Source organism: Streptomyces gilvus (genome assembly GCF_022513565.1).
Lineage (GTDB): Bacteria > Actinomycetota > Actinomycetes > Streptomycetales > Streptomycetaceae > Streptomyces > Streptomyces gilvus.
Map to the genome: position 1 here is coordinate 1 of NZ_JAKWBE010000029.1, position 57,671 is coordinate 57,671.

The 57,671-nt window shown below is 72.4% G+C and carries 47 protein-coding genes, 2 tRNA genes and 4 pseudogenes (1 of these 53 running past the window's edge); 23 read left to right on the forward strand and 30 right to left on the reverse strand.

All coding sequences use genetic code 11. The annotated features are described in order from the left end of the window. Positions 1–574 (reverse strand): annotated as a pseudogene (locus MKW14_RS32450) (hypothetical protein); the annotation flags it as partial. Positions 575–1,130: 556 nt separating this feature from the next. Between MKW14_RS32450 and MKW14_RS32455 the strand changes: the two are divergent. After that, positions 1,131–1,757, forward strand: a complete 627-nt coding sequence (locus tag MKW14_RS32455; RefSeq protein WP_240868801.1) for a class I SAM-dependent methyltransferase — start codon at positions 1,131–1,133, stop codon at positions 1,755–1,757. Between the two features lie 107 nt (positions 1,758–1,864). On the opposite strand, the gene MKW14_RS32460 is transcribed toward MKW14_RS32455, so the two are convergent. The 3 genes from MKW14_RS32460 to MKW14_RS32470 form a co-directional block, all read right to left on the reverse strand. Beyond that, positions 1,865–2,212, reverse strand: a complete 348-nt coding sequence (locus MKW14_RS32460; RefSeq protein ID WP_240868803.1) for a hypothetical protein — start codon at positions 2,210–2,212, stop codon at positions 1,865–1,867. A gap of 11 nt (positions 2,213–2,223) precedes the next feature. Further along, positions 2,224–2,679: a hypothetical protein gene (locus tag MKW14_RS32465; protein ID WP_240868804.1), complete on the reverse strand. Its 456-nt coding sequence runs from the start codon at positions 2,677–2,679 to the stop codon at positions 2,224–2,226. A gap of 315 nt (positions 2,680–2,994) precedes the next feature. Continuing rightward, positions 2,995–3,067, reverse strand: a tRNA-Arg gene (locus MKW14_RS32470). A gap of 321 nt (positions 3,068–3,388) precedes the next feature. Between MKW14_RS32470 and MKW14_RS32475 the strand changes: the two genes are divergently transcribed. The 10 genes from MKW14_RS32475 to MKW14_RS32520 all read left to right on the forward strand — a co-directional run bounded on the left by MKW14_RS32475 (position 3,389) and on the right by MKW14_RS32520 (position 13,865). Then, a complete protein-coding gene (locus MKW14_RS32475) occupies positions 3,389–4,996 on the forward strand; it encodes a dynamin family protein (RefSeq protein ID WP_240868806.1) in 1,608 nt (535 codons plus the stop codon). Positions 4,997–4,999: 3 nt separating this feature from the next. Continuing rightward, positions 5,000–7,030 (forward strand): GTPase, encoded by a 2,031-nt coding sequence (locus MKW14_RS32480; RefSeq protein WP_240868808.1) that lies wholly within the window; start codon positions 5,000–5,002, stop codon positions 7,028–7,030. A gap of 310 nt (positions 7,031–7,340) precedes the next feature. Next, entirely contained in the window at positions 7,341–7,817 is a 477-nt protein-coding gene (locus MKW14_RS32485; protein WP_240868812.1) for a single-stranded DNA-binding protein, read from the forward strand. A gap of 294 nt (positions 7,818–8,111) precedes the next feature. Then, positions 8,112–9,521, forward strand: coding sequence for a Cys-Gln thioester bond-forming surface protein (locus MKW14_RS32490; RefSeq protein ID WP_240868814.1), 1,410 nt, complete (start codon positions 8,112–8,114; stop codon positions 9,519–9,521). A gap of 21 nt (positions 9,522–9,542) precedes the next feature. Then, a complete protein-coding gene (locus tag MKW14_RS32495) occupies positions 9,543–9,917 on the forward strand; it encodes a hypothetical protein (protein WP_240868816.1) in 375 nt (124 codons plus the stop codon). A 33-nt stretch (positions 9,918–9,950) separates the two neighbouring features. Then, positions 9,951–10,250: a zinc-ribbon domain-containing protein gene (locus MKW14_RS32500; protein WP_240868818.1), complete on the forward strand. Its 300-nt coding sequence runs from the start codon at positions 9,951–9,953 to the stop codon at positions 10,248–10,250. Next, positions 10,243–10,866, forward strand: coding sequence for a hypothetical protein (locus MKW14_RS32505; RefSeq protein ID WP_240868820.1), 624 nt, complete (start codon positions 10,243–10,245; stop codon positions 10,864–10,866). Before MKW14_RS32500 ends, MKW14_RS32505 begins: the two co-directional genes overlap by 8 nt. A 252-nt stretch (positions 10,867–11,118) precedes the next feature. Further along, entirely contained in the window at positions 11,119–12,783 is a 1,665-nt protein-coding gene (ettA, locus tag MKW14_RS32510; RefSeq protein WP_240868821.1) for an energy-dependent translational throttle protein EttA, read from the forward strand. A gap of 6 nt (positions 12,784–12,789) precedes the next feature. Further along, positions 12,790–13,197 carry an acyl-CoA thioesterase gene (locus tag MKW14_RS32515; protein ID WP_240868823.1) on the forward strand — a complete coding sequence of 136 codons (408 nt, stop codon included), beginning with the start codon at positions 12,790–12,792 and terminating at the stop codon, positions 13,195–13,197. Beyond that, a complete protein-coding gene (locus MKW14_RS32520; RefSeq protein WP_240868826.1) occupies positions 13,194–13,865 on the forward strand; it encodes a DUF8185 domain-containing protein in 672 nt (223 codons plus the stop codon). The genes MKW14_RS32515 and MKW14_RS32520 overlap by 4 nt, the downstream gene beginning before the upstream one ends. A gap of 12 nt (positions 13,866–13,877) precedes the next feature. Here MKW14_RS32520 and MKW14_RS32525 read toward each other — a convergent pair whose 3' ends face one another. From MKW14_RS32525 to MKW14_RS32545, 5 genes and pseudogenes are all read right to left on the reverse strand, one after another. Then, entirely contained in the window at positions 13,878–14,834 is a 957-nt protein-coding gene (locus MKW14_RS32525; protein WP_240868829.1) for an ABC transporter ATP-binding protein, read from the reverse strand. 43 nt (positions 14,835–14,877) lie between these two features. Then, positions 14,878–17,595, reverse strand: a complete 2,718-nt coding sequence (locus tag MKW14_RS32530) for an ABC transporter permease (RefSeq protein WP_240868832.1) — start codon at positions 17,593–17,595, stop codon at positions 14,878–14,880. Between the two features lies 1 nt (position 17,596). After that, positions 17,597–19,564: pseudogene (locus MKW14_RS32535) on the reverse strand (FtsX-like permease family protein); the annotation flags it as partial. Between the two features lie 444 nt (positions 19,565–20,008). Further along, positions 20,009–21,298, reverse strand: a pseudogene (locus tag MKW14_RS32540) (FtsX-like permease family protein); the annotation flags it as partial. Positions 21,299–21,473: 175 nt separating this feature from the next. Continuing rightward, on the reverse strand, positions 21,474–21,887 hold the full coding sequence (locus MKW14_RS32545) for a globin (protein ID WP_240868833.1): 414 nt from the start codon (positions 21,885–21,887) through the stop codon (positions 21,474–21,476). Between the two features lie 138 nt (positions 21,888–22,025). Here MKW14_RS32545 and MKW14_RS32550 point away from each other — a divergent pair, with 138 nt between their 5' ends. Beyond that, a complete protein-coding gene (locus tag MKW14_RS32550) occupies positions 22,026–23,015 on the forward strand; it encodes a methyltransferase domain-containing protein (protein WP_240868836.1) in 990 nt (329 codons plus the stop codon). A 14-nt stretch (positions 23,016–23,029) separates the two neighbouring features. On the opposite strand, the gene MKW14_RS32555 is transcribed toward MKW14_RS32550, so the two are convergent. The 13 genes from MKW14_RS32555 to MKW14_RS32615 all read right to left on the reverse strand — a co-directional run bounded on the left by MKW14_RS32555 (position 23,030) and on the right by MKW14_RS32615 (position 40,330). Beyond that, positions 23,030–24,535 (reverse strand): FHA domain-containing protein, encoded by a 1,506-nt coding sequence (locus MKW14_RS32555; protein WP_240868838.1) that lies wholly within the window; start codon positions 24,533–24,535, stop codon positions 23,030–23,032. 67 nt (positions 24,536–24,602) lie between these two features. After that, a complete protein-coding gene (locus MKW14_RS32560) occupies positions 24,603–25,949 on the reverse strand; it encodes a vWA domain-containing protein (protein WP_240868842.1) in 1,347 nt (448 codons plus the stop codon). Between the two features lie 98 nt (positions 25,950–26,047). Beyond that, positions 26,048–27,358 carry a protein phosphatase 2C domain-containing protein gene (locus tag MKW14_RS32565; protein ID WP_374116621.1) on the reverse strand — a complete coding sequence of 437 codons (1,311 nt, stop codon included), beginning with the start codon at positions 27,356–27,358 and terminating at the stop codon, positions 26,048–26,050. Between the two features lie 3 nt (positions 27,359–27,361). Then, a complete protein-coding gene (locus MKW14_RS32570; protein WP_240868848.1) occupies positions 27,362–29,869 on the reverse strand; it encodes a serine/threonine-protein kinase in 2,508 nt (835 codons plus the stop codon). A gap of 13 nt (positions 29,870–29,882) precedes the next feature. Then, positions 29,883–31,223 (reverse strand): hypothetical protein, encoded by a 1,341-nt coding sequence (locus tag MKW14_RS32575; protein ID WP_240868850.1) that lies wholly within the window; start codon positions 31,221–31,223, stop codon positions 29,883–29,885. A gap of 57 nt (positions 31,224–31,280) precedes the next feature. Continuing rightward, positions 31,281–32,315 carry a glutamate ABC transporter substrate-binding protein gene (locus MKW14_RS32580; protein ID WP_240868853.1) on the reverse strand — a complete coding sequence of 345 codons (1,035 nt, stop codon included), beginning with the start codon at positions 32,313–32,315 and terminating at the stop codon, positions 31,281–31,283. A 13-nt stretch (positions 32,316–32,328) separates the two neighbouring features. Beyond that, complete coding sequence (locus tag MKW14_RS32585) at positions 32,329–33,783, reverse strand: GlnX family signal transduction membrane protein (RefSeq protein ID WP_374116622.1); 1,455 nt, start codon at positions 33,781–33,783, stop codon at positions 32,329–32,331. Between the two features lie 266 nt (positions 33,784–34,049). Continuing rightward, complete coding sequence (locus MKW14_RS32590) at positions 34,050–35,015, reverse strand: N-acetylglucosamine kinase (protein WP_276622474.1); 966 nt, start codon at positions 35,013–35,015, stop codon at positions 34,050–34,052. Continuing rightward, positions 35,012–36,277: a 6-phospho-beta-glucosidase gene (locus MKW14_RS32595; RefSeq protein ID WP_240868859.1), complete on the reverse strand. Its 1,266-nt coding sequence runs from the start codon at positions 36,275–36,277 to the stop codon at positions 35,012–35,014. The genes MKW14_RS32590 and MKW14_RS32595 overlap by 4 nt, the downstream gene beginning before the upstream one ends. A 90-nt stretch (positions 36,278–36,367) precedes the next feature. Continuing rightward, complete coding sequence (locus tag MKW14_RS32600) at positions 36,368–37,261, reverse strand: carbohydrate ABC transporter permease (protein WP_240868863.1); 894 nt, start codon at positions 37,259–37,261, stop codon at positions 36,368–36,370. A 2-nt stretch (positions 37,262–37,263) separates the two neighbouring features. Further along, positions 37,264–38,232 carry a carbohydrate ABC transporter permease gene (locus MKW14_RS32605; protein ID WP_240868866.1) on the reverse strand — a complete coding sequence of 323 codons (969 nt, stop codon included), beginning with the start codon at positions 38,230–38,232 and terminating at the stop codon, positions 37,264–37,266. 7 nt (positions 38,233–38,239) lie between these two features. Next, positions 38,240–39,601 carry an ABC transporter substrate-binding protein gene (locus tag MKW14_RS32610; protein WP_240868868.1) on the reverse strand — a complete coding sequence of 454 codons (1,362 nt, stop codon included), beginning with the start codon at positions 39,599–39,601 and terminating at the stop codon, positions 38,240–38,242. Positions 39,602–39,682: 81 nt separating this feature from the next. Continuing rightward, positions 39,683–40,330, reverse strand: a complete 648-nt coding sequence (locus tag MKW14_RS32615; protein ID WP_240868872.1) for an ROK family protein — start codon at positions 40,328–40,330, stop codon at positions 39,683–39,685. Positions 40,331–40,387: 57 nt separating this feature from the next. On the opposite strand from MKW14_RS32615, the gene MKW14_RS32620 reads away from it, so the two are divergent. Further along, positions 40,388–40,485: transfer RNA gene (locus MKW14_RS32620), tRNA-OTHER, on the forward strand. Positions 40,486–40,723: 238 nt separating this feature from the next. Here MKW14_RS32620 and MKW14_RS41665 read toward each other — a convergent pair. Beyond that, positions 40,724–40,894, reverse strand: a pseudogene (locus MKW14_RS41665) (MarR family transcriptional regulator); the annotation flags it as partial. Positions 40,895–41,067: 173 nt separating this feature from the next. Next, the gene (locus tag MKW14_RS32625; protein ID WP_240868874.1) at positions 41,068–42,171 is read right to left on the reverse strand and encodes a mechanosensitive ion channel family protein; all 1,104 of its coding nucleotides are present in this window, start codon (positions 42,169–42,171) and stop codon (positions 41,068–41,070) included. A gap of 323 nt (positions 42,172–42,494) precedes the next feature. On the opposite strand from MKW14_RS32625, the gene MKW14_RS32630 reads away from it, so the two are divergent. After that, positions 42,495–43,031, forward strand: coding sequence for an HNH endonuclease (locus MKW14_RS32630; protein WP_240868878.1), 537 nt, complete (start codon positions 42,495–42,497; stop codon positions 43,029–43,031). 96 nt (positions 43,032–43,127) lie between these two features. On the opposite strand, the gene MKW14_RS32635 is transcribed toward MKW14_RS32630, so the two are convergent. Genes MKW14_RS32635 through MKW14_RS32645 form a run of 3 tightly spaced genes read right to left on the reverse strand, consistent with a single transcriptional unit; the run spans position 43,128 to position 45,753 of the window. Next, positions 43,128–44,531, reverse strand: coding sequence for an ABC transporter permease (locus MKW14_RS32635; protein WP_240868879.1), 1,404 nt, complete (start codon positions 44,529–44,531; stop codon positions 43,128–43,130). Beyond that, positions 44,528–45,223, reverse strand: coding sequence for an ABC transporter ATP-binding protein (locus MKW14_RS32640; RefSeq protein WP_240868882.1), 696 nt, complete (start codon positions 45,221–45,223; stop codon positions 44,528–44,530). Before MKW14_RS32640 ends, MKW14_RS32635 begins: the two co-directional genes overlap by 4 nt. After that, complete coding sequence (locus MKW14_RS32645) at positions 45,220–45,753, reverse strand: PadR family transcriptional regulator (RefSeq protein ID WP_240868884.1); 534 nt, start codon at positions 45,751–45,753, stop codon at positions 45,220–45,222. The genes MKW14_RS32640 and MKW14_RS32645 overlap by 4 nt, the downstream gene beginning before the upstream one ends. Positions 45,754–45,947: 194 nt before the next feature. Between MKW14_RS32645 and MKW14_RS32650 the strand changes: the two genes are divergently transcribed. The 5 genes from MKW14_RS32650 to MKW14_RS32680 all read left to right on the forward strand — a co-directional run bounded on the left by MKW14_RS32650 (position 45,948) and on the right by MKW14_RS32680 (position 51,339). Next, on the forward strand, positions 45,948–46,178 hold the full coding sequence (locus MKW14_RS32650; protein WP_374116623.1) for a hypothetical protein: 231 nt from the start codon (positions 45,948–45,950) through the stop codon (positions 46,176–46,178). Next, complete coding sequence (gene malQ / locus MKW14_RS32655) at positions 46,179–48,257, forward strand: 4-alpha-glucanotransferase (protein WP_240868886.1); 2,079 nt, start codon at positions 46,179–46,181, stop codon at positions 48,255–48,257. A gap of 91 nt (positions 48,258–48,348) precedes the next feature. Next, complete coding sequence (locus MKW14_RS32660; RefSeq protein WP_240868888.1) at positions 48,349–48,621, forward strand: hypothetical protein; 273 nt, start codon at positions 48,349–48,351, stop codon at positions 48,619–48,621. A 535-nt stretch (positions 48,622–49,156) separates the two neighbouring features. Continuing rightward, complete coding sequence (locus MKW14_RS32675) at positions 49,157–50,509, forward strand: sigma-70 family RNA polymerase sigma factor (protein WP_240869012.1); 1,353 nt, start codon at positions 49,157–49,159, stop codon at positions 50,507–50,509. A gap of 71 nt (positions 50,510–50,580) precedes the next feature. Continuing rightward, the gene (locus MKW14_RS32680; protein WP_240868891.1) at positions 50,581–51,339 is read left to right on the forward strand and encodes an SDR family NAD(P)-dependent oxidoreductase; all 759 of its coding nucleotides are present in this window, start codon (positions 50,581–50,583) and stop codon (positions 51,337–51,339) included. Between the two features lie 214 nt (positions 51,340–51,553). On the opposite strand, the gene pepN is transcribed toward MKW14_RS32680, so the two are convergent. After that, on the reverse strand, positions 51,554–54,160 hold the full coding sequence (gene pepN, locus MKW14_RS32685; protein ID WP_240868894.1) for an aminopeptidase N: 2,607 nt from the start codon (positions 54,158–54,160) through the stop codon (positions 51,554–51,556). A 107-nt stretch (positions 54,161–54,267) separates the two neighbouring features. Between pepN and MKW14_RS32690 the strand changes: the two genes are divergently transcribed. Beyond that, positions 54,268–54,498, forward strand: coding sequence for a ribbon-helix-helix domain-containing protein (locus MKW14_RS32690; protein WP_240868897.1), 231 nt, complete (start codon positions 54,268–54,270; stop codon positions 54,496–54,498). Beyond that, positions 54,485–54,832 (forward strand): type II toxin-antitoxin system PemK/MazF family toxin, encoded by a 348-nt coding sequence (locus MKW14_RS32695; protein ID WP_240868901.1) that lies wholly within the window; start codon positions 54,485–54,487, stop codon positions 54,830–54,832. The genes MKW14_RS32690 and MKW14_RS32695 overlap by 14 nt, the downstream gene beginning before the upstream one ends. A 62-nt stretch (positions 54,833–54,894) precedes the next feature. Here MKW14_RS32695 and MKW14_RS32700 read toward each other — a convergent pair whose 3' ends face one another. Beyond that, positions 54,895–55,914: an aspartate-semialdehyde dehydrogenase gene (locus MKW14_RS32700; protein ID WP_240868903.1), complete on the reverse strand. Its 1,020-nt coding sequence runs from the start codon at positions 55,912–55,914 to the stop codon at positions 54,895–54,897. Between the two features lie 209 nt (positions 55,915–56,123). On the opposite strand from MKW14_RS32700, the gene MKW14_RS32705 reads away from it, so the two are divergent. After that, entirely contained in the window at positions 56,124–56,645 is a 522-nt protein-coding gene (locus MKW14_RS32705) for a sigma-70 family RNA polymerase sigma factor (RefSeq protein WP_208780390.1), read from the forward strand. Between the two features lies 1 nt (position 56,646). Next, entirely contained in the window at positions 56,647–57,393 is a 747-nt protein-coding gene (locus MKW14_RS32710; protein WP_240869019.1) for a hypothetical protein, read from the forward strand. A gap of 50 nt (positions 57,394–57,443) precedes the next feature. On the opposite strand, the gene MKW14_RS32715 is transcribed toward MKW14_RS32710, so the two are convergent. Beyond that, positions 57,444–57,671: the 3' end of a S8 family serine peptidase gene (locus MKW14_RS32715; RefSeq protein ID WP_374116624.1), read on the reverse strand. 3,039 nt of this gene lie beyond the right edge of the window; only the last 228 of its 3,267 coding nucleotides appear in the window; its start codon lies off the right edge, out of view; its stop codon occupies positions 57,444–57,446.

Below are 57,671 nucleotides of genomic sequence, written 5' to 3' on the forward strand. Positions count from 1 at the left end.
CGATCTGCGCGAGCTGTTCTGGGTCGAGACCGCTCCGGCCGGCGCGGACCAGTGTGAGGAAGCCGTCGAGCGCCTTCTCGTCCCGCACGTCGACGCCCTGTTCGGCGGCCGACAGCATGAGGAACTTGGCGGTGCCCATGAACCGCGGGTCGAACATGTCCTGGCGCCACCCGGCGCGCTCGGCGGCCGCGGTCTCGCACAGTGCCTGCGGGCTGTCGGACCGGGGGTCGAGGATCCCGGCCGCGTCCAGGAAGCCGACCAGGGCGCAGACGGCCGCGGGTGCGTCGACGCGCTCGTCGGTGAGCTCCTCGTCATCGGGGAGCAACGTCACCTTGCGCGGGAACCACTCGCGCAACAGAGCGCGGACATGCTCGGTGCGCCACAGCGCGAGTCGCCCGTCCTCCGTCCCCTGATGCCGGTACTCCAGGGCGACCGCGAACTCGTTGACCGGCCGCCCGTCGTCCTCCTCCCGCTCGGCGACGAGCCGGACGACGGCGTCCTGGACCTTCTCGAAGGACCCGTCGTCGCCGAGGCCCTCCTGGCTTGTCTCGTCCATGTCGAACAGCAGCCGCACCGCGTCTCCCTCGTGGTTCCATGCCGAGAGGACCACCGTAGCGAGTTCGCTGTGTGCCGCCGTTCGTACCTTGACAAACGTGGTCGCCGTCAGCGGTGAACAGCCCAACCCCCACAGGCCCTTCGCCCGGCGGACGCTCCAGTGCCGCGGGCTGCACGGAATGCGGCCTCCGCCTGACCCTTGCGGGGCCAGCCGCAACAACGCAGCCGCGCAACCGCCTTCGTACACGCCTGATCATCCCAGGCAGCGCTGACCGCAGGTTGGCGCGCCCGGCAGGAGCCACAAAACATGGCTGGTCGTGCGCACGGCGCTGACCTGCGCATTTGTGCCACGGTCGCTGTCGAGGGGCGGAGTCGGTTGATGCCGCTCCCCCCGGGAGCGGACTCGACGGCTACAGAATCTACGAGTGTGGTGGAGGAGGGTACTGACCCCACGTGACGCCTTTTGAGAGTTCGGCCGACATCGCGGAAAGCCGGTGTACCGGGGAGAAGGTGGGTGGCTTGGCGAATGGAAAACCGGTGGCGTGGCCCTCTCGCTCGGCATAGCTTGCGTGCGCGTGACTGACAATCCGAAGACCCTGGTCGAGGCTGGATACGACGCGATGGCCGGGCGGTATCTCGCCGAGTTCGGTGAAGGGATCCAAGACGATCCGCGGGCCCGCTTCATCGCGGAGCTGTCCAAACGGCTCACTCCCGGGGCCGATGTGGTTGAACTTGGCTGCGGCGCCGGTGTTCCGGCGACTGCTCTGCTCGCCGAGCGGTTCCGCGTCATGGGCGTCGACATCTCCTCCGCCCAACTCGCACTCGCCCGGCAGCGAGTGCCACGTGCCCGGTTCCTCAAGGCGGACATGACCGCGCTCGAATTACCCGCGGAGTCCTTCGACGCGATCACCGCTTTCTACTGCTTCAACCACCTCCCCCTCGACGAGCACCAGGCGATGATCGCAAAGGCTGCGTCCTGGCTGCGCCTCGGCGGCCTCCTGTTGGCCTCCTTCGGCACCGGCGGCTCGCGCAACGAAGTCGAGGAGTGGCTCGGAGTCCCGATGTTCTTCGCCAGCCACGGCATGGACATCAATCGGCGCCACCTTGCCGATGCCCATTTCACCCTGCTGATCGACGAACACGTCAGGCAAGGCGAGGGAGAGTCGTGGCAGTGGGTGCTGGCACGAGCGGATGCCCCATGACGCCGACAGTGGCGCCGCGCTCGGTGCCTTCCAGGACGTAACCGGACTTGGTGGCGACCTGCCCGACGCCGGCCGCATCCGTCAACAACCAGCCGTTCGCCGACGCGTCACGGCCGCATCAGGGGCAGGCTCACTACGGAGGAGCCGATGATGGGTACCTGAAGTAGACCGTTGCTACCGCCCAGGGTTTCCAGGCTGGTCGGCGGCCACCAGGTCCGCTCATGTTGCTGCGGCCACAAAGGCAGCAGTACATGTGCGAGATCCTCGGAGTGCTCAACCTTGATGTCCATGTCTGGGCAGTCCACACCGAAGATCTCGAATACCGTGTTCAGCAGCCGGAATCGCGACACGTACGCCGGCGCGGTCTGGGCGAGCTGACCGTCGACATGGACTTCCATGCTGTGGGGGCGGTGCTGGAACTCGCCCAGCTGGATCCCGAGGTCGTGGTTGGTCACCGGCGCGGAGCCTACGCGCAAGAAAGAGTTGCGCGGCGGATTGCCGGTCTTGTGGAACTCGCGGCGATGGGTGCTCGGGAACGCAGACTTCCCGTTGAACCAGCAAAGGCCGCCCCCACTACGTCTGCTACCGCGACGACGTCCACCACCGCAACGCCGACTGGTTCGACCAGCACCCCAAGGCCCTGTGGGTCAGCGAGAAGATTCTCATCAACGCGGTCCACTGGTTCTTCGGCGAGCGCGTCCTCGGCCCCCGCCGTACCGAGCACCTCCGCGCTCAGCTGGCCGCCTCCGCACCCGCCCTCGGCGCCAGCGCGCAGAAGGCCGAACAACTCCGCGAGGAGATCAAGGCCATCGAACGCCGCAAAGAACGTCTCCTCGACGAACTCGACGAACACGAAGACGCCGGCGACCCGGAAACCAGTCGCGAGTTCCGCCGCAGCATCCGCGAACGCTTCGACCGCCATGAACGCAAGCGCCGCGAGCTGCTCACCCGGCTCCGCCAATGCGAACAGAGTCAGAGCGGCAAAGAAGAACAGAATGCCGACCTCATCGACCTGCTGCCCCGGCTCGGCACGAGCCTCGCGAAGCTCCCGGAAGCCGAGCAGCGCCGCCTCTACGACGCCTACCAGCTGGAGGTCCGCTATCTACGGCCCCGGCGTGAGATCCAGCTCCAGGTGACCGTCCCGGCTGCGACGGCCGAGGAGCTGGGCCGCTTGACGCGGCAAGTGGTCACCCCGCTCACGGGGGCTCGCGCCGGTGAAGACCAGCCATGTTTTGGGCGCCCCCGGCAGGACTCGAACCTGCGGCCAAGCGCTTAGAAGGCGCCTGCTCTATCCACTGAGCTACGGGGGCCGGGTGTGTGGCCTCTGTCTTGGGTGCCCGGGTGTGGGCCGTTCCGTGACGTCGCCGGGGACAAGGATAGGGCTCCCGCGTCCGTGTCCCTGTTGCTTCGCCTCCGTGGCTCGATGTGGAGGTTCGGTGAAGCGGTCCTGATAATCGCAGGCAGGTACGAATCGTGCATCGCTTTTGGCGCCTCGCGCACCGGGTGTTGTGCACTCGTTATGCCTGGACTGTGCCCTCGCCCCAGTCGTCCCTTGTGCCCCTTGCGTCCGGTCGGCGCGCAGACATGCCCATATGCTTCAGAATTCCCCTAAAATTGGGCATTCTTCGCATGTGGTGACCTTGGACGTACGGCCTCAGCTGCTCGACGCACTCTCCGCCCTGCGCGACCGTGTCGCCGCCGCACGCTTCCCGCTGCCCCTGGCGGGGGCTCCACGCGCGCGTGCCAACCGCGACGAACTCCTCGCGCAGCTCGACGACTATTTGGTGCCCCGCCTGCGGGAGCCCGACGCCCCGTTGCTGGCCGTGGTGGGGGGATCGACCGGGGCCGGGAAGTCGACCCTCGTCAACTCCCTTGTGGGGCGGCGCGTGAGCGAGGCCGGCGTGCTGCGGCCGACCACACGGACGCCGGTGCTCGTCTGCCATCCGGAGGACCATCACTGGTTCAGCGGCATGCGGGTGCTGCCCGACCTCACGCGCGTGTGGGTGCCTCATCAGGAAACGGCGGAGGACCTGTTGCTCCCCGGCGAGGACCCCACGCGCGTACTGCGCGTCGAGACCGCCGACACAGTGCCCCGCGGCCTCGCCCTCCTCGACGCCCCCGACATCGACTCCCTGGTCGCCGACAACCGCGTCCTGGCCGCCGAACTCATCTGCGCGGCCGACATCTGGGTGATGGTCACCACGGCCGCGCGGTACGCCGACGCCGTCCCCTGGCACCTGCTGCGCACCGCCAAGGAGTACGACGCCACCCTGGTGACCGTCCTCGACCGCGTGCCGCACCAGGTCGTCTCCGAGGTGTCCCGCCAGTACGGCGCGCTGCTCACCAAGGCGGGCCTCGGCGACGTACCGCGCTTCACCGTGCCCGAACTGCCCGAGTCCGCCTGGGGCGGCGGGCTGCTGCCGGCCACCGCCGTGGCGCCGCTGCGCACCTGGCTCGTCCATGTGACGCAGGATCCGGCGGCGCGGCAGCACGCGCTGGCCCGTACCGCGTACGGGGTGCTGAACTCCCTCAAGGCCCGCATGCCCGAACTCGCCGGCGCCGCCGCCGCCCAGTACGCCGCCGCCATGCGGCTCACCTCCGCCGTCGAGGCGGCGTACGACAGCGAGCACACGCGCGTGCGTGGGCGGTTGCAGTCGGGGGCCGTACTCGCCGGGGACGCGCTGAAGCGGTGGCGCGCGTTTCCGCTCGACTGCAGCGCCGGTGAACTGCTCGACGCGCTCGTGGAGAGCCTGGCCGCGCTGCTGCTGTGCGCCGTGACCGCCGCCGACGAGCGCGTGGACGACGCCTGGCGGCGCGAACCCGCGGCGCGCGCCCCGGAGCTGGCGGACCCTGACCCGTCCCTGGAGAGCGCCGAGCACCGGATCGGGATGGCCGTACGGCGGTGGCGGCGGGAGCTCGAGGAGTACGCCGAGGACGAGGTGCGCGCCCTCGACCGGAGCGTGGCCCCCGACCCCGAGGCGGTCGCCGCCCTGGTCGCCACGGCGCTGCTGGGCGGGCGCCGGGCGCGTTCGGCGGGTGAGGGGCTCGCCGAGCGGATCGGGGCCCACGGGGCGCTGCGGCTGCGCGACCGGGGCGGACGGCTGCTCACCGAGCACCTGGACCGGGTGATGCACACCGAGCGCGAACGCCGGCTCGCCCCCCTGGACGCCCTCGACGTCCATCCCGAGCCCCAGGCCGAGCTCATCGCCGCGCTGTCCGTACTGCAGAAGGAGAGGTGACCGGTGACCGCCGTCACTGACCAGGACCACACCGAGCACGCCGACCACGCGGGGGACACGGTGCCCAAGCACGACGACCGGGAGAACGGCCGCAAGGGGGAGAGCGCTTCCGAGAAGGGCCTCCAGGAGGAGAACGGCGACGACAGCCCCTGGGAGGGCGCCCGCGAGCACCACGCGCGCGTGGAGAGCAGCGACTCGGGTCGTACCGACTCCTGGCAGACCGGGAAGTCCAGGCATACCGGGGAGTCCAGGCATACCGGGGAGGCCAGGGATACCGGGAAGTCAACGGCTCCCGGGGATTCCCAGGCATCCGCGGACCCCGCCGACCCCGCGGACTCCTGGGACGACGGGCTCATCGCTCGCCGGGTGACCGAGGGGGCCGCCGCCGAGCACGCGGCCCTGGTGGAGAGCCGGGCGCACAGCGCGCAGTCCGCCGCCCCGCTCACCTACGACAGTACGCTGCGCTCGCGTCTCGTCGCCCTGCGGGAACTGGTCGGGCTCTCCCGCACCCGGCTCGACAGCCGGACGCTCGCCGAGGCCGGACGGGTGCTGGACGAGGCGGCGGCGCGGCACAGGCTGTCCGGGCAGCACACCGTGGTCGCCATCGCGGGCGCGACCGGCAGCGGCAAGTCCCAGCTGTTCAACGCGCTCGCCGGGGTGCCCATTTCGGAGACGGGGCTACGCCGGCCCACCACCGCCGCGCCCGTCGCGTGCAGTTGGAGCGACGGCGGCGCCGGCCTCATCGAACGGCTCGGCATCCCGCCGCGACTGCGCCGCCGGCCCCTGCAGAACGGCGACAACGACACGCAGTTGTGCGGGCTGGTCCTGGTCGACCTGCCCGACCACGACTCCGCCGCGGTGCAGCACCGCCAACACGTGGACCGCATCCTGACGCTCGTCGACGCCGTCATCTGGGTCGTCGACCCGGAGAAGTACGCGGACGCCGTGCTGCACGAGCGCTACCTGCGGCCCATGGCGGGCCACGCGGAGGTCATGTTCGTCGTCCTCAACCAGGTCGACCGGCTGCCCGGCGAGGCCGCCGACCAGGTCCTCGACGACCTGCGACGGCTCCTCGACGAGGACGGGATCGCTCTGGGGGAGTACGGCGAACCCGGCGCGACCGTGCTCGCGCTGTCCGCGCTCACCGGGGACGGCGTCGGCGAACTGCGCGAGGCCCTGGGCCAGTTCGTGGCGGAACGCCGCGCCCCGGCACGCCGGATCTCGGCCGACGTGGACGCCGCCGCGGTCGGGCTGCGGCCGGTGTACGCCATCCGGCGGCGGACCGGGCTGAGCGAGGAGGCGCGCGACGAGTTCGCCGCCCGGCTCGCGGACGCGGTGGGCGCCACGGCCGCGGGCGAGGCGGCCGAACGGGCGTGGCTGCGCAACGCCAACCGCGCCTGCGGGACGCCCTGGTTGCGGCTGTGGCGCTGGTACCAGGACCGGTTCGAGCCGCAGACCGGGCGGCTGCCGGTGCGCGCGCAGCCCGACGAGAAGGCCACGGCACGCCAGCGCGTCGAGCAGGCCGTACGGACACTGGCGGACCGGGCCTCGTCCGGGCTGCCGGCGCCGTGGGCGCTGGCGGTGCGCGAGGCGGCCGTACGGGGCTCACAGGGGCTGCCCGAGGCACTGGACGAACTCGCGGCGCGGGCCGGGCTGCCGCCGGGGCGCCCGCCGCGGCCGGGCTGGTGGCCCGCCGCGGTGCTCGTCCAGGCGTCCATGACCCTTCTGCAGATCGTGGGCGGGCTGTGGCTTTTGGGGCAGATCATCGGGTTCATGGCGCCCAATCTCGGTGTGCCGGTACTGCTGATGGTCACCGGAATCGTCGGCGGCCCGCTCGTCGAGTGGAGCTGCCGGATGGCGGCACGCGGCCCGGCGCGGCGGTACGGCGCCGACGCGGAACGGCGATTGCGGGAGGCGGCTGCGGGATGCGGGCGGGCCCGGGTGCTGGATCCGGTGGCGGCCGAGCTGCTGCGGTACCGGGAGGTGCGGGAGCAATACGGGCGGGTCGCCGGGGTCGGAGCGACGGCGAGGTGAGCCACGGGCCGCGAGTCGCGGGTCCCGGGTCGCGGGTCCCGGGCAGGTGAGACGGGGTGATGGTGGACCGGCCGCCGGAGACTCACTCGTAGGGGTGAGGGAGTTTTCCACAGGTCGTTCGTGGTCCACAGGGCTCGGCGGGGTCGGGCCGAACGGGGGCAGTCTGGTCGTGCGGCGATCGCGAGGACGTGATCACCGCGGCGGCGGCAGCGCGAAGGACGTGCGGCCGCCGTGGCAGACGCAGCCGTACGGGACAGGCCCGTAGGCATGTCCGCCCGGCCCCCGCGGCCGGGTGAGGGAGGGGTTCACCATGAACGAGACGATCATCTGCGCCGTCGGCAACGTGGCCACGCGGCCGGCCTACCGGGAGACGGTGACGGGGCCGTCGGCGCGGTTCCGGCTCGCCGTGACCACGCGGTACCTGGACCGGGAGAAGAACCTCTGGACCGACGGGCACACCAACTTCTTCACGGTGTGGGCCAATCGGCAGATGGCGGCCAATGTGGCGGCGTCACTCAACGTCGGCGACCCGGTCGTGGTCCAGGGCAGGCTCAAGGTCCGCTCGGAGCAGCGCGAGGGGCAGAACTGGATCTCGGCCGACCTCGACGCGACGGCGATCGGACACGACCTCGCGCGCGGTACGTCGGCCTTCCGGCGCCCGGTCCGGACGGAGACGGCGACGGGCGTCCCGGCGCAGCGGCAGGACGAGCCCAACTGGGAGACCGCACCGGGGGAGTCGGCGGTGGAGGCAGGGCAACGGGAGCCGGAACCCGCCGCTGTGACGTGATGTCAGACGAACCCGAGCTGACATGTCGGACAGCGCCCCGAGCCGACCGGACTGCGGCTTATCGGCGAATGCGTTCCGAACGACCTGGTGTATTTGTCGATAAGCCCTGCTCACAGGCCTGCTCCGTGATGTCTCGGCGATAACGATTCCGAGTCGAGTGGCTTGTGTGACGGTATGACCGGGAGGTTCGGTGCGTGGCTTCCTTAGGATGCCGGACATAACTCCTGGGGCTTCTGATGCTGCTGATGTGACCACGCCCCCCCATGTCAACGGTTCCTGCACGAAGGGGAATTCGTGTTTGCTTCGTTCTCAGCGCGGTGGACGCGCGGGCGAGGGACGTTCCGTCTCGCCGCCGCGACGCTGGTGTCCGGACTCGTGGCCGTCGGCGCGCTCGCCGGGGCGGGCACGGCGACCGCGGCGGAGCCGACACAGACCCAGGCCGGGGCGACCGCCACGATAGGCGGCCTCAAGACGTACGGCGCCGCGATGATCCACGACGCCTCCGGGGACGTACAGGTCTCGGCGGGCCTGTTCGAGATGTCCGTCGACGGCGGCGGCATGCTGCAGACGTACTGCGTCGACCTCCACAACCCCACCCAGCGGGACGCGAAGTACCAGGAGACGTCCTGGAGCGGGACCTCGCTGGGCGCCAACAAGAACGCGGGCAAGATCCGCTGGATCCTCGAGAACTCCTACCCCCAGGTCAACGACCTCGCGACGCTCGCCGCCGAGGCGGGCGCCAAGGGGCTGACCGAGCAGGACGCGGCGGCCGGCACCCAGGTGGCGATCTGGCGCTACTCGGACGGCGCCGACGTCGACGCGGTCGACCCGCAGGCGGAGAAGCTCGCCGACTACCTGCAGAAGGCGGCCGTCTCCGTGCCCGAACCCCAGGCGTCGCTGACCCTCGACCCGCCCGCGGTCTCCGGCCACCCCGGCGAGCTGCTCGGCCCGGTGACCGTGCACACCAACGCGACCGGGGTGACGCTGACGCCGCCGGCGGACGCGGCCACCACCGGGGTGCGGATCGTCGGCAAGGACGGCAAGCCGCTGACCTCGGCGGTCAACGGCAGCCAGGTCTTCTTCGACGTCCCCGAGGACGCGGCGGCCGGCTCCGCCGAGCTGACCGTGCAGGCCTCCACGACCGTGCCCGTGGGGCGGGCGTTCACCTCCGACAGCCGCAGCCAGACGCAGATCCTGGCCGGCTCCAGCGAGTCCACGGTCTCGGCGACGGCGAGCGCGACCTGGGCGAAGCAGGGCGCCATACCGGCCCTGTCCGCCGTGAAGAACTGCGCCAAGGGCGGCCTGGACATCACCGCGGCCAACCAGGGCGACGAGCCGTTCACCTTCTCGCTCATGGAAGCCACCTACAGCATCCCGGCCGGCGAGTCGCGCACGGTGACGATCCCGCTGCAGGAGGACCAGCAGTACGACTTCACCATCACCGGGCCGAACGGATTCGACCAGCGGTTCACCGGGATCCTCGACTGCCGGACACAGGGCAGCAGCGGGAACGGCGACGCCGTGCAGACCCTCGCCGAGCCCAGCCCCGCCACGGTGGGCGGCGTCGCCGACGACACCAACCTCGCCGCGACCGGTGGCTCCAGCGTCACCCCGCTGATCGCGGGAGTCGCCATCGGACTCGTGGTGATCGGCGGAGCGGCGCTCGTCCTGGTGGGAAAGAAGAACGCGCCCACGGGGGAGTGAGGGTGCGGGCAAGATGACTTCATGACCAAGTCATCCGTACCGTCCGTGCAGCAGTCCGCCTGCTCCGGTTCCGTGCTGTCCCTGTGGTCGCAGGACTCCGTGCTGTCGATCGGCTCGGTGGGCTCGGTCCTGTCCATCGGGTCCGTGGGGTCGGCGCTGTCCGTCGGCTCGATCGGCAGCGCGCTCTCGGCCGGCTCGATCGGCTCGGCGCTGTCGCTGGTCTCGGCGGGGTCGTGGCTGAGCGCGGGTTCCGTGCTCTCGGCCCAGTCGCGCTGGTCGGTCCTGTCGTGGCGCTCGTCCCGGGCGTTCCGCTCTGCGGGGGTCGCCGGGGTCGCCGGGGTGGTGGTGGCCACCGCGCTGCTGCTGGCCGGGCGAGCTGCGCGGACGATTGAGTGACATGGAAAGCACCGACCGGAGAAGGGCCGACTCGTGATCATCTTTGGCACCAGGGGGTACCTGTACCAGCTCGCGATACTGACGCTGGTGTGCGGGCAGTGCGGCAATCCCGCCGCGCACACGCTCAGGAAGCGCGTCATGAAGTTCACGCTGTTCTTCGTGCCGCTGTTTCCCATCTCGACGAAGTACGCGACGCAGTGCACCTTCTGCGGTGCGGAACAGAAGCTGACGAAGGATCAGGCCGAGCAGCTCCAGGCCCAGGCCGCGGGCGCCCCCGGCGCGCCGGCGTACGGACAGCCGCAGCAGCAGCCGTACCGGCACCCGGGTGCCTGACACGGCACGGACACAGCGCGACCTGCGGCTGTCGTCGCCCGCCGTCCGCACGGCAGCGGGCATCGCGAGCCTGGCACTGGCCGCCGCGGTCAGCTGGAGCGGCCTGCTGCTGGTCGTGCGGGGGCGGGTGATCCCCGGCTGGGAGGTGAGCGGGGCTCTCCTCGTCCTGGCGCTCGTCGTCCGCCGGGCGCTGCTCAAGGCGGCCCGCGATACGGAGACCGTGAGGCCCGCCCGAAAGCGGGTCACGCCGGTGCGGTTGGGGGAGGGGCTGCTGTTGGGCGCGGCGGTGCTCGGCACGGCTTGGGGAGCGGGGGACGATCTGATCTCGGACGCGCGGTACCACGTACTGAGCCCCACGGGTCCGGGCGGCTGCACGGCCGTGGTGCGGGAGACGTCGTTCCTCGTGGTCGGCAACGGCGAGGCGTACGCGGTGGGACACACCGGCCTGGCCCTGGGTGAGTCGGGATCCTGGACGGTCGACGACGGCTACCGCCCCGTGGCGGCGGGCACGTACGCGTTGCGCTGGGGCCGTGACGCCGGCGTTCTGCGCGTCAGCGGCACGAACACCGACCCGGTGGTCAGAGGCGGCCTGACCGACGTCTCCTGCGACTGGTGAGCGACCGAGCCCACAGCCACAGCGGGCGACGCGACGACCTTCACCCCTGTCCCGCCCACCGCGCAAGCGGCTTGGCTGAGACCTCGCCGTCGTAAGCCGAGCCGGCTCGTTCTGCCCGACCGCACCCCCGGGCTGACGCGAAACCCCAGGTCAGACGGTCCCGGGCATACGCGTTTCCGCCCAGGGGTGGCGGTACGGCAAGATGGGGTGTATCTGCCCACTGCCAGATTTCAAGCTGCCGGACGGTTTCTCTTGGCTGAGTTCATTTACACCATGCGCAAGACGCGCAAGGCGCACGGCGACAAGGTGATCCTCGATGATGTCACCCTGAACTTCCTGCCGGGAGCGAAGATCGGTGTCGTCGGTCCGAACGGGGCCGGTAAGTCGACGGTTCTGAAGATCATGGCGGGGCTGGAGCAGCCGTCGAACGGTGATGCCTTCCTGTCGCCCGGTTACAGCGTCGGGATCCTGCTGCAGGAGCCCCCGCTGAACGAGGAGAAGACCGTCCTGGAGAACGTGCAGGAGGGTGTCGCCGAGATCAAGGGCAAGCTCGACCGGTTCAACGAGATCGCCGAGCTGATGGCGACCGACTACTCGGACGCGCTGCTCGACGAGATGGGCAAGCTGCAGGAGGAGCTGGACCACGCCAACGCGTGGGATCTGGACGCTCAGCTGGAGCAGGCCATGGACGCCCTCGGGTGCCCGCCCGGTGACTGGCCCGTGACCACCCTCTCCGGTGGTGAGAAGCGGCGTGTCGCGCTGTGCAAGCTGCTGCTCGAGGCCCCCGACCTGCTGCTTCTCGACGAGCCCACCAACCACCTCGACGCCGAGTCGGTGAACTGGCTGGAGCAGCACCTCGCCAAGTACGCGGGCACCGTCGTCGCGATCACCCACGACCGGTACTTCCTCGACAACGTCGCCGAGTGGATCCTCGAGCTCGACCGCGGTCGCGCCTACCCGTACGAGGGCAACTACTCCACGTACCTGGAGACCAAGCAGACCCGTCTGAAGGTCGAGGGGCAGAAGGACGCCAAGCGCGCCAAGAGGCTCAAGGAAGAGCTCGAGTGGGTGCGGTCCAACGCCAAGGGGCGGCAGGCCAAGTCCAAGGCGCGGCTCGCCCGGTACGAGGAGATGGCCGCCGAGGCGGAGAAGATGCGGAAGCTGGACTTCGAGGAGATCCAGATCCCGCCGGGCCCGCGGCTCGGCAGCATCGTCGTCGAGGTCAACAACCTCAACAAGGCCTTCGGCGAGAAGGTCCTCATCGAGGACCTCTCCTTCACCCTGCCGCGCAACGGCATCGTCGGCGTCATCGGCCCCAACGGCGCCGGCAAGACCACCCTCTTCAAGATGATCCAGGGGCTGGAGGAGCCCGACTCCGGCTCCATCAAGGTCGGCGAGACCGTCAAGATCTCGTACGTCGACCAGAGCCGCGAGAACATCGACCCGAAGAAGACCCTGTGGGCCGTGGTCAGCGACGAGCTGGACTACATCAACGTGGGCCAGGTCGAGATGCCCAGCCGGGCCTACGTCTCCGCATTCGGCTTCAAGGGCCCCGACCAGCAGAAGCCCGCCGGCGTCCTCTCCGGCGGTGAGCGCAACCGGCTCAACCTCGCGCTCACCCTCAAGCAGGGCGGCAACCTGCTGCTCCTCGACGAGCCGACCAACGACCTCGACGTGGAGACCCTCAGCTCCCTGGAGAACGCGCTGCTGGAGTTCCCCGGCTGCGCCGTGGTCGTCTCCCACGACCGGTGGTTCCTGGACCGGGTCGCGACCCACATCCTCGCCTACGAGGGCGACTCCAAGTGGTTCTGGTTCGAGGGCAACTTCGAGTCGTACGAGAAGAACAAGATCGAGCGGCTCGGCCCGGACGCGGCGCGTCCGCACCGTGCCACCTACAAGAAGCTGACCCGGGGCTGATCGGTCTTGCGCCACATCTACCGCTGCCCCCTGCGCTGGTCGGACATGGACGCCTACGGCCATGTCAACAACGCCGTCTTCATCCGGTACCTGGAGGAAGCCCGTATCGACTTCCTGTTCCGGCCGGAGAAGGACTTCAAGCAGGGGTCCGTGGTGGCGCGCCATGAGATCGACTACAAGCGACAGCTCGTCCACCGCCACCACCCGGTGGACATCGAGCTGTGGGTCACGGAGATCCGGGCCGCGTCCTTCACCATCGCCTACGAGGTGAAGGACGACGACCTGGTCTACGTGCGCGCCTCGACGGTGGTCGTGCCGTTCGACTTCGAGCACGAGCGGCCGCGCCGGCTCACCCCCGAGGAGCGCGAGTTCCTCGGCGAGTACCGGGACGACGACGAGGCCGTCGCCGCATGACGGTGCTCCACCTCGCCGACGAGGGGGAGGCGGCGGACCTCGCGGCCTTCCTCTCCCGGCTGCTGCACTACGATCGTGGGGCCGCCGTCCGTCTGCAGGCCGCGGGCACCGCGCTCGCCGTCTTCGGACGGCCGCCGTCCTTCGAGGTGCTGGCGATCCGCGCGGTGCGGCTCGCGAAGCCGTACGAGAACGGGCTCGATGTCACGCTTGACGTCACCGTCTCCGCCGGTGAACTCCTGGAATCCGTGGACGAGTCGGCGGCCACGGCCGTCGTCCCGGACGCGGTGACCGGACCGCCGTGGGCGGGAGTGCTGCCCCCGCGCGGTGGCTGGCGGCCGGAGCCGGGACTGCCGGCGCCGGACGCGCTGCGCTCCATGGTCTCCGCCGCGGTCGCCGAATTCCGGTCCCGGACCGAGGAGTTGGCGACCGAGCGGCGTACCCGGGCCGAACTCGACCGGATCGGGCGGGAGATATGGTCCCGCACGGTCGGTGACACCCGCCTTCCGGTACGGGCCGTGCACGCGGCCCAGTCCCTGGGGTTCCTGCGCGCCGAGGGCATCGAACCGGCGTTGTTCTCGTCCGGGGCGTGGCTGCGGCTGCGAACCCCGTACGGGTCGGTCGCCGTACGGCGGGCGGGACTCGGCGCGCTGGACGTCAGCGTCCGCTAGTCGCCCACCGCCTCACGTCCGGTCGCTGTCGTCCGGCCATACGGCGATGTGGTCCGGCTCGAGTTCGAGGGCCACGCGGTCGCGCATGCCCAGGGCCCGTGTGTAGTCGGCGGGCAGCTGGAGGCGGCCGGCCCGGTCCAGCATGGCGTACTCGCGGGCGACCACCGTCTCGTGGCCGGTCGTCTCGTCGACCTCGCTGCGGCGCAGGACCTCCGTGGAGGTGCGGCCGTCGCGGATGGCGACCGTGCGGCGGACCTCACCGGCCACGGCCTGGTCGTGGGTGACGATCACGATGGTCGTGCCGAGCCGTTCGTTCGCGGTGCGGAACGCGGCGAAGACCTGCTCGGCGGTGTGGGAGTCGAGCTCGCCGGTGGGTTCGTCGGCGAGCAGGACCGCGGGGTCGTTGGCGAGGGCCACGGCGATCGCCACGCGTTGCTGCTGGCCGCCGGAGAGCTGGTGCGGGCGGCGGTCGCCGCAGTCGGGGATCTCCAGCAACTCCAGGAGTTCCTGGGCGCGTTCGGCCTGCCTGCGGCGCTTTCCCGGGCCGGCCAGCTGCATCGGGAGGGCGATGTTCTGGGCCGCGGTGAGGTAGGGGAGGAGGTTGCGGGAGGTCTGCTGCCAGACGAAGCCGACGGTGCTGCGGCGGTAGGTGAGGCGGTCCTTCGCGGTCATCGTGAGGAGGTCCTGCCCGGCGACGCGGGCCGCTCCGGCCGTGGGGGTGTCGAGGCCGGCGAGGATGTTCATGAGGGTGGACTTGCCGCTGCCGGACGCGCCCACCAGTGCCATCAGTTCGCCCTCCTGCACGAGGAGGTCGAGGCCTTGCAGGGCCTGGACCTCGATGCCGTCCGCGGCGAAGATGCGGACCAGCCGGTCACAGGTGATGAGTGCGTCCTGGCCGTAGACGGGCTGCTCACGGGCGGACCGGGCGCGGGCCGCGAGGTCGGCGAGGGTGGGGTCGGACCCTGTCATCACACGCTCCCAGCTGTCGGCTTCGGTATCTCAAGGGCACTGCTCATCGCGCATCTCCCGCCCGCAACTCCCCGACCGTCCCCCGCCGCCCCGTCCACCACGCCTGAACTCCCGCCACTCCCACCGTCACCAGCAGGATCGTGACCGCCGGGAGGAGCAGGGACGTGACGTCCGTGCGCAACGCCGCGTCCCCGACCGGGGCTTGGTGGCCGGCCACCGCGACCGTCGTCAGGTCAAGCCCCGGGGACAGGAGCCGGATCGTCGCCCAGCCGGTCAGGATGCCGCCCAGCGCGGCAAGTCCCGCCTGCGGCACGGACTCCAGGACCAGCAGACGGCGGCCGGCGGAACGGGGGAGGCCCATCGTGCGCAACCGGGCCAGCAGGGCCGCGCGTTCGGGAGACGTGCGCAGGAGCGTCAGGAGGAGGGACAGGACGGCGTAACCGGCGCCCGCCGCCACGGCCGCCGTGTAGACGTGCTCCGCGCCGGACTGGAGCGGGGAGTCGGCGTAACGGGCGCGTTCGGCGGAACGCAGTTGCAGCGGGGCGGAGTTGCCGACGGCACGGCGCAGGGCGGGGACGTCGAGGTGGGGGCCGGTGAGGAGGAGGGCGGTGGGACGGCGGGTGGCGGGCGTCAGGGCCGTGCCGTTCACCACCAGGAAGTCGTCGCCGATCACCGCCGGCGTGCGGGAGCGGACCGCCGTGATACGGACGGTGATGGAGCCGCCGTCCTCCAGACGGACCGGGACCGACCGGGTGCCGTAGCGCGAGGCGACGGAGGGGGAGGCCAGCGCCGGCACCGTGCCGTCCGCCGCGCGGCCCGTCAACTCGCCCTCGCCGAAGGCACCGAGACCCGTCCGGGAGGCCAACTCGGCGTAGCCGCGCGGGTCCACGCCCACCAGCGGTACCGAGGTGCTCTGGTCGCCGGGCTTCGCCTGGTACTCGATGCTCACCGCGGCCGTCCCCCGCACACCCGGCGTCCGGCGGACCCGGTCCGGCAGGGTCGTCGGCAGAACCCCCGTCGGCGCTTCGATTCGGGCGTCCGCGCCGACCGTGAGGAGGGCCGCCCGGTCGCGGGTCGCGTGGACGCCGGCCAGGACCGAGCCGCCGAAGGCCGCCGTGGTGAGGGCAGTGAGCAGCGCCAGCAGGGGGAGGACCGTGGAGGCGGAGGCGCGGGCCGCCCGGGCCAGGGACAGATGGGCCACCGTGCCGCGCAGCCGGGCGGCTGGGCGGGCCAGGGCGCGCAGCGGGAGCGGGTAGAGGCGCACCAGCAGCAGGGCCGCCGCCACTCCCACCAACACCGGTGCCAGCGCGGCCAGTTGATCGCCGTCCGTGCCCTGCCGGCGAAGGGTCTCCACCGCGCCCAGGGTCACCACGAGCAGCGTCAGCTCCGCGACCGTACGGCGCCGGGACGGTCGTACGGACGTGACGTCCCCTCGGCCCGCGTGGATCCGCACGGAGTGGTGCGCGGCCACCGCGCGCAGCGGCAGGGTCAGAGAGGCGAGCAGGGTGACGGCCGCGGCGGACGCGACCGCCTGGCCGGTGCGGGCGTCGGGGAGGGCGAGCAGGGCGGTCGCGAGGCCCAGGGCGCCCGCCGGGACGGCGACGACGGCCGTCTCGGCGAACAGCCGGGCCGCCAGGCCCGGCAGGGAGGCGCCCCGGGCGCGCAGCAGGGTCAGTTCGGCGCGGCGGCGGTCCGCGGCGAGGCCGCCCGCCATCAGCAGGACCACCACGGCGACCGTGCCGGTGCCGAAGGCGGCGACGGCGACGAGCGGGCGGACGCCGTCGCGCAGACCGGTGAAGGAGCCGAGGACGTCGTCGAAGCCCGTGTTCACGGTCGCCGACAGATCGGTCAGCGCGCGCACCTGCCGCAGGGCCGGGCCCGACTCCAGGGAGGCGACGGCCGAGCGGAGGCGGTCCACCTGGTACGCGTGCAGATGGAGGTCCGCGGGGGCCAACTGCCAGTAACGCCATGCGGCCGAGGGCGTGCCCAGCAGCGCCGGGGCCGCCTCTGGGGCCAGCAGCAGGGCGCCCAGCCAGTACCGGGCGGCGTCGGCGCCCCCGCCGGGCACCCGGTTCAGGCTGGGCGTGCGCAGCAGGGGCTGACTGGCCCAGTACGGGCCCTGCGGGTCGCGCGGGGTGACGATGCCGGTGATGTGCACGGCGAGCGCGGGACGCCGCTCACCCGGTACGTGGATCACCGAACCGACCTTGATGCGCAGGGACTTGGCGGTCTCGGCGGTGACGACCGCCTCCACGTCACGGGTCTGTGCCGTCACCGGCGCCGTGGCCCGCGGCAGCCGGCCGGTGACCTTCTCGGCGTGCGCGCCGACACCCTGCTGGGCGGCGAGGGAGAACTGCGCCGGCAGCCCGCTCGGCCGCGGCAGCCACAGATCCGGCACCTGCAGGGGTACGGCGGTGCGCACGCCGTACGTCGACTGGGCGCGGTCGGCGACCAGCGGGCGCGGAACGGCCCGCAGGAGTCCCGCGTACTGCGTGCCGAGCCGCGCGGGGCTCAGCGCCAACTCCCGCCGTTGCTGCGGCAGATAGGCGGAGGGCGGCTCGGCGAACACGGCCACGTTGGTGGCCTGCGGCCGGGCCCGCTCGACCGACCGGCGCAGACCGGCGTCCTCGTACCGGTCGACCGCCCGCGGCAGCGCCGCCGCCAGGCACGCGGTCACCGCCACCAGCAGCGCGAGCGCGAGAGCGGCCACGGGGGCGGTGCGCAGCCGCGTCCGCACCCAGGGAGCCGGCACCGAGTTCATCTCACTCGCCCCCCTGCTCCCGCAACGACACCACCGGGTCCCCGCGCCGTACCGCCAGCGCCGCCGTCACCACGAGCGGCGTCACCGCCACCGCGGCCAGCAGCACCGCCACCTCCCCGGCGGGCAGCCGGACCAGGACGCCCGGCACCGGGCGGGTCGCCTCGGTCGTCAGGACGATCAGCGGGATCACGGCGCGCGCCAGCACCGTGCCCAGCGCGGTCCCCACCACCAGCGCCAGCGCGACCAGCACGCCCTGCTCGACGGCGATCATGCGGGCCAGCCGGCGGCGCGGGGCGCCCAGGGCGCGCAGGACCGCGAGTTCGGCGCCCCGCTCGCGCAGGGAGCCCGCCGCGCTGACCGCGAAGCCGACCGCCGCCAGGGCCGCCGCGACCCCGGCCGCCGCCGCGAACGCCGCCTCGGGGCCCGCGCCGAACGGATCGTCCCGCAGCTGCGCCGCCGTCTCGTCCCGTACGACGACCTGGGAGGGATCCAGGTCGGGCAGCGCGCGCAGGGCCGCGGCGACCCGGTCCGTGGCGCCCGGATCGGTCCGCAGCCACCATTCCGTCGGCGTCACACTCACCCCGTACCGCCTCTCCAGCACCCGGTTCACCGCCCGCAGATCCACCAGCAGCGCGCCCCCGTCCGCGTCGCCGGTCGTCGGCAACTCCCGTACGGAGCGCACGATCCGTACCGGCACGGTCTCGCCGGAGAGGGTCACGTCCACCCGTTGCCCGGTGTGCGCGCCGGACGAGGCGAGGAAGCGGTCGGTCGCGACCGCCGTGACCTCGGGCGGCGCGGCCTGCGCGACCTGCGCCCGTACCGTCAGCGAGGCGGAGGCCCAGGGTTCGTCGGCGGGCACGTACCCGGTGCCGTACGTGACCGTCAGCGGCGACGAACTCACCGTCGGGGGCTTCGGGTTGGTCCTCGGGTCGGGCGAGGACACGTCTCCGTCGCTCGACGAGGACACCTTCCAGGACGGGGGCAGCGGGATCCTCCGCGCCGACCCGTCCGCTGCCTTCGCCGTCAACTCGCCGATCGTGAGCCGGTGTTGTTCGGCCTGGCCTCGCGGTACCGACACGACCAGTTGCAGCCCTGTGAGCTTCAACGGCCCACCGGGGAGCGGAAGTTCGAGCGTGTGCCGGTGGCCGTCGGCGGGGAGTTCGCCCGCCGGGACCGCGTACGGGGTGCCGTAGCCGTCCTCCAGGGTGGCCGTCACGTCGGCCGAGGTGCCCGTGCCGGGTGAGCCGCGCAGGGTCGCCGTCACGTCCAACCGGGTGGTGTGGGCGGGCACTTGGGCCCCCGTTGTCGCCGTCCTCGGGCCCAGGGGGGCGAGCAGTGGCCGCACCGGCTCGGGGGCCAGGTCCCGGCGCAGCAGCATCATGTCCGCCGCGTGTGCGGTGTCCAGGGCGAGCAGATCGGCCGTGCGGTCGCCGGAGAGGGGGAGTTCGGTGCGTACGGCGGGCGCGGCCTCGCGTACGCCGCGCAGGGCCGCGTATGCCTCCGTGCGGCCGGGACCGGCCTCGCCGGCGCCGAGGACCCGGACCGGCGCGCCCGCGGCGAAGTCGGCCTGGTCGCTCTGCGAGCGGGTCCAGGAGGCGCCCTGGCCGATGGCGAGCATGCCGAGCGCGACGGCGAGGACCAGCAGCAGTACCGGGCCCGCGCCGCGCATCGGGCGGCGGCTGAGCTGCCAGCCGGCCAGCGCCGCCGTCAGCCCGCGCCCGCCGGCCGCCCGGCGCTCGGCGAGCCGGGCCACGAGCGGGAGCAGACGGAGGGTCAGCACCGTTCCCGCGAGCAGCGCCAGCGCGGGCGCGGCGACGAGGAGCGGGTCGATGCCGAGGGTGCCGGAGCGGGCGGTGGTCACCGCGCCGGAGGTCTGCCGCCCCAACTGCCAGTACGCCACCCCGGCCACCGCCAGCAGCCCCAGATCCGCCCCGGCCCGCACGGAACCGGGCAGCGCCGACGCCCGCCCGGGCCGGGGGCCGGGGTGGGTGCCCGCGCGGCTTGGGCTGGTGTGCGTCTTGCCCGACGGGAGGTCGCTGCTCGGGTGCGTGTGCGTCTTGCCCGACGGGAGGTCGGTGCTCGGGTGCGTGTGCGTCTTGCCCGATTGGACGTCTGTGCTCGGGTCCGTGTGCGCCGGGCCAGGTGGGAGACCCGCACTCGGGCCAGTGCGCCCCTGTTCTGGCTGGAGAGCTGCACTCGGCCGGAGACCCGCACTCGCGTCCGTGCGCCGCCATCCCGGGCGGAGACCCGCACTCGCGTCCGTGCGCCGCCATCCCGGCCGGAGACCTGAACTCGCGGCCGTGCGCCGCCATCCCGGGCGGTGACCCGCAATTGGGTCCGTATCCCGCCGTCCCAGCCCCTAACCCGCGCTCGCACCCGTGCGTCCCCGACCCCGCCGCGCATTCGTGCCCACGCCCGTGCGCCCCCGAGCCGGCAGGGCCCGTGCCGGGGATCCCTCGGCCCTCAGTGCGGGTAACGTCACCGCGAACGCGCAGCCCAGGGCCACGCCTGCCGCCACCAGCCACACCCCGAGCCGGGCCCCGGCCGGGACCTGCAGATGCAGTCCTATCCGGGCCAGTGATTCCTGCCTCGCCAGCAACCGGGTCAGCGGGGCCGCCAGCAGTGGGGCGCACACCACCGCCGGCAGGGCCAGCAGCAGGGCCTCCAGGGCGGCGAGGGACGCGATCCGGGTGCGGGAGGCGCCGCGGGCTCGCAACAGCCGTGTCTCCGCGGCGCGTTCGACGCTCAGCAGCCGGGCCACCAGGAGCAGCGCGCAGCCCGCGAGCAGGCCGAGTTGCAGGGCGATGATCAGCAGGGTCGAACGGGAGACCAGAAGGGAGCGCTGGACCCGGTCGAGGACATCGGGCAGCCCGGTCGACGCCTCCGTGGTCCCGCCGAGCGCGGACTGCCCGCGCAGGGCCGCGCCGCCGGAACGGGCCGCCCCGCGCAGCTCATCGATCCGCGCGGTCGTCAGCCGTGAGAAGTCGGCCGACGCCAGCCAGCCCGACTGACCGGAGCTCACCCGGCCACCGGCCAGCACCTCGGGGGCGGCGAGCAGGGGGCCGTACGTCGTGAAGTCGACCGTCTTGACGCCCCGGCCGCCGAGGTCGTCCAGCTGCCAGTACGGCGCGTCCGCCACCCGGGGCCGGTACACGCCGGTCAGGGTGACCCGCACCTTCGGGCCGCCGAGCCGGTCGGCCAGGGTGAGGCGGGCGCCCGGTCGCAAACCGAGGCGCCGGGCCGCGGTCTCCGGAAGGGCCGCCTCGACGCCCCGCGCGGCATCGCGGGGCGCCCGGCCCTCGACGATCCGGATCTGCGTCGCGTCCATGGCCGCCACGTACGTCAGCGCCGGGTCCCCGGACCGTTCGGACGGCGGCTGGAGCGAGCGGGGGAGCGCGTAGGGGCCCGACCGCACCAGCGTCCGCACGGTCACCGGCAGGCCGGCGAAGACCCGCCGCGCCGCCTGCCGTACGGCGGTGTCGGCGGCCTCACGGCGGTCGGCGGGCACGTCGGCCTTGACGACGAGGGCGCTGTCCGCCGCGTTCCGGGGGCTCCGCAGCGAGTGGCGCAGGGCCGAGTCGCCGATCGCGCCCGCGTAGGCGGTGAGGGTGGCCAGGACGGCCGTGGTCAGCAGGACGGTCAGGAGCGCGGCGGCGAGCAGCAGACGGTGGGCGCGCGCACGCAGCAGGACGAGACGCGTCACCGCCCTCAACGCCGTCACCCCGACCCCCCGTGGCCGTCCAGAAGATGTCCAGACCTCCGGCCGATGCTGTCAGAAGGGCGGGGGGCGGGGTAAGCGCTTGTAGATCGAACTTCACCGGATCGTGACCGGTTCAGTCAGGGACGCTGATCACCCTCGGTCCGAGGGTTGATCATCCTCAGTCAGGGGCGTTGATCATCGAGGCGGCCGCGTAGGTCAGATACCGCCACAGCTCCTGCTCGTGCTCCTCGGACAGACCGAGTTCGTCCACCGCGTCGCGCATGTGCCGCAGCCACGCGTCGTGGGCCTCGCGGTTCACGACGAAGGGGGCGTGGCGCATCCGCAGCCGGGGGTGGCCGCGGTTGTCGCTGTACGTCGTCGGGCCGCCCCAGTACTGGATCAGGAACAGCGTGAGCCGCTCCTCGGCCGGGCCCAGGTCCTCCTCGGGGTACATGGGCCGCAGGGCGGGATCCTCGGCCACCCCCTCGTAGAAACGGTGCACGAGGCGGCGGAAGGTCTCCTCCCCGCCGACCTGCTCGTAGAAGGTCTGCGTCTGAAGCGTGCCGCGCCGGATCTCTTTCACGCCCTCCATGCTCTCAGACGCCGGGGACCAGGACCTGAGCCTTAGGACCGGCGGACCGGCAGACGGGAGGACCGGCAGACGGGAGGACCGGCGGACCGGCCGGCCCCGGTGCTCGCCTCGCGCCGCGTCCCGCAGCACAGTGGACGTATGGGCGCGCACGCTCTCGACAAGGACCTGGACGACCTCGCCCTCTCCGCGCGGACCGCGCTGGTGCGGGAGATCGAGGCGAGCGGGGCCTGGGCCGGTGATCCGGTGTGGCGGGAGGCGTTCGAGGCGGTGCCCCGGCACCTGTTCGTGCCGTACTACTACGTCGGCGTCCGCGGCGGATACGAGCGGCGCTGGGGAGAGAGCCCCGATGCGCCGGCCCGGGAGAAGTGGGTGCGCGGGGCGTACGCGGACACCCCGCTGGCCACCCGGCTGCGCGACGGCGAGCTGATCTCCTCCAGCAGCCAGCCCTCGCTCATGGCACGGATGCTCGCCGAGCTCCGGGTCGAGGACGGCGACCGGGTCCTGGAGGTCGGCACCGGCACCGGCTACAACGCGGCCCTGCTCGCCCACCGGCTCGGCGACGACGACCTGGTCACGACCGTCGACCTGTACCCGGACATCACGGACGCGGCCCGGCGGCACCTGGACGCCGCCGGGTACCACCCGCTCGTCGTGACCGGTGACGGGGCGCGCGGGGTGCCCGAGCGGGCCCCCTTCGACCGGATCATCGCCACCTGCACGCTGACCTCGGTCCCCTCCGTCTGGGTCGCCCAGTGCGCCCCCGGCGCCCGGATCCTGACCCCGCTCGCCACGGGACTGCTCGCGCTGACCGTCCGGGACGCCGGACGCGCCGAGGGCCGTTTCCTGGACACGGCCGCCTACTTCGTGCCGTTGCGCGGCGACGGCCGCCCCGAGCCGGAGCCGGCCCCGCTGGACGGGATCCCGCGCCGGGCCAGGAACCACGACCTCTTCCGCTTCCTGCTCGCCCTGACCGACGGCGGCCTCGACCCGCAGGAGGCGTACGCCCTCTGGGAACGGGAGGGCCGGCCCACCCGGGACCGCTACGGCGTGACGGTTCACGACGACGCGGAGTGGGCCTGGCTGGACGACCCGGAGGGGCCGTACGTCTGGCCCCTACCCGGCCGGTGACCAGTGCCGGGGCACTAGCTCCTGCGGATCGTGATCGTCGTCCAGGCGCCGACGTGGACGCGGTCGCCGTCCACCAGGGGGACCGGTACGAAGGGCTGGATCGGCTCCTCGGAGCCGTTGACCGTCGTGCCGTTCGTGGAGTTCTGGTCGACGACCGCCCAGCTGCCGTCCGGCTGCTGGACCAGCACCGCGTGCTGGTGCGAGACGCCCGGGTCCTCCGGCGGCACCGACAGGTCGATGTCCGGGGTGTCGCCGGTGGAGTGCCGGCGGCGGCCGATGGTGATCTGGTTGCCGGACAGCGCGCGCTGCTGCTCGGGCGAGTACGCGGGCAGGTTCAGGCCCGCGGCCTCCGGCCCCGAGCGCTGCATCATCGCCATGAAGTACTCGCGGTCGGGACCGATGGTCGCCGTCCAGGTCGCCGGGCCCGCCTGCGGACGCCCGTAGCCGGGGCCGGGCGGGGCCTGGGTGGCGCCGGGCTGCGGGTAGCCGTAGCCGCCGCCCGCGCCGCCGGGACGGCCGGGGGCGCCCGGTCCGCCGGGTCCGGAGGACGGCGGGGAGATCACCCAGTCGTCCTCACCGCCGCCGAAGGACGGCCCGCCCTGCTGCGGCCGCCGCGTCTCCTGCGGGAACGCGGGCGGCGCCGCCGGGCCGGCCTGGAACGCCTGCGGACCGCCACCGGGGCCACCGGGAGCGGAGGTCGGCGTCGGGCCGGGCGGCGGCGGGACCGGACGGGACGGATCGGGACCGAAGTTGGAGGGGCCACCGGGGCCACCGGGGCCGGCAGGGCCGCCCGGTCCACCGGGACGCGGGTCGTTGCCGAAACCGGACGGGCCGCCGGGACGCGGGTCGTTCCCGAAGGGGAACGGTCCGCCGCCGGGGCCGCCGGGGCCGCCGGGGCCGCCGGGCCGCGGGTCGTTGCCGAAACCGGACGGGCCTCCGGGACGCGGGTCGTTGCCGAAGGGCGGCTGACCGCCACCCGGGCCGCCGGGCCGGGGGTCGTTGCCGAAGGCCGACGGGGCGCCGGGGCCACCCGGGCGTGGGTCGTTGCCGAACGGGGTCGGGCCCGAGGGCTCGCTGCCGAAGGGCGGGATCGGTTCGGCGGGGCGGTTCATCTGCGACGGGCGGGAGCTCTGGTACTCGTAGGAGTCACCGCCGCCGTACGACGGGCCGGGCGGCTGCTGCTGGTAGCGCACGTTCGGGCCGGGGGCAGGCGGGCGCGGGGCGGCCGGGGTGTACGAGGTGGCCGTGTTCGTGAGGAAGTTCCACCGGCACTCCTCGCAGAAGGGCGCGCCGCCCTCGCGGGGCGTACGGCACTGCGGGCACAGCTCCGGCTCCGGGTCGGGGACCGCGGACAGGTGCGGACGCCCGCCGGGCTGGGTGCCCTGCGGGGGCGGGAAGCCGTAGCCACCGCCCGGGGGCGGCGGAGGCGGGGGCGGAGGCACGGCACCGGCCATGCGGTGACCGCAGACCTCGCACCAGTCGTCGGAACCCGACTGGTGTCCGTTCGGGCAGGTCGGCATGTCGGCGCTTCCCCCTCTCCTTCAGGGTCCTACGGTCGTAGGAGGGTCGTACTCGGCGGGTGATACGTCACTTCTTTACACGAACAGTCTTTGTGGACCGGGTTTCGAGAGTCATCTCGTCGGCCTCCTCGACCTTCGCCTTCAGTCGCACAGTACCCGTCGCGGCGTCGACGACGTCCACCACCTTCGCAAGCAGTTTCGCAGTATCCGCGTTTCCGGAGGCACTCGCGAGCTGCACGGCCCGGCCCAGTTTGGCCGTGGCTCCATCGAAATCGCCCGCTTTGCGGAGGTCCAGCCCCTGTTGGATGGCCTGGGCCAGTTCGGCCTGCCCGGTGTAGTGGGCGACCTGCGGGTTGATCGACGTCGAGGCCGCCATGTCGTCGGTCCACACGGCCCGTACCAGCCCCTGGGCGCCCAGGTTCTCGGCGCTCCCGTCGGGCTGCGGGATGACGAGGGAGACCCGGGCGGCGAGCATCTCCTGGCCGATGCCGGCGGCCGGGACCTCCACGCAGACGTGGTAGTCGCGGGACTCGTCGCCCCAGGAGCCGGTGGGGTAGTCGCCCGCGCGCGGGCCGGCCTCGGTGCGGCGGTCGGTCAACTCCTCGACCGTGGGCGCCACTTGCTTGACGAACTTGATGGTGGTGCCCACCGGCGTCCACACCCTGAGGGCGACGTCGGAGACCTCCTTGCCCATCGCCTTCTCCATCATCTGCGTGAAGTCGGCGGCGAGAGCGGCCGGGTCGGCGACGATGTCGGCGGTGCCGAGCAGGGCGGAGGCGATCCCTGTGACTTCTTTCACTTCCCAGTCGGTGCCCACGCCCCGGGCGTCACAGGTGAACCGTCCGGCGCAGGAGTCCAGGGCCGCCTTGAGATCGGTCGGCGACTCGTGCTCGTTGCGGCCGTCGGTGAGCAGGATGCCGTGCCGGATGGCGACGTCGGCGGTGGACAGCAGCCGGTCGGCCAGCCGCAGCCAGGTGCCGATGGCCGTGCCGCCGCCCGCGGTCAGCTTGCGCAGCGCCTCCTTTGCCTGGCCGCGGGTGGTGGCGTCGGCGACCGCGAGCCGGCCGCCCCCCGGATAGACCTCCTTGGCCACGTGCGTGCCGCCGATGACCGCGAAGTGCACCCCGTCGCGCAGGGTGTCGATGGCCGCGGCCGTCGCGTCGCGGGCGTTGCGCATCTTGGTCGGCGGGTAGTCCATCGAGCCGGAGCAGTCGACCATGACCGCCACCGCCGCGGACGGACCCCGGCCGCGCGAGTAGAGATGGGGTGCCGTGACCGCGCCGCCGGTCGTGCCGCCGCCGGTCGCGGTCACCGTCACGATCGCGTTGACCTCCCGGCCGCCCTCGGGCAGGTACTCGTTCTGGTACACGTCCATCGAGAACGTCGGCACGTTGGACTTCGAGAAATTGGCCATGCGTACTCAAATCCCCCTCGAGAACCCCGCGTCCGCGAGGCGACGACTGTATGCGGACCGGTCCCCTCCGGTCCGCCGAGACCTCCCCGTGAACGGCCTCAGGCCGATCCTGCCCCCTGGGACACGGCCGGGAACGGCACGAGGGCCACTGTTACGTTGTCGTGGCCCCCGCCGTCCAGGGCGTGACCGACCAGGACCTGCGCGCTGTGCAGCGGTCGTACGGCGGCGTCCGCGGGCAGGGCCTCGGCCATCTCCTCCGCCGCCTCCGCGTAGTTCCACAGCCCGTCCGTGCACACCACCACCACACCCGGCCGGTCCGGCTTGAAGGAAGCGGTGTGCGGCTCCAGTTCGTAGGCGTCCGCGCCGAGCCAGCCGGTGATCGCGTGGGCGCGTTCGTCGGCGTACGCCTCGGCCTCGTTCATCAGGCCCGCGGCGACCATCTGCGCCGCCCAGGAGTCGTCCTCGGTGAGCCGGGCCGGCGGCGAGGTGCGGTCCACCGGCACCCAGTAGACGCGGCTGTCGCCGACCCAGCCGACGACCAGCAGACCGGCGGTGACGACCGCGCCGACGATGGTGCACGCGGGCGCGTTCTGGTGCGGGGAGTGCTCACGGGCCGTGGCCGGCTCGGCCGCCAGGGCGTTGACCGCGTGCGAGGCGGCGACGATCGCGTCGTGCATCGCCTGCTGCGGGTGGGTGCCGCGGGGCAGCGCGGCCAGCAGGGACTCGCTCGCGGCGTCCGCGGCGGCGAGCGAGGCGTCGTCGGGCCGGGTCGCCGAGGAGACGCCGTCGCAGACGATCGCGAGCGTCGCCGGGGTGCCGTCGGGCAGGGCGGTGTGGCCGATGCCGAAGGCGTCCTCGTTGCGGTGGTGGCGCAGTCCGCGGTCGCTGACGGCGGCGGCCGGGCCGCATTCCTGCTCCATGTGGTCGCGCTCCCGCGGCTGGGCGTGCCCGCAGTTCTCGCAGTAGCCGTCGCTGTCCACGCGGCCCGCGCGGCAGGCCACGCACAGCTTGGTCTCCCCGCCCGCGGCGAGGTCGGCGAGGCGCGGGTCGGGGGCCTGCAGCGGGTACTCCTCGGGCTCCGGCGGCCGGTCGAAGCGCACACCGGAGGCGGGGGAGACCGGTGACCCGGTCGGCCGCTCCTGGGGCAGCGGGCCGCCGCCGGAGTCCGTGCCGCGCAGATCGGTCGGCAGATGCGGGGCCGCGCGGGTGTCGGCGGGCGGCGCGGGCACGGCCGGCCAGTTGACGTCCTCGTCCGGGGGCGGCGAGCCGTTGAGCGCGATCGTGGGATGGTCGTCCGGCCGCGGCGGCACCGCGGACAGATCGAATCCGCACGCACCGCAGAAACGGTCACCCGACTCGAGCGGCCACTCGCAGCTCGGGCAGGCGGACAGCTGGGGCATCTGCGACATCAACTACACCCACGTCCGGGGGCGGTAACGGTTGGCACGTTCCACCAGGTCGATCCTCTCCTCGCCGCCCCGCGCCAGCCGGGCCAGCGTGCGGTACGAGCGCTCCAGGCCGAAGCGGAGTCCCCGCTCGTCCAGGTCGTTGCCGAGCACGCGCCGGCCGGCGGGCGCGGAACCCTGGCCCCCGGAGAGTATCCAGTCCAGCGCCGAGCCGAGGACCTCGGCGGACAACTGCTCCCTGCGGGAGGGGTCCAGACCGTACGCGTCCAGCGCCTCGACCTGCCCGGCGGCGGCCGTCAGATCCTCCAGGAACGGCGCGTCGGAGGCGACGGCCGTGCGTTGACGCAGCCGCGCCCGTACGGCCGCCACGCGCGCGGCGGTGTAGTGGATGGACGACTCCGGCACCGACTCCAGCGTCTTCACCGCACCGCGCCGGTCACCGCCCGCCAGCTGGACCCGGGCCAGCCCGAAGGCGGCGCTGACACAGCTCGGGTCGGTCGACCACACCAGGCGGTAGTACTCGGCCGCGTTGTCCAGCTGGCCGAGCACCTCCGCGCACAGGCCGAGGGCCAGCTTGGGCGCGGTCTCCCCGGGGAAGGCGTCGTAGATCGCGTCGAAGGCGAGCGCGGCGCCCTCGTGGTCGTGGGTGACCAGCGCGGCCACGCCCCGGTACCAGACCACCCGCCAGTCGTCGGGCCGCTCCTCCTCCAGCGTGGTCAGCGAGGTCAGCGCCGCCTCGGTGTCGCCGTTCTCCAGCCAGGCCCTGATCTGCCGCAGCCGGGTCTCCACCGTGGACGAGGGCGCCGCCGCGAGCGCGCCGAGCAGTTCGGCCGGCGCGGTCGCGAGCAGTCCCGCGAGGAAACCGGCGTTGGGGTCGGAGGGATCCACCCGGGGGACCGGCAGGGCGAGGGCGGCGGCGGGGGAGCCGACCGGCTTGACGATGCCCGGGCCGCCGTCCGGGGCGGCCGACAGCTGGGAGGGCTGCTGCTTCCTCGGCTGCACCGAGCGGGCCCCGAGCCGGGAGACGTCGCCCTCCAGCTTGGGGAACAACTCCGTGTCGGTGACCCGCAGTTCGGGCCCGAACAGGGTCGACAGGGCGGGCCGGGCGCGGCCCGTCTGGAGCGACACGACCTCTCTGAGCACGCCGGTCAGCTGCTCGGCCATCTCCTGCGCGGAGGCGAACCGGCGGGCCGGGTCGGGGTCGGTGGCGCGCACCAGCAGCCGGTAGAAGGACTCGTACTGGCGGAAGACCTCGATGTTGTCCGGGTCGGGCAGGGAGTCCACGAAGACGTTCGTGTAGCCCTGGAAGTCGAAGGTCAGCACGGCCAGCGTGCGGGCCACCGTGTACAGGTCGGAGGCGACCGAGGGGCCGTCGACGGCGACCTCCGGCGCCTGGTAGCCCACCGTGCCGTAGATCGCCGACTCGTCGTCGTCCATGCGGCGCACGGCGCCCATGTCGATCAGCTTGAGCTGGTCCTCGGTCTGGATGGCGTTGTCGACCTTGAAGTCGCAGTACAGCAGGTTGCGGCTGTGCAGATGGCCGAGCGCCTCCAGCGCCTCGATGCCGTACGCGCACGCCTGCTCCACCGGCAGCGGATCGCGCCTGCCGTCGGGTGTGCGGCGGCCGTTGGCGATCTCCTTCAGGGACTTGCCGCCGACGTACTCCATGACGATGTAGCCGTCGAGGGAGCCGGTGCGCTGGTCGAGGTGCTCCACGAAGTTGTAGATCCGCACGATGTTGGCGTGCTCGATCTCGGCGAGGAAGCGCCGCTCGGAGATCGCCGCGGCCATCGCGTCCTGGTCGCCGGTGTCCAGCAGGCCCTTGAGGACCACCCAGCGGTCGGAGACCGCCTTGTCCACGGCGAGGTAGACCCAGCCGAGCCCGCCGTGCGCCAGACAGCCCACGACCTCGTACTGGCCGTGCACCACGTCGCCGGCCTTGAGCTTCGGCACGAAGGAGTACGGGTGCCCGCACTTGGTGCAGAAGCCCTCGGTGCGGCCCGGCCGGTCGCCGCGCGAACGGCCCACCGGCGCCCCGCAGTCGGAGCGCGAGCAGAACCGCTTGCGCTCGGGCACCTCCGGGTTGTCCTGCACCATCGCGCGCGGGTCGGGCCGCGGCACGTCCGGCACCTGCACCAGGCCCGCGCCGAGCCGGCCCCGCCCGGAGGTGTTGGTGGCGGAGCCGGAGCTGCGCACGGACACCGAGCGGCCCGTGGTCTTGCCGGAAAGGGAGCGCGACAGACGTCCCGACACCGAGCGCCGGGACTTGGACGACTGCGAGGACGTACGGGAGCTGCGGCTGCTGGAGCGTGAACTGCCGCTGCTCTGCGAGCCCTTGCCGCCGCCGGTGATGCCGGTGGCGGGCGAGGAGACCATCCCTCCCCCAGAGGGGGCGCCCCCAGACGAGACCACCGGCGCGTGTCCGCACGTGTCGCAGTACAGGGCGCCGCCGCCGACGTCCTCGTAGGTGCCCTCGCAGTCGGGCCGCTGACAGGTCTGCTGTGCCTGGCTCATGACTCCCCCCGGCTCATGACGACTCACCCTTGTGATCTTGACGATCCCACGGTGTGCCCTGCTCCGGCACGCGCGGGCCGCCCAGCGCCTCGGCGGCCGCCCGCTGGTAGCGCAGCACGGCCTGTTCGGCGACCCGCAGGTCGCAGGGCGCGCTCCACAGCATGCGCCGGGCCGCGTCGTACCGCTCGATCAGGAACGGGTCCTCCGCGAGCCCGTGCCGGGCCACCTTCGCCTTGTACGCGTCGAGCCGGCCGCGCAGCTCCGCGCGGACCGCCAGCGGAGCGGTGACCGCGGTCAACGACTCGCGGGCGCGCAGCAGTTCGTCCTCCGCCTTCTGCTCCAGGGACTCCAGGAGCGGGGACAGCCGGTGCCACTGGGCGTGTCTGCGGTACTCGGCGGCCGTCGCCAGCTGCTCCTGCAGCGCGGTCGGCGGGCCGCTGACCACGGGCACCTCCGTCGCGGCGATCTTCGCCAGGACCTCCCCGCGCGCGGTGCGCGCCTCCGCGAGGGTGCGGTCGGCGCGGGAGAGCACGTCCCGCAGCCTCACCAGCCGCTGCTCGGCGTCCTGGCGGACGGTGAGCACGGCGTCGATCTCCCGGCGCACCTCCTCCAGGGCGCGCGCCTCACGGTCGTACACCGTGATGTCCGGACGCCCGCCGCCCGGTGCCGAACTGCCCTGCGCGGGGATCCAGTAGGCGAGCGGGTCGGAGATCACCTGCTCGCGCAGGGACGTCAGGGTGCGGGTGATGCGTTCCAGGTCGTCGCCCGCCGGGTGCTCGCCGGGGCGTACGCCGACGGAGTGGGCGAGCTTGCGGGTGCGCCGGAGTTCGGCGGCCAGTAAATCGATCCGGGCGGGCAGCGCCGACCAGACCGCGTCGGCGGCGACGACCATGTCCAGGCTCGTCGCGTACAGCTCGTTCATCCGGTCGACCAGGTCGGAGAGCGAGAACTGCTCGCTGAGCCTGCCCGGAGCGCCGTGCAGCGTCGGCGCGTTGGCGGTGGCGGTCGCCGAGCCCGCGACCGTGACCGAGGCGCCGCGCAGCAGCTCGGTCAGCTTCACCAGGTCCTCGCGGCTGGACCAGCGGCGCCGGGAACGGATGTCCCGGGCCGAGCGCAGGGTGTCGGTGTAGGCGTCGAAGTACGTCCACAGCAGGGTGATGGACGCCTCCGCGGTCGTCCAGCGCTCCTTGGTGACGCCGGTGAGCTCGGCGCCCTCCAAAAGCCTGCGGCCCGCGTGGTCCTGCAGGGCGAGCAGCGAGGTCTCGATCGCCTCGTGCTCCGCGCCGAGCCGCGCCAGCGCACGGTCCACCTCGTCCCGGTCCATCACCGGCCCGGCGGGGTCCGTGACGCCCATCGATCACCTCTCGCTGCTGTCGTGGTCCTGGTGCTGCCTGTCAGTCTCGATGGTCGGTCACTTGTAGTGCGCTTCGGGAGGGGTCGCCGAGTCCGACTTCCGGCCGGGCTGGTCCAGGGTCGGGTGCAGCCACTTCGTGTACGACGCCTGCCAGCCGCCGCTCCTGATGTAGTTCTCCAGGGTGCGGTTGACCTGGCGTACCAGATCCTGGGCGTCCAGCTTCATCGCCACGCCGTAGAACTCGTGGGTGAACGGGCGGCCCTTGAGCTCCACCGTGGGGTCCTGGGCGGCCTGGCTGGCGGCGAGCGCGCCGTCGGTCACCACCGCGTCGACCTCGCCGAGCTGGAGCTTCACCAGGCAGTCGAGCTGGTTGGGCACCTGGGTGGAGATGTCGGTGGAGGCGGGGATCTTGACGCCCCGGTCCGCCTTGAGGTTGTCGTAGGCGGTGGAGCCCTCCGCCGAGCAGACCTTCTTGCCCGCGAGTGACTTGTCGTACCCGGTGATCGTCGAGGTCTTGGGGGCGAGGACCTGCTGGCCGGTGCTGAAGTAGGGCGCGGAGAACGCGACTTGCTTGAGGCGCGCGCAGGTGATCGTCATGGTGCGCACGACCATGTCGACCTCGCCGTGCTGGATCGCCGGGATGCGCTGGTCGGTCGGTATGGCCTTGAAGGAGACGAGGTCCGGGTTGCCGAGGAGGTCCTTGGCGATCTGGTGGACCAGGTCGATGTCGAAGCCCTCCAGCTCGCCCTTGACGTTGTTGGGGTTGAGATAGCCCCAGCGGTAGCTGTTGGTGTCGACGCCGACGATCAGCCGGCGGTCCTTGCGGGCCTTGATCCGGTCGATGGTCGGGGTGCTGCCGTCGCCGCCGGAGGGCGACAGGCTCTGGTTCTGCGGGTCCGGGCAGTCCTCGGCCTTCGCCTGGGTGCCGTGCGCGAGGCGCTGCCCGCCGCCGCTCGCGGCGCCGTCGGACTGGGTCAGCGGCAGCAGCAGCGCGAAGGCGACGGCGAGGGCGCAGACGGCCGCCATCGCGCCGACCCCGCCCCAGCCCCGCAGGCCGGACCGCAGAAGCCGTGTCACACGCTGTGCGTTCATGGTCGCGCCCCCCTCACCGGTATTCCGACAGCCTGCGGCCGATGCCGACGACCGCGCCCGCCGCGCCGAGCACGGCGAGGACCGCGGCGCCGTACGGCAGTCCGGTCAGCGCGTCCCGGCCGCCGCTCGCGGCGTGCTGGAACTCGCGCTGCTCATGGTCGAGGGCCGTTTTGATCGCCGCGTCGACGTTGTCGAAGCACACGCTCGTCGGGTCCTTGCCGACGCCGATGACCTTGTCGCGGGCCTGCTGGTAGTCGCCCTTGTCGTTCAGGCTCTGGGCGACGCCGTGCCGGTCCTTCCACGCCTTCATGTAACTGTCGGCGTCCCGGACGGGCTTCCGGCCCGCCGAGTCGTCGGCGAGGGAGTCCGCCTTGGTCAGGGCCTTGGCCAGCTTGCCGATCTGGTCGTCGTAGCCCCAGGAGTAGGCGTCCACCGTGGTGTCGCCCACGGTCTTGGTGTCGGCGCCGCGCCGGATCAGGCTGAGGTTCTCGTCGCTGCGGGCGGTCAGGGACGCGATCCGGGCGTCGTGCAGGACGTTCATGGAGCGGACGCCGTGGTCGTAGGAGTCGTTCAGGCCCATACGGGCGACGGTGTGGCCGACGACCAGCCAGAGCAGGACCACCACGGAGGCCGCCGACGCGGTGACCAGGCCGTGGTTGAGCACCCGGTTGGTGTGCAGGAAGTTGCGCCGCTGGGCCCAGGCCAGTGCGGCGAGGACGACGACGCCGAGGCCGATCGCCGCCCACGGGAAGGCCTTGGCGGCCGCGTAGTCGGAGTTCAGCCGCTGGTTCTCCCGCTCGTACAGGGACTGGGCCTTCGGCAGCATCTGCTGCTGCATCATCTCGTTCGCCGCGCGCAGGTAGGCGCTGCCCACCGGGTAGCCCTGCCGGTTGTTGGCGCGGGCCGTCTCGACCAGGCCCTTGTACCGCGGCAGCAGCTCGTTGAGCTGGGCGATGGCCGTGGCCGAGTCGGAGCCCGGGTCGGAGTTGGAGGCCGCGGTGACGAGCTTGTCGGCGGCCGTGCGGATGTCGTTCTCGTACCCCTGCCGCACCTGGGGCTTCTCCTGCGGGCCGGCGAGATAGCCGCTGGCGGCGGCCGTGTTGGCGTCGGCGAGGGAGCGGTAGATGTCGGCCGCGTCGGAGCTGAGCGGCTGACTGCTGGTGAGGACGTCGTTCGCGGCGCCGGCCCGGTCCGTCATCTGCCAGGCGGTGACCGCGCCGAAGGCGACGACGGCCAGGGCGAGCAGCGCGCCGATGATGCGCAGCCGCCCCGGTTCGGTGGTGGCGGCCGCGCGCAACCGGTCGACGCCCTCGGCGAAGGCGGTACGGCGCGCGGCGCCGGGCTCGGGTACGGCGGCGGGGCCCGGCGGGGTGGGGGGTTCGGGCGGGCCCGGCTGCGGTGGTACGGCCGGCATCGTGGGCACACCGGATCCCGGTGGTGCCGCGCTGCTCTTCGGCGGGTGTGTCACTGTTGACCTCCCCCATGGTCATCCGTCGCCGCAAGTATCGCCGCCGGGGCCGACATCCGCACCGGCCTTCACGGGATCTTGATCGGATCGCAGTGACTTCGCCGTCCCACCGGCGCACGACACGGCGTCCCGCACCACCCCCTGCCCATGAATACGCCGCCGGAATCAGATCGGTTCCCAGGGGGAGGACCGGGATTCCAGCAGGGCACGGGGCGTGTTGCCCGAGTGACGCCCGCCGCGTCCCCAACCTTCTCAGGGCAGTACGACTAGCCCTCGAAACGGGCCCGTACCCGGTCGTGCACCTCCCGCTCCGCTCCCACCCGGTCCAGGCCCAGCAGCGCCGCGCCCAGTACCGGGCTCGCCGTGACCACCCGGGGTACCGCCTTCGGTGCGCGGGCCGCCAGCAAGTCCCTGATGCCGTCGTTGAGTCGGGGGTGCTGGGCGGCCAGGACGCCGCCGCCGAGCAGGACCGGGGTCTCCTCCTCCAGCAGGTCCAGACGGGTCAGCGCGACCGTCGCCATGGTCACCACCTCGTCCGCCAGCCGGTCCACCAGCGCGCGGGCGACCGGGTCGCCGCCCTCGGCCGTCGCGAACAGCACCGGCGTCAGCTCGTGCCGGCGCACCGGCTCGACCTCCTCCAGGTGCAGCGCCTCGATCAGCGCGAGCATGGTGGCGTAGCCGAAGTGGGCCGGGAGCGTGCGCACCAGCTCCGTCTCCTCGCCGCGGCCGTCCTCCGCGCGCGCGGCGTGCCACAGGGCCTCCTCCGCCAGGCCCCAGCCGCCGCCCCAGTCACCGGAGATCCGGCCGAGCGCGGGGAAACGGGCGGTACGGCCGTCGGGGCGCATGCCGACGCAGTTGATGCCGGCGCCGCAGACCACGGCGACCCCGCGCGGCTCGGTGATGCCCGCGCGCAGGATGGCGAAGGTGTCGTTGCGGACCTCCACCGACGTGCCCCACGCGCGCGCGTGCAGCGCGGCCGCCAACTGCTCCTCCTCGACGGGGAAGTCGGCGTTGGCGAGACAGGCGGAGACATGGTCGGCGGACTCCACACCGGCGGCGGCGAAGGCCCGGCCGACCGCGTCGCCCAGGGCGTCCACGGCCGTCTCCACGCCCACCACGGGCGGCCGGAACCCGCCGCCGCGGGCCGTGGCGAGGACGGTCCCGTCGGCCGCCACGACCGCCACGTCGGTCTTGCTGTTGCCCGCGTCGACGGCGAGGACACGTGCGGTCATGCCCACGCGAGGTGCTCCCGGTTGTGTGCGATCAGTAGGTCGGTGAGGGTCTCGGCGTACGCGTACTGGCCGATGAGGGGGTGGGCGAGCAGCGCCCGGAACACCCGGTCCCGGCCGCCCCGCAGGGCCGCCTCCAGGGCCAGCTCCTCGTAGGCGGTGACGTTCGCCGTCAGGCCCGCGTACAGCGGGTCCACGGGGGCCACCGGCAGCGGCGTCGCTCCCTTCACGCCGACGGCCGCCTGCACCTCGATCACCGCGTCGTCGGGCAGGAAGGGCAGCGTGCCCCGGTTGCAGGTGTTCACCACCTGGTACGGCGATCCGCCCGCGCCCAGCAGCGACGCCGCGAGGTCGACGGCCGCCTCCGAGTAGTAGGCGCCGCCCCGCTTGGCGAGCAGCTCCGGCTTCTCGTCCAGGGACGGGTCGCCGTACATCGTCAGCAACTGCCGTTCCATCTCGGCCACTTCGGCGGCCCGGGAGGGCTTGGTGCGCAGTTCGCGGACGACCTCGTCGTGCGCGTAGTAGTACCGCAGGTAGTAGGAGGGGACCACGCCGAGGCGGTCGAGGAGCTCGCGGGGCAGACGCAGGTCGGCGGCGACGGCGTCGCCGTGCTCGGCCAGCAGCTTGGGCAGCGCGTTCTCCCCCTCGGGCCCGCCGAGGCGGACGCCGGTCTCCCAGGTGAGGTGGTTGAGGCCGACGTGGTCGAGGTGGATGTCGGTGGGCGAGACGCCGAGCAGTCGGGCGAACTTGCGCTGGAAGCCGATCGCCACGTTGCACAGGCCGACCGCCTTGTGGCCCGCCTGCAGCAACGCGCGCGTGACGATGCCGACCGGGTTGGTGAAGTCGATGATCCAGGCGTCCGGGCTGGTACGGCGGACGCGTTCCGCGATGTCGAGGACCACCGGGACCGTGCGCAGCGCCTTCGCCAGACCGCCCGCGCCGGTGGTCTCCTGGCCGACGCAGCCGCACTCCAGCGGCCAGGTCTCGTCCTGCTCGCGCGCCGCCTGCCCGCCGACGCGCAGCTGCAGCAGCACCGCGTCGGCGCCCTCGACGCCGGCGTCCAGGTCGCAGGTGGTGACGATGCGGCCGCTGTGGCCCTGCCTGGCGAAGATGCGCCGGGCGAGCCCGCCGACCAGCTCCAGGCGCTCGGCGGCCGGGTCGACCAGCACCAGCTCCTCGATGGGCAGGGTGTCGCGCAACCGGGCGAAGCCGTCGATGAGTTCGGGCGTGTAGGTCGACCCTCCGCCGACCACGGTGAGTTTCACTGGGGGGTCCCTCGCTTCCGGGTGCCGGGGATGAGACTGTTCGGCCGGGGGTCCGGGGGTTGTCCCCCGGGGAGATGCCGCATGACGTGTCTAACCCTTCACTCCGGTGAGCGTGACGCCCTCGACGAACGCCTTCTGGGCGAAGAAGAACACGAGGATCACGGGCGCCATGACCAGCACGGTCGCGGCCATGGTGAGGTTCCAGTCGGTGTGGTGCGCGCCCTTGAAGGACTCCAGGCCGTAACTCAGCGTCCACGCGCCGGGGTTCTCCGAGGCGTAGATCTGCGGGCCGAAGTAGTCGTTCCAGGCGTAGAAGAACTGGAACAGGGCGACGGCGGCGATGCCCGGTCTGGCCATCGGGATGACGACCCTGAGCAGGGTGCGCAGGTCGCCGCAGCCGTCGACCTTGGCCGCGTCGACGTACTCGTTCGGGATGGTCAGCAGGAACTGGCGCAGCAGGAAGATGGAGAACGCGTCGCCGAAGGCCATCGGGATGATCAGCGGCCACAGCGTGCCCGACAGGTCCAGCTGCTTCGCCCAGAACAGGTACATCGGGATGATGATCACCTGGGGCGGCAGCATCATCATCGAGATGACCAGCATCAGGGAGAGATTGCGGCCCCGGAAGCGGAACTTGGCGAGCGCGTAGGCCACCGGGATCGACGACACGACGGTGAGGACCGTCCCGAGTCCCGCGTAGATCAGGGTGTTCTTCCACCAGGTGAGGAAGCCCGGGGTGTCGAAGACCTTCCTGTAGTTGGCCCACTCCCAGGTGTGCGGGATCAGGTCCCGGCTGAGGGCCTGGCTGTCGCTCATCAGCGAGGTCAGGAACACGAACACGAACGGCAGGGTGAAGAAGAGCGCGGCCGCCACCCCGAGGGAGTGGACGGCGATCCACTCGAAGAGCGACCTGCGGCGGGCCGTGCGCTCGGCGGGGGAGACCGGGGCGTGCACCCGCACCGGCTTGTCCAGTACTTGGGCCATGGTCAGTCACCTGCCAGGTTGAGACCGCCCCGGCGCCGCATCAGGAACGCGGTGAACACCATGGACAGGACGAACAGGACGAGGGCGACGACACACGCGGAGCCGTAGTCGAAGCGCTGGAAACCGAGGTTGTAGACGAGCTGGGGGAGGGTCAGCGTGGACTTCTCCGGGTAGCCGGGCTCGAACTGGGTGCCGGCGCCCTGGATCACACCGGAGGCGACCTTCCCGGCGATCAGTGGCTGGGTGTAGTACTGCATGGTCTGGATCACGCCGGTGACGACCGCGAACATCACGATCGGCGAGATGTTGGGCAGGGTCACGTACCGGAACCGCTGCCAGGCCGAGGCGCCGTCCAGCTCGGCGGCCTCGTACTGCTCCTGCGGGACGTCGAGCAGCGCGGCCATGAAGATGACCATCAGGTCGCCGATGCCCCACAGGGCGAGCAGGGTGAGGGCCGGCTTGGACCAGGTGGGGTCGTTGAACCAGCCGGGGGCCGGGATGCCGACCTTCTCCAGGATCGAGTTGACCGGGCCCGTACCGGGGTTGAGCAGGAACGCGAACGCCATGGTCGCGGCCACCGGCGGGGCGAGGTAGGGCAGGTAGAACAGGGTGCGGAAGACCCCCGTGCCCGTCTTGATCTTGGTGATCAGCAGGCCCACGCCGAGTCCGAAGACGACCCGCAGGGTCACCATGACGACGACCAGCCACAGGGTGTTGCGCAGGGCGGGCCAGAAGTAGGGGTAGTGCTCGAAGACGTACGTCCAGTTCTTCGTACCGCTCCACGTCGGCGCCTTGAAGCCGTCGTAGTGCATGAACGAGAAGTAGACCGTCGAGATCAGCGGGTACGCGAAGAAGACCGCGAAGCCGATCAACCAGGGCGACATGAAGGCGAGGGTGCGCAGTGCCTGTTTCCGCTGCTTCGCAGCGAGGGCGGACGGGCGGCGCTTCGACGCCAGTGTGAGGGTGCTCATCGTCGGACTACTTCGCCTGCGCGATGTCCGTGTCGATCTGCTTGGCCGCGCTCTCCAGGCCGGCCTTGAGGTTCGTGACCTTTCCGCTCTCGTAGTCGTAGCCGAGGTTCTGGATGGTCACGAGGTAGGAGCCGCCGTTGATCGAGGCGGGGCTCGTGGTGGAGTTCGGGTTCGCCGCGATGTCGAGGAAGGTCTTGAAGCGCGGGTCGTACTTCAGCTTCGGGGACTTCAGGGCGGCCAGCGTGGAGGGCACGTTGTGGATGCCGTTGGAGAAGTTCACCACCGCGTCGGTGTCCGTGGTGATGTACTTGACGAACTCCCAGGCCGCGTTCTGCTTCTTGCTGGTGGCCGCGATGCCGGCGATGGTGCCGGTGATGTAGCCCTTGCCGTACTGACTGGCCTGGTCGTCGGGGACGGGCAGCGGGGCGACGCCGATGTCCAGCTTCGGGTTGGCCTCCGTGGCCATCCCCAACCGCCACTCGCCGTCGAGCTGCATGGCGACCTGGCCGGTGTGGAAGGGGTGCTTCTTGCCCCACTCGTCGCCGAGCGTGGAGCGGTAGGTCTCCAGCTTCTTGAAACCGCCGAGCTCGTCGACGAGCTTCTTCTGCAGCTGGAACCCCGCCGCGAACGCCGGGTCCTTGGCGAGGTTGGACTTGCCGGCCTTGTCGAAGTACGTCGGCGAGAACTGCGCGAAGTAGTGCTCGGTCGTCGTCTCCCAGCCGTGGTAGTCCGGCATGAACCCGAGCTGCTTGTAGGTGTCGCCCTGGGGGATCGTCAGCTTCTTGGCGTCGGCCTCGAACTCCGACCAGGTCTTCGGCGGGCTGGTGATGCCGGCCTTCTTGAACTCGGTCTTGTTGTAGTAGAGGCCGTACGCGTCGCCCAGCAGCGGCACCGTGCAGCGGTCGCCGTTGAACTGGGTGTACTCGTTCATCGCCTTCGGGAACGTCGTCTGCGGGTCGATGCCGTCCTTCTTGAAGAAGGGGTTGAGGTCGACCAGCGCGCCCGAGGAGCAGAACTTGCCGACGTTGTTGGTGGTGAAGGAGGAGATGACGTCGGGCGCCTTGTCGCCGCCCGTGCGCAGCGCCTGGTTGATCTTGTCGTCGGTCATGTTGCCGACGACGTTGACGTGGATGTTGGGGTGGGCCTTCTCGAAGCCGGCGATCAGCGACTTCACGGCGGCCACCTCGTTCGGCGCGCTCCAGGCGTGCCAGAAGTTGATGGTCGTGTCCTTGGAGGCGTCGTCGCTCGCGCCCGAGCTCGACTGTCCGGTACAGGCGGTGGCGAGCAGGGCGAGGGAGGCGGAGGCGGCGAGCGCGACGACCGTCTTCCGGGTCACTTCGGGGGCGACTTTCCTGGACTTTTCGGGCATGGCAAGGTCTCCCAGGGGCGGGACGGGGTGGGTGAGGAAGGCGCGGGGGGTGAGTGCGGGGTCTGCGGGAGGGGTGGTGCGTCAGCGCGAGGTGTCGAAGACCTCGTCGCGGGTGGCCGCGAGGGCGCTCTCCAGCGCGCCCCGCAGCACGGGGTGTTCCCGTACGTCGCCGATGACGAGCCGGGGGCGGGCGGCGGCCAGCTCCTCCAGTTCGTCCTGCACGAGGGAGCGCAGGCGCTCGCCGCCCGAGGTCAGGGAGGCGCCGCTGAGCACGACGAGTTCGGGGTCGAGGACGGAGACGAGGGCGGCGAGACCGGTGGCCAGCCGGGTCGCGTACGTCTGCAGGAGCCGGCGGGAGAGGTCGGTGTCCTCGGCGGCGGCCCGCTCCAGGAGCGCGGCGGCCACCTCGGCGTACGGCCCCGAGGGGATCGGCGCGATGCCGAGTTCACGGGCCAGACGCGGGACGGCCTGGGAGCCGGCCAGCTCCTGGTAGCCACCGCTGTTGGCCTTCGTCACCTGCCGGACCAGGGGTGCGCCCGGCACCGGGAGGAAGCCCACCTCGCCCGCGCCGCCGGTCCAGCCGCGGTGCAGCCGGCCGCCGAGGACCAGGGCGGCGCCGAGGCCCCCCTCGTTCCAGAACAGCACGAAGTCCTCGTGCCCCCGCGCCGCGCCCAGCCGTTGTTCGGCGACGGCGACGAGGTTGACGTCGTTCTCGTACTCCACCGGCATCGGCAGCGCGGCGGCGAGTTCGTCGAGCAGGGCCGGGGTGTGCCAGCCCGGGAGGTGGGAGGCGTAGCGCAGCCGGCCGGTGTTGGGGTCGAAGGCGCCCGGGGTGCCGATGACGAGCCGGTGGACGTCGTCGCGGGCCAGTCCCGCCGCCTTCACCGCGCCGTCGAGGGCGTCGGTGACCTGCCGGAGAACGGGCTGGGCCGGACGCCTCCCGGGGGTGGGGAGTTCGTACGAGCCCACCGTGCGGCCGGTGACGTCGGCGACGGCGGCGAGGATGCGCTCCGGGGTGACGTCCAGGCCCGCCGCGTACCCGGCGGCCGGGTTGACCTCGTACAGCTGGGCGTTGGGGCCGGGCCGTCCCTCGGTGGTGCCGGTGGCGAGGACCAGCCCGGCCGCCTCCAGGCGGGCGAGCAGCTGGGAGGCGGTCGGCTTGGAGAGGCCGGTGAGCTTGCCGATCCGCGTGCGGGACAGCGGCCCGTGCTCCAGGAGGAGGTCCAGGGCGGCGCGGTCGTTCATGGCGCGCAGGACGCGCGGGGTGCCCGGCGTACCGGCGGATCCTGCCATGGGTCGACACCTGCCTTTCGACTGTCCAGCTTCTCATTCCAGCACTGTTAGGAAAGTTTCCTATTGGCTGGAAAGGAACGTAAGCCCAGGGCGAAGGGGGCGTCAAGAGAAGCCGCCCCCGAGGCAACACACTCGTTACCTCGGGGGCGGTGGAGACCGGGGGAAGTGGCCGGCTACTTCGGCGCGGTCCGCTGCGGCGCTATCGGCGTGGCCGCCGCCGACTGCGGGGAGTCCGGGTTGGCGTGGGCGGACGGGGCCGCGACCGTCTCCGCCGGGTCGGCGACGTCCAGGGCCGTGGCCACGGCCGTCTCGCCGCCCACGATGCGGATGTCCGCCGCGTCGAAGGCCCGCTTGACGCGCCAGCGCAGCTCGCGTTCGACGGCGAGGGACTTGCCCGGCATGGTCTTCGCGGAGACGCGCACGACCATCGAGTCCAGCAGCACGCTGTCCAGGCCGAGCACCTCGATCGGGCTCCACAGGAGCTCGTTCCAGGGCTCCTCCGCGCTCATCTTCTCGGCGACCTCGTCGAGGGTGGCCTTCAGCTTGTCCAGGTCTTCGTTCGCCTTCACGGTGACGTCGACACCGGCCGTGGCCCAGCCCTGGGAGAGGTTGCCGATCCGCTTGACCTCGCCGTTGCGGACGTACCAGATCTCGCCCTCGGCACCGCGCAGCTTCGTCACGCGCAGGCCGACCTCGATGACCTCGCCGGAGGCCACGCCCGCGTCGATCGTGTCGCCGACGCCGTACTGGTCCTCCAGGATCATGAAGACACCGGAGAGGAAGTCGGTGACCAGGTTGCGGGCGCCGAAACCGATCGCGACACCGGCGACACCGGCGGAGGCCAGCAGCGGGGCCAGGTTGATCTGGAACGCGCCCAGGACCATCAGCGCCGCGGTGCCGAGGATCAGGAAGGACGCCACCGAGCGCAGCACCGAGCCGATGGCCTGGGAGCGCTGACGGCGGCGTTCGTTGTTGACCAGCAGACCGCCCAGCGAGGTGCCGTCGACCGCCTCGGCGGTGCGGGTCATCCGGTCGATCAGCTTGGTGATCGCCCGCTGCACGACCGCTCTGAGTACTCCCGCGATCACCAGGATCAGCAGGACCCTGAGACCGATCGCCAGCCACGTCGACCAGTTCTGCTCGACCCAGCTGGCCGCGTTCGTCGCGCTCTCCTGGGCGTCCTGGAGCGTCGGGACCGTCACGGCCGTCGACCCCGTCGGGGACGGCGACGGCGACGGCGACGAACCGGCGGCCAGTAGGACGGCGGGCAAGGACACGGCGGGTACCTCCAGGTGCAGCGGTCCGCCCGTCGGCACGCGACGCGGTCAAGGTCACGAAAAGGTCACCGGACGGGCAGGCCCACCACACTATCGGGGCACGGTGTGTGCATCCTTGCCGTCTCCTGAGGAGAGACCGTGCGGAGTCCGGGATGAGCAGGTGGGATAAACACATCCCGCTCGGGGGGATGAATCACGTGTGGTCGAAAACACTCCCAGCCCGTTACCGGGACATGGTGGCGCTTCCACCAGGCAAGAGGGGAGACTGACCTACAGATCGTCCCGGCGCGAGCCACGCGCCGCCGACGCCCAAGGAGGCATCCGTGCCGCATGTCCTGGTCCTCAACGCGTCGTACGAGCCACTCGGCGTCGTACCGCTCCGCCGCGCGCTCGTCCTCGTCCTGGAGAACAAGGCCGTCTCCCTCGAGGAATCGGGCGCCTTCATGCACAGCGCGACCGTCACAGTCCCCGCACCAAGCGTGGTCCGGCTCAAGCGATTCGTCCGGGTTCCCTATCGGGGGCCCGTTCCTCTGACCCGGCGCGCGCTGTTCGCGCGTGACGGGGGCCGGTGCATGTACTGCGGTGGCGTCGCAACCAGCGTCGACCACGTCATCCCGCGCAGCCGCGGGGGCAAACACGTCTGGGACAACGTGGTGGCGTCCTGCCGCCGCTGCAACCACGTCAAGGCCGACCGGCACCTGATCGAGCTGGGCTGGCGGCTGCGCCACAAACCGGCCCCGCCCACCGGTCTGGCCTGGCGCATCATCGGGACCGGCCATAGGGACCCGCGCTGGCTGCCCTACCTGCAGCCGTACGGCGCGGAAGACGCCATGGCCCGGATCGACGGCATCTCCGCCTGACGGTCCGGGCCTTCGCATTCCCCGGTCACCGGGAGTGCGGCAGCGTACGGCCCGGCCCGGGAGCCCCCCGCGCTCCCGGGCCGGACAGTCGTGCGGTCAGGCGTAGCGCAGCTCGGCCGGGTGCAGGGTGCGGCGCAGCAGCGGGAGCGAGGTGGCGGCCGCCAGCAGACAGCAGCCGTAGACCGCGAGCGGCACCAGCGGCGCGGCGTACGGCACGGCGAGGTGGTGTGCGGTGGCCGAGCCGTACCAGAGGCCGATGCCCATGCCGCCGACGCCGGCCACCGCGACCGCGGGCAGCAGCGGCAGCGCGGTCTCCAGCAGCAGCGCCCGGCCCAGCACCGCGCGCGGCACCCCGGCGGCGGTCTGCGCCGCGAGGCCACGGCGCCGGGTGGCGACGGACTCGGCGGTGCCGACGGCGAGGGCGGCGAGGACGAGCGCCAGGGCGACGCCGATCGCGGCGGCGGTGAGGTCGAGGCCGTTGGTGTAGTACGACACGCTCATGCCGAGCGTGTGCTCGCGGCGGCCGGTCTCCACCTCGGCCAGGAACGCCTCGCGAACGCCGACGAAACCGGTGCCGACCACCGTCACCAGCAGGACCGCCGCGTGGGTGCGGGCCGCGGCCCACGGGTCGGCCCGCAGCCGTTCGGCGGCGATCAGCACGGCCGCGTTCCGGGCGCGGGCGGCGAGGACCTCGCCCAGCCGGCCGGACGCCCAGCCGGTCAGCAGCACCGCGGAGGCGCCCACCAGCAGGCACAGGGCGAAGACCGCGAGCGGGCCGACGGCGAGGCCGAACAGGGGGAGCGAGAAGGGGTCGCCAACGAAGACGGCCGCGGTCACGAACAGCGCGGAGACGCCCAGCAGGACGGTCGCCGCGAGGAACAGCCGCCCGGGACCGGCCGGCCGGGTCCGCCGTACGACACCCAGCGGGGAGGCCACCACGCGGCGCAGCGACAGCGCGCCCACGGCCGCGCCGGCCGCCGGGACCAGCAGGGCCACGGCGACGATGCCGGCCCAGGCCAGCGGGTCGGGGTCGTGCCAGAGGCCGAGCAGTACGGGCACGGAGACCGCGGTGGCCGCGGCGGAACCGGCCAGACAGGCGAGGCCCGTCTCCAGCGCCGCGATCCGCCGCACCTGCGTGGGCGCGGCCCCCGCGAGGCGCAGCGCGGCCAGCCGCCGGTCGCGGTGCACGGCGCCGATGCGCGCGCACTGGCCGAGGAAGCCGAACACGGGTATGAGCAGCAGCGTCAGCGCGACGACCACGCCGCCCCGGGTCCCCTGCTCGTCGAGCAGCCCGCCGCCGACGCCGATGTGGTGCTGCCCGTTCATCGGCACGAGCACGGCGATCACCAGCCCGAGCCCGGCGGCCCCCGCCGCCCCCACCACGGTCAGCCCGACCCGCCACCACTCCCGCCGGTCCGACCCCTTGGTCAACAGCCAGGCGAGCCGCACATCACCCCCCACACCACTGGTCCTCGCCCGCGTGTTCGCCGCGTCGCTCATGCCGTCACCCCCGCTCCCGCCACGACCCCGTCGGTCAGGCGAATCTCTCGGTCCGCGTAGGCCGCCACCTGGGCGTCATGGGTGATCAGGAGGACGGTCGTGCCGGTCTCGCGGGCCGTGTGGGTCAGGGATGTCATGACCTGTTCGGAGGACAGGGAGTCCAGCGCTCCCGTCGGCTCGTCCGCGAAGACGATCCGCGGCCCGGTGACCAGGGCGCGGGCCAGGGCGGTGCGCTGGGCCTGGCCGCCGCTCATCTCGCCCGGGCGCAGGTCCCCCTGGCCGCGTACGCCGAACCGTTCCAGCCACTCGCCGGCCCGCGCCCGGGCGTCGCCGCGCGAGGTCCCCGCCAGCATCAGCGGCAGGGCCACGTTGTCCAGCGCCGTCAGTTCCGGGATCAGCTGCCCGAACTGGAACACCACCCCGAAGTCGCTCCGGCGCAGCTCGCTCAGCCGCCGCTCCGGCAGCCGGTCCAGCCGCTCACCGGCATACGTCACCGAGCCCGCGTCCGGCCGCACGATCCCGGCGAGGCAGTGCAGCAGCGTCGACTTGCCGCTGCCGCTCGCGCCGGTCACCGCGAGCATCTCGCCGGCGCCCAGTTCGACCGAGGCGCCCCGCAGGGCCTCGGTCCTGCCGTGTGCCTTGGTGAGGCCGCGGGCCGCCAGCAGCGGCACCTTCCCGTCCCCGTTGTTCATGCCGAGTCGACCTCCGCGGTCAGGGTGGTGAGCCGGGCCGCCGTCGTGGTCATCCAACGGAGGTCGGCGTCGAGGTGGTTGAGGGCGTAGTCCGCCGAGAGCACGGTCGCGAGATCGGCGCCCTTGGCGGTCTTGACCGCCGTGAGCTGCCGCATCCGCTCCATGTGCGCGTCGCGCTGGGCCCGCAGATAGGCCGCCGCGTCGCCGCCGGACAGGATGGACACGACGACCTTGGCGAAGATCTCGTTCGTCACGAAGGGCGCGGGCGGGGCGATCTCCCCGGCCCAGCGCGCCAGTTCACGCGAGCCGTCCTCGGTCGAGCGGTACGTCGTCCGTTCCGGCCCGCCGTCCGACTCCGTGCCGTCGATCTGCGCGAGACCGTCCCGGACCAGGCGCTGCAGGGTCGTGTAGACCTGCCCGTAGGCCAGCGGACGGGCCTGCGGGAAACGCTCGTCGTGCCGCCGCTTGAGGTCGTAGCCATGGCTCGGCCCCGCGGCGAGCAGGCCCAGCAGGATGTGGCGGGTGCTCATGGGATCAGTATGCACTCAATACATGTAGTGAGTGAATAGTGGCCCGGGAACTGTCGGCGGGTGACGACTGAGGCGCCCCGGCCCAGAATGTGAGGAGAGGCACGTAGTTCCTTCCTGTACGTCTGTCATCGCGCCCGCTGGGTAGGGCTGCGGTAACCGCCCCAAGGTCGCCGTACTCGCGAAGGAGGCCCCTCGTGGCCGCACCGGCTCACCCGCTCTCCAAACCCGTGGCGCAGCTGCCGCCCCTGGAGGACGAACCGCACTTCTGTGTCTTCAGCGCGGAGGGCGCCTGCGCCGAGACCCCGCTCACCAGCGAGCCGCCGCTGCCCGAGGCCGAGCCGCTCACCAGCGAACCCCCGCTCTTCGAGGCCGCGCCGCTGACCAGCGAGGCGGTGGCCCCCGAGCCGGACTGCGCGAGGCCGTAGATGACCGCGCAGGGGCCGGCCGAACCGCCCTCCGAGGAGCTGACCCGGCTCGCCGGGCTGCACGGCGTCGCCACCTCCTACAGCCCCTCCCCGGACCGCACGGTCGCCGCGTCGGCCACCGCCGTCACCCTGACCCTGGCCGCCCTCGGCGTCGACGCCGGCACCGCGGCCTCGGTCCGCGCCGCCCTCGCCGCCCGCGAACGCGAACTGGCCGAACGGCTGCTGCCGCCCACGGTGGTGCTCTGGAGCGGCGCCACGTCCCCCGCCCTGGACGCCCTCCCGCCCGGCACCCGGCTGAGCGTCGAGACCGAGGAGGGCGAGACGCGGACGTCCGTCGAGGAACTCCCGCCCGGCGTCCACCGGTTGACCGCCGCCGCCCCCGACGGCCGCACCGCCGCGGCCCACCTGGTCGTCGCCCCGCCCCGACTGCCGACGCCCACGACCCGCTCGTACGGCCTCCTGGTCCAGCTCTACTCCCTGCTCTCCCGCCGCTCCTGGGGCATGGGCGACCTGGGCGACCTGGCCGAACTCACCGACTGGGCCGGCCGCGCGCTCGGCGCCGGCTTCGTCCAGGTCAACCCCCTGCACGCGGCCGTACCAGGCGCCCCCACGGACCCGTCCCCCTACCGCCCCTCCTCCCGCCGCTTCCCCGACCCGGTGCACCTGCGCGTCGAGGACGTGCCCGAGTACGCGTACGTCACCGAGCGGGAGAAGCTGCGGACGCTCCTGGAGCGGGCCGACCGGCTGCGCGCCTGCGTCCTGGAGAAGGACGCGCTGATCGACCGGGACGCGGTGTGGGAGCTCAAGCGGGAGGCGCTGGAACTGGTCCGCGAGGTACCGCTCGGCCCGGGCCGGCGTGCCGCCTACGCCGACTTCCTCGCCCGGGAGGGCGAGGCGCTGGAGGACCACGCCACCTGGTACGCCCTCGCCGAGGCGCACGGCCCGGACTGGCGGAGCTGGCCGGCCGGTCTGCGCGACCCCCGCTCGGCCGAAACCGCCCGCGCCCGCGGCGCGTTGATGGACCGGGTGGACTTTTACTGCCGTCTGGCCTGGCTCACCGACAGCCAGCTCACGGCCGCCCAGCGCACCGCGCGCGAGGCCGGGATGGCGGTGGGCGTCGTCCACGACCTGGCGGTCGGCGTGCACCCCGAGGGCGCCGATGCCTGGGCGCAGCAGGAGTACTTCGCCGCCGGGATGTCGGTGGGCGCCCCGCCCGACGCCTTCAACGCGCGCGGCCAGGACTGGGGGCTGCCGCCGTGGCGCCCGGACCGGCTGGCCGAGTCGGGCTACGAGCCGTACCGCCGCCTGCTCAGGGCCCTGTTCCGGTACGCCGGCGCCCTGCGCATCGACCACGTGATGGGCCTGTTCCGGCTCTGGTGGGTGCCGCAGGGGCATCCGCCCACCGAGGGCACGTACGTCCGCTACGACGCCGAGGCCATGCTCGCCGTGCTGGTGCTGGAGGCCGCGCGCGCCGGGTCCGTCGTCATCGGCGAGGACCTGGGCACCGTGGAGCCCGGGGTGCGGGAGAAGCTGCGCGAGCGCGGGGTGCTGGGCACCTCGGTGCTGTGGTTCGAACGGGACTGGGAGGGCGACGGCCGCCCGCTGCCCCCCGAGGACTGGCGTGCCGACTGCCTCGCCACCGCCACCACCCACGACCTGCCCTCCACCGCGGCCCGCCTCACCGGCGAACACGTCGAGCTCCGCGACCGGCTGGACCTGCTGACCCGCCCCCTCGCGGAGGAACGGGCCGAGGCCGCCGCCGACACGGGGGAGTGGCTGGCCGTGCTCACCCGGCTCGGGCTGCTGCACGGCACGGGCGGCGGACACGGCACCTCCGAGGAGGAGGCCGAGATCCAGGCCGTCCACCGCTTCCTGCTGCGCACCCCGTCCCGGCTCCTCGGCGTCTGGCTCCCGGACACGGTCGGCGACCGGCGTCCGCAGAACCTGCCGGGCACCTGGGACCAGTACCCGAACTGGCGGCTGCCCATCGCGGACGCGCGGGGCAGGCCGGTGACCCTGGAGGAGCTGGCCGGCTCGGCGCGGCTGCACGCCCTGATCGACGTCCTGCGGACCGGGTAGACCGGGGCGCGATCCGGGTGAGGCCTGGCCGGGGGGCTGCTAAGGGACCCCGGACGAGCGACCCCGATCGTCATTCGATACTTTTGGGACCGTGGACAAGAAGAACGCCCTGCGCGCCGGCGCCCTGGCCGCCGGTACGACGCTGATGATGCTGCTCATGTCGTCCCCCGCGCTCGCGCTGACCCGCGACGACGGCGACGACCCCGGCAAGGGCCTGAGTGTCATCCAGACGCTGGGCCTCTACGTCGCCATCCCGCTCGCCCTGTTCGGGATCATCGCGGGCCTGGTGATGGTCCTGGACAAGTCCCACCCCAGCCACCGCGTCGCCAAGCCCGGCGCGGACAAGGCCAAGGCGAAGGCCTGACCCCACGCTTCACCGAGGGCGCCGACCGCACCGCGGGCGCGGCCGACGCCCTCGACGTGTTCTTCGGCCCTTCGCCCAGCCCCTCATGGCCGCGTCCCGTCCCGCTCCTTCGGCTACGCCGTGAAGTAGTGGCCCTCCGCCAGGTCCTCCAGCAGGCCCGGGCCCGTGGGGTCCCAGTCCAGCCACTTGCGCGTGAGGGTGTTGGACGCCGGGACGTCGAGGGGGACGATGTGGCCGAGCCAGCCGAAGTGCGCGTCCGCCTCCTCGGGGGCGATGGAGCGGACCGGCAGGTCCAGGTGGCGGCCGATGACGGTGGCGATGTCCCGGAACGGGATGCATCCGGCTCCGCCCCGACCTCACCTCCGTCCCGCTGCACGGCGTGGAGCCCAGCCAGGTCGCCCTCGCCACGCGCGCGGGCGACCGCGGCCGCATGGTGACGGCCTTCCGGAAAGTCGCGCGGACGCACCTCACGCGCCCCGAGCAGGTATAGCGTCACACCGTCCCCGTGTGACGCGATCCCCTCCCGGAGGTGCCCGTGGTCGCCGACGTCTGTGCGGTGTGTGGAAAGCCGCTGCCCGCCCGGGCCGGCCGCACGGGCCGCAGCTCCCTGTACTGCTCGGCGGCCTGCCGGCAGAAGGCGTACCGCAGGCGGCACGGGCCGGAGGAGACCGGGGTGGAGGGGCTGATCGAGGACCTCGCGCGCCAGGTGAAGGAGCTGGCGCCGACACCGCCCTCGGTCCTGTACTCGGGGGTGAGCGAGCTGTCCTCGTCCGTCGCCCGGCTGCGGCGGGTGGCGCGGGTGGCGCGGGACGCGGCGAAGACGGCGCGGGACACGGCGAAGGAATCCGTCACGCCCGTCCCCGTGACGGAACCGGAGACGGGGCCCCGGCCCACCGGGTCCGGGTTCGCCGCCCTCACCGAGACCGACTTCGCCGCCCTCACCGAGGCCCACCGGCGTGAGATCCAGGTCCACTGCTACCGCATGACCGGCTCGTACGACGACGCCGAGGACCTGGTGCAGGAGACGTTTCTGCGGGCCTGGCGGGCCCGGGACGGCTTCGAGGGGCGGGCCGGCGCCCGCACCTGGCTGTACCGCATCGCCACCAACGCCTGCCTGGACTTCCAGCGCCGCACCGCCCGCCGCCCCCAGCGCTATGAACCGATCCCCGGCATGAACCACGGCACCGGCGAGCCGCCCGCCCGTATCACCTGGCTGCAGCCGTATCCCGACGACGAACTGCCCTCCGCCGAGGAGCAGCCGGAGGCCGCCGCGCTCTCCCGGGAGACCCTCGAACTGGTCTTCCTCGCCGCCCTCCAGCACCTTCCGCCCCGCCAGCGCGCGGTGCTGATCCTGCGGGACGTGCTGGGGCTGACCGCCGCCGAGACCGCCGAGGCCCTCGGCCTGACCGTGGCCTCCGCCAACAGCGCCCTGCAGCGCGCCCGCCCCACCCTGCGCGACCGTCTGCCCCGCCACCGCGCCGACTGGACGACGACCGAGCCCACCCGGGCCCAACGGGCCGTGCTGCAGCGGTACATGACCGCCGCCGAACAGCTCGACTTCGGGACGATGACCGAGCTGCTGAGCGAGGACGTCACGCTCACCATGCCGCCCAACCCCTTCTGGTTCACGGGCCGCGACGCCCTCGTCGACTTCCTGCGCCCCACCCTGGACCCGGCGTCCCCGATGTTCTTCGGCCACTGGCGCCATCTGCCCGCGCGCGCCAACGGCCGGCTCGCGGCGGGCGGTTACGTCCGCAGGCCCGGTACGAACGTGTACCGCGCGCAGGTCCTCGACGTGCTCCGCTTCGACGCCGACGACCGGATCGTCGAGGTCACCTCCTTCGAACCGCACCTCTTCCCGGCCTTCGGCCTGCCCCTGCGTCTGTGACCGATGACCGCCACGGCCCCGGCGCGTCCATATGACCGACACGAACGTCACGACCCGCAGGGAGAATCACCATGCTGCTCACCGACAAGACCGCGATCGTCTACGGCGCCGGCGGCTCGATCGGCGGTGCGGTGGCCCGCGCCTTCGCCGCCGAGGGGGCCCGCGTCCACCTCGTCGGACGGACCCGTAAGACGCTGGAGGCGGTGGCCGCCGACATCAAGGACGCCGAGGTCGCCGTGGTGGACGCGTTGGACGAGAACGCCGTCGAGGACCACCTGAACCGCGTCGGCGCCGTCGACGTCTCCTTCAACCTGGTCAGCCGGGGCGATGTGCAGGGCGCCCCGCTCACCGAGATGCCGGTGGACGACTTCCTGCGGCCGGTGATCGACGGCACCCGCGCCACCTTCATCACCGCCCGCGCCGCAGGCCGCCGGATGGCCGAGCGCGGCTCCGGCGTCATCCTCACCCTCAACAGCGGCTCCGCGCACGGCAGTCCGATGATGGGCGGCACGGGACCCGCGGACGCCGCCACCGACACGCTCGTCCGCAACCTGGCGATCGAACTGGGCCCGCGCGGAGTGCGCGCCGTGGGCCTGTGGGCGGCCGGCGTCCCCGAGACCTTCACCGTCGAGAAGCTCTCCGCGGTCAACCCGGCGATCGACGAGGCCGCGATCCAGGGCATCGTCGCCAACCTCGCCACGATGCGCATGACCCGCCGCAACCCCACCCTCGCCGAGATCACCGCCACGGCCGCCTTCCTGGCCTCCGACCACGCGGCGGGCATCACCGGCACCTTCGTCAACGTGACGGGCGGGATGGTCGTGCGCTGAGGGCGGTTCACGGGCGGCCTGGGGGCTGAGGGCGTACGAAGGGGCGCCCGGCACGATGCCGGGCGCCCCTCGTCGTCGTACGCGGAACCAAGCGGACATGGTGAAGTCCGCAGCGGTTCGGTAGCGCCCCCGAAGGGGCGCGGGGAACTGCGCGACCGGCCACGACGGCGCCGCGGACGACGGACGGCACAGCGCGGCACTTCCAGCGGAGCGCTTAGTCGGCCGAGTCCGCCGCCTGCGCCTTCAGCGCCCGCTCCACACCCGAGCGGGACTCCGAGACCAGGCGGCGCAGGGCCGCGTTGGGCTCGGTCTCGGAGAGCCAGGTGTCCGTTTTGGCCAGGGTGTCCTGGGAGACCTGGACGGCGGGGTAGAGGCCGACGGCGATCTGCTGGGCCATCTCGTGCGAGCGGGAGGACCAGATGTCGTTGACCACCTCGAAGTACTTGTCCGTGTACGGGGCGAGCAGCTCGCGCTGGTCGGTCTGGACGAAGCCGGCGATGACCGCCTCCTGCACGGCGTTCGGCAGCTTGTCGGACTCGACGACCGACGCCCAGGCCTCCGCCTTGGCCTCCACGGTCGGGCGGGCGGCACGCGCGGACGCCGCGTGGCGCTCACCGGCCGCCGTCTTGTCCCGCTCGTACTCGCCGGCGATCTCCGCCTCGTCGAAACGACCGCCCGCGGCGAGACGCTGCACCAGCGCCCAGCGCAGCTCCGTGTCGACGGCCAGGCCCTCGATCGTCTGCGAACCGTCCAGCAGGGACTCCAGCAGGTCCAGCTGCTCCGGCGTACGGGCCGTGGCCGCGAAGGCGCGGGCCCAGGCCAGCTGGTGGTCGCTGCCCGGCTCGGCGGAGCGCAGGTGCGCCAGCGTGGCGTCGGTCCAGCGGGTCAGCAGGGACTCGCGGGCGGTCGGGGCGGCGTACAGGTCGACGGCGAGCTTCACCTGGCGCTGCAGGGACTGCACGACACCGATGTCGGACTCCTTGCCGATGCCCGACAGGACCAGGGAGAGGTAGTCGCGGGTGGCGAGCTCCGCGTCCCGGGTCATGTCCCAGGCCGAGGCCCAGCACAGGGCGCGGGGGAGGGAGGACTCGAAGTCGCCGAGGTGCTCGGTGACGAAGGCGAGGGACTGCTCGTCGAGGCGGACCTTGGCGTACGACAGGTCGTCGTCGTTGAGCAGGACGACCGCAGGACGGCGCTTGCCCACCAGCTGCGGTACGGCCGTCAGCTCGCCGTCGACGTCCAGCTCCACGCTCCCCCACTCTCGGCTTCGCTCGAGCGGGGGGACCCCCATGCCGCGCACCAGCTTGCCGCTCGCGTCGTCGCGTTCGTACAGGCCGATCGCGATGCGGTGTGGGCGCAGGGTCGGCTCGCCCTTGGCGCCGGCGGGCAGGGCCGGGGCCTCCTGGCGGATCGCGAACGACGTGATCACGCCCCCGGCGTCCGTCTCGATCTCCGGGCGCAGGATGTTGATGCCGGCCGTCTGCAGCCACTTCTCCGACCAGGTCCCCAGGTCGCGCCCGGAGGTCTCCTCCAGCGCGCCCAGCAGGTCGGACAGGCGCGTGTTGCCGTACGCGTGGCTCTTGAAGTACGCCTGCACGCCCGCGAAGAACTCGTCCATGCCGACGTACGCCACGAGCTGCTTCAGGACGCTCGCGCCCTTGGCGTAGGTGATGCCGTCGAAGTTGACGAGGACGTCGTCGAGGTCGCGGATCTCGGCCATGATCGGGTGGGTGGAGGGCAGCTGGTCCTGCCGGTACGCCCACGTCTTCATGGAGTTGGCGAAGGTGGTCCACGAGTGCGGCCAGCGGGACTCGGGGTGGTACGCCTGGCACGCGATGGACGTGTACGTGGCGAACGACTCGTTCAGCCACAGGTCGTTCCACCACTCCATGGTGACCAGGTCGCCGAACCACATGTGGGCCAGCTCGTGGAGGATGGTCTCGGCGCGCAGCTCGTACGACGCGTCGGTGACCTTGGAACGGAAGACGTACTGGTCGCGGATGGTCACCGCGCCCGCGTTCTCCATCGCGCCCGCGTTGAACTCCGGCACGAAGAGCTGGTCGTACTTCTTGAACGGGTACGCGTAGTCGAACTTCTCCTGGAACCACTCGAAGCCCTGCCGGGTGACCTCGAAGATCGCGTCCGAGTCGAGGAACTCGGCGAGCGAGGGGCGGCAGTAGATGCCGAGCGGCACGGACTGGCCGTCCTTCTCGTACACGCTGTGCACGGAGTGGTACGGGCCGACGATCAGCGCCGTGATGTAGCTGGAGATCCGCGGCGTCGGCTCGAAGACCCAGACGTCGTCCTTGGGCTCCGGGGTCGGGGAGTTGGAGATGACGGTCCAGCCGGTCGGCGCCTTCACCGTGAACTGGAAGGTGGCCTTCAGGTCGGGCTGCTCGAAGCTCGCGAACACCCGGCGGGCGTCCGGCACCTCGAACTGCGTGTAGAGATAGGCCTGCTGGTCGACCGGGTCGACGAAGCGGTGCAGGCCCTCGCCGGTGTTGGTGTACGCGCAGTCCGCGACGACGCGCAGGACGTTGCGGCCCTCCAGCAGGCCCGGCAGCGCGATCCGGGAGTCCGCGAAGACCTCCGCCGGGTCGAGCGGGTCGCCGTTCAGGGTGACCTCGTGGACCGTGGGGGCGACCAGGTCGATGAAGGACTCGGAGCCGTTCTCGCTGACGTCGAAACGCACCGTCGTCACGGACCGGTACGTACCGCCCTCCTGCGCGCCGGAGAGGTCGAGATCGATCTCGTAGGACTCGACAGTGAGCAGCTGCGCCCGCTGCTGAGCCTCTTCGCGAGTCAGGTTTGTGCCAGGCACGCGTTCATCTCCTCGTATGTGTCGGTTCGGCGGTGCGGCCATCCTTCCACGAGTGGGGCGCGGATTGGGGTGGCCAATGTTTTCCTACCCGTGGTAGCTTCAGAAGTATGAAGATCAGTGTGAGTCTGCCTCAGGAGGATGTCGAGTTCGTCGACGCGTACGCCACGCGTACGGAGGCCGATTCCCGGTCCGCGGTGATACACGCCGCCATCGAACTCCTGCGCCAGGCGCAACTGGAGCAGGAGTACGCCGAGGCTTTCGCCGAGTGGGACGGGAGCGAGGACGCGGAGTTCTGGGACCAGTTCTCGGGGGACGGGCTGACCGATGAAGCGCGGTGACATCTATCTCGTCGGCTACGAGCCGGCGCGGGGCAGCGAGGCCAACAAGGCACGACCGGCCGTCATCGTCTCGAACGATGGTGCGAACGCGGCCGTGGAGCGGACCGGACGAGGGGTGATCACCCTGGTGCCGTTGACGACGAACACCTCGCGCGTCTACCCGTTCCAGGTGCTGCTGCCCGCGCAGGAGTGCGGTCTCCCGAAGGACTCGAAGGTCCAGTGTGAGCAGGTACGCGCGCTGGCTCTGGAGCGGCTGCTGAAGCCGGTCGGCGCGGTACCGCGGCAACGTATGGCCGAGATCGACATGGCCCTGCGGCGCCATCTGGCGCTCTGACCACGAAAGGGGGCGCCCACCGCAACCGGTGGGCGCCCCCTTCGTCGTACCGTGCCGTCCGCCTACTGGCCGCCCAGCTCCGCCGCCACCAGCTCCGCGATCTGGACCGCGTTCAGCGCGGCGCCCTTGCGGAGGTTGTCGTTGGAGATGAACAGGGCGAGGCCGTTGTCGACGGTCTCGTCACGGCGGATGCGGCCGACGTAGGAGGGGTCCTGGCCGGCGGCCTGGAGGGGCGTCGGGATGTCCGACAGCTCGACCCCGGGGGCCTCGGCGAGCAGCTCCGTCGCGCGCTCGGGGGGGATCGGGCGGGCGAAGCGGGCGTTGACCTGCAGGGAGTGGCCGGAGAAGACCGGGACGCGGACGCAGGTGCCGGAGACCTTGAGGTCCGGGATCTCCAGGATCTTGCGGGACTCGTTGCGGAGCTTCTGCTCCTCGTCGGTCTCGTTCAGCCCGTCGTCGACGAGGTTGCCGGCGAAGGGGAGCACGTTGAAGGCGATGGGGCGCTTGTAGACCCCGGGTTCGGGGAAGTCGACCGCCGCGCCGTCGTGCGTCAGCTTGTCCGCGTCGGCGATCACCTTCTGCGCCTGGCCGTGCAGCTCGGCCACGCCCGCGAGACCGGAACCGGACACCGCCTGGTAGGTGGCGACGACCAGCGCCTGAAGGCCCGCCTCGGCGTGCAGCACCTTCAGGACCGGCATCGCGGCCATCGTGGTGCAGTTCGGGTTGGCGATGATGCCCTTGGGGCGGTGCGCGACCGCGTGCGGGTTCACCTCGGAGACGACCAGCGGAACCTCGGGGTCCTTGCGCCAGGCGGAGGAGTTGTCGATCACGACCGGGCCCTGCGAGGCGACCTTCTCGGCCAGCGCCTTCGAGGTCGCGCCGCCCGCGGAGAACAGCACGATGTCCAGGCCGGTGTAGTCGGCGCTCGCCGCGTCCTCCACCGTCACGCCGTCCAGCTCGGTCCCGGCGGAACGGGCCGAGGCGAACAGGCGCAGCTCGGTGACCGGGAAGTCGCGCTCCTTGAGGATCCTGCGCATGACCGTGCCGACCTGACCGGTGGCTCCGACGATTCCGACCCTCACGGCGACTCCCTTACCTGTGATGCTTGCGTGTCTGCGGCTTTTCCATCATGCGGCCGACCCGGGTCCGCCTGTCCAATTCTTTGCGCACCATGCCCGAGGAGTGGGACGCCCGGCGGTGTGAGGTACGCCTCCCACGGTTCTCCGGAGATCCGGTCGAACGTTTCCGTGCGCCGCGGCGTCGTAGAGGAAACGCGGTGAGGGGGTGGCTTGTGCTGCGCAGAAAGGCCCGCCGTGCGCCGGAGGACGAGGATCCTCTGGACGCGGCTCAGGAACGCCGGGTGCGGGCGGTGCTCGCGCTGGGCGGGGTGCCGCAGGCGGACCTGCCGGACGGGGTGCAGCAGGTCCGCCTGCGGCTGCTGGAGCGCGCGGCGAAGGGGTACGAGGCCCCGCGCGACGTCTCCGCCTGGGCGGCCGTCGTCGCCTCCAACCTGGCCATGGACTGGCATCGCGCCAAGCGCCGCCAGGACCGCATCGGTGAGCGGCTGGCCTCCCTGCGCCAGCTGGAGCACCCCTCGGGCGAGGACACCAGCGTCCTCTCCCTGGCGGTGGCCCAGGGTCTGGACGAGCTCCCGGACTCCCAGCGCCAGGTCCTCGTCCTGCGCTTCTACGCCGACCTGCCGGTCCGTTCGATCGCCCAGGAGCTCGGCGTCCCGGAGGGCACGGTCAAGAGCAGGCTGCACACGGCGGTCCGGGCCCTGCGGGCCCGTCTGCACGAGGACGAGGTGGTGTGAGATGACCGCCGACGACCGGCACCACGACGGCGGCGACGCGCTGATGGCCGCGATCACCGGCGAGCGGCTCCCCGAGGACGCCGACGCCGCCCTCCTCGCCGAGCACCGCCGCGCCGAGGCCGATGTGACGCTGCTGCGGGAACAGCTCGGGATCATCGGGAACGCGCTGGCCGGGGAACAGCCACGGCCCCGCCCGGCGGCCGCACCGCCACGGCCGGCGCGGAACCGGCGTGCGGTGCGCAGGTTCGCCTTCGCGGGCCTCGCGGTGGCCGCCGTCGCGGGCGTGCTGTCGGGAATGATCTGGCTGCTGGGACAGGCGTCCGGGGGCGGGGTGAACTCCCTGTCGGGCGGCAGAGCCGACTCCGGCGCGAAGTCGGCGGACTCCGCGGCCCGCTCCCCGTTCGCCAGCCCCGAGTACCTCGCCTGCGCGCGGCTCGTCGCCGAGGGCACGGTCACCGCGGCCGGGCCGGCCCCCGCGGCCGCCGGCCAGGAGCGGATCACCCTGCGGGTGACCCGTGCCTACAAACCGGCGACGACCCGGCCGGAGAACACCGGGAAGGAGATCACCTTCGTGGTCGCCGAGAGCGTGACCGGCCGGGCCCTGCACCGGGGCGACCACATCCTGGTCGCCTTCCCGCGCCGCTCGGCCACCCCGGACCAGGTGCTGGTCGGGGAGGCGTCCATCGCCCCCGAACGGGCCGGGCTCCAACAGGCGCTGGCCCAGTCGGCCGGCCTGACCTGTGAATGAGCAAGGGCGGGCGCCCGCACGGACGCCCGCCCTCATCGCCGTACCACCGGCTACGGCGTGACCTTCTCGATCTTCACGCTGCCGGTGCCCGCGACCGTGCCCCGGGCGTTCACCAGCTGCACCTGGCCGAAGAACTCCCGGCCCTCCGGAGCGGCCGCCGCCGCGGTGACGCTCGCGGAGACGGTCGCCGAGGCGCCCGTGCCGAGCTTCACCGGCGCCGCCTGGTCGACGGTGACGGTGCCCAGGGACGCGGAGAAGAAGACGTCCCGGTAGTCGTA

Bases quoted from the DNA above. Each gene is read 5' to 3' on its own strand.
- MKW14_RS32465 (WP_240868804.1), bottom strand. From the start codon at position 2,679: ATGGCGGTCGAAGCGTTCGCGGATGCTGCGGCGGAACTCGCGACTGGT.
- MKW14_RS32485 (WP_240868812.1), top strand. From the start codon at position 7,341: ATGAACGAGACGATCATCTGCGCCGTCGGCAACGTGGCCACGCGGCCG.
- MKW14_RS32495 (WP_240868816.1), top strand. From the start codon at position 9,543: ATGACCAAGTCATCCGTACCGTCCGTGCAGCAGTCCGCCTGCTCCGGT.
- MKW14_RS32520 (WP_240868826.1), top strand. From the start codon at position 13,194: ATGACGGTGCTCCACCTCGCCGACGAGGGGGAGGCGGCGGACCTCGCG.
- MKW14_RS32525 (WP_240868829.1), bottom strand. From the start codon at position 14,834: ATGACAGGGTCCGACCCCACCCTCGCCGACCTCGCGGCCCGCGCCCGG.
- MKW14_RS32530 (WP_240868832.1), bottom strand. From the start codon at position 17,595: ATGAACTCGGTGCCGGCTCCCTGGGTGCGGACGCGGCTGCGCACCGCC.
- MKW14_RS32545 (WP_240868833.1), bottom strand. From the start codon at position 21,887: ATGGAGGGCGTGAAAGAGATCCGGCGCGGCACGCTTCAGACGCAGACC.
- MKW14_RS32550 (WP_240868836.1), top strand. From the start codon at position 22,026: ATGGGCGCGCACGCTCTCGACAAGGACCTGGACGACCTCGCCCTCTCC.
- MKW14_RS32555 (WP_240868838.1), bottom strand. From the start codon at position 24,535: ATGCCGACCTGCCCGAACGGACACCAGTCGGGTTCCGACGACTGGTGC.
- MKW14_RS32560 (WP_240868842.1), bottom strand. From the start codon at position 25,949: ATGGCCAATTTCTCGAAGTCCAACGTGCCGACGTTCTCGATGGACGTG.
- MKW14_RS32565 (WP_374116621.1), bottom strand. From the start codon at position 27,358: ATGTCGCAGATGCCCCAGCTGTCCGCCTGCCCGAGCTGCGAGTGGCCG.
- MKW14_RS32570 (WP_240868848.1), bottom strand. From the start codon at position 29,869: ATGAGCCAGGCACAGCAGACCTGTCAGCGGCCCGACTGCGAGGGCACC.
- MKW14_RS32575 (WP_240868850.1), bottom strand. From the start codon at position 31,223: ATGGGCGTCACGGACCCCGCCGGGCCGGTGATGGACCGGGACGAGGTG.
- MKW14_RS32580 (WP_240868853.1), bottom strand. From the start codon at position 32,315: ATGAACGCACAGCGTGTGACACGGCTTCTGCGGTCCGGCCTGCGGGGC.
- MKW14_RS32590 (WP_276622474.1), bottom strand. From the start codon at position 35,015: ATGACCGCACGTGTCCTCGCCGTCGACGCGGGCAACAGCAAGACCGAC.
- MKW14_RS32600 (WP_240868863.1), bottom strand. From the start codon at position 37,261: ATGGCCCAAGTACTGGACAAGCCGGTGCGGGTGCACGCCCCGGTCTCC.
- MKW14_RS32605 (WP_240868866.1), bottom strand. From the start codon at position 38,232: ATGAGCACCCTCACACTGGCGTCGAAGCGCCGCCCGTCCGCCCTCGCT.
- MKW14_RS32610 (WP_240868868.1), bottom strand. From the start codon at position 39,601: ATGCCCGAAAAGTCCAGGAAAGTCGCCCCCGAAGTGACCCGGAAGACG.
- MKW14_RS32615 (WP_240868872.1), bottom strand. From the start codon at position 40,330: ATGCCGGTGGAGTACGAGAACGACGTCAACCTCGTCGCCGTCGCCGAA.
- MKW14_RS32635 (WP_240868879.1), bottom strand. From the start codon at position 44,531: ATGAGCGACGCGGCGAACACGCGGGCGAGGACCAGTGGTGTGGGGGGT.
- MKW14_RS32640 (WP_240868882.1), bottom strand. From the start codon at position 45,223: ATGAACAACGGGGACGGGAAGGTGCCGCTGCTGGCGGCCCGCGGCCTC.
- MKW14_RS32645 (WP_240868884.1), bottom strand. From the start codon at position 45,753: ATGAGCACCCGCCACATCCTGCTGGGCCTGCTCGCCGCGGGGCCGAGC.
- malQ (WP_240868886.1), top strand. From the start codon at position 46,179: ATGACCGCGCAGGGGCCGGCCGAACCGCCCTCCGAGGAGCTGACCCGG.
- MKW14_RS32680 (WP_240868891.1), top strand. From the start codon at position 50,581: ATGCTGCTCACCGACAAGACCGCGATCGTCTACGGCGCCGGCGGCTCG.
- MKW14_RS32690 (WP_240868897.1), top strand. From the start codon at position 54,268: ATGAAGATCAGTGTGAGTCTGCCTCAGGAGGATGTCGAGTTCGTCGAC.
- MKW14_RS32695 (WP_240868901.1), top strand. From the start codon at position 54,485: ATGAAGCGCGGTGACATCTATCTCGTCGGCTACGAGCCGGCGCGGGGC.
- MKW14_RS32710 (WP_240869019.1), top strand. From the start codon at position 56,647: ATGACCGCCGACGACCGGCACCACGACGGCGGCGACGCGCTGATGGCC.